The sequence below is a fragment of the Streptomyces bungoensis genome, from assembly GCF_001514215.1.
In the GTDB taxonomy this organism is placed as follows: domain Bacteria; phylum Actinomycetota; class Actinomycetes; order Streptomycetales; family Streptomycetaceae; genus Streptomyces; species Streptomyces bungoensis.
Genome location: NZ_KQ948884.1, coordinates 1,608 through 49,806, shown reverse-complemented (window position 1 = coordinate 49,806; position 48,199 = coordinate 1,608). Strand labels below are relative to the sequence as shown.

38 protein-coding genes and 7 pseudogenes are annotated in these 48,199 nt (G+C 71.1%); 24 read left to right on the top strand and 21 right to left on the bottom strand.

Annotated features, from left to right (window positions below; genetic code table 11):
- On the bottom strand, nt 1-601 hold a 601-nt coding region (locus AQJ66_RS35810), incomplete at its 3' end, for a TetR/AcrR family transcriptional regulator (RefSeq protein WP_061930879.1).
- Between the two features lie 120 nt (nt 602-721).
- On the opposite strand from AQJ66_RS35810, the gene AQJ66_RS35805 reads away from it, so the two are divergent.
- Nucleotides 722-2,275 (top strand): cytochrome P450, encoded by a 1,554-nt coding sequence (locus AQJ66_RS35805; protein WP_061930888.1) that lies wholly within the window; start codon nt 722-724, stop codon nt 2,273-2,275.
- Here AQJ66_RS35805 and AQJ66_RS35800 read toward each other — a convergent pair.
- From AQJ66_RS35800 to AQJ66_RS35760, 9 genes and pseudogenes are all read right to left on the bottom strand, one after another.
- Nucleotides 2,237-3,094 (bottom strand): pentapeptide repeat-containing protein, encoded by an 858-nt coding sequence (locus AQJ66_RS35800; protein WP_061930876.1) that lies wholly within the window; start codon nt 3,092-3,094, stop codon nt 2,237-2,239. The two genes, AQJ66_RS35805 and AQJ66_RS35800, sit on opposite strands and share 39 nt — an antisense overlap.
- Nucleotides 3,095-3,152: 58 nt before the next feature.
- Nucleotides 3,153-4,454: an alpha/beta fold hydrolase gene (locus tag AQJ66_RS35795; RefSeq protein ID WP_061930873.1), complete on the bottom strand. Its 1,302-nt coding sequence runs from the start codon at nt 4,452-4,454 to the stop codon at nt 3,153-3,155.
- A 96-nt stretch (nt 4,455-4,550) separates the two neighbouring features.
- Nucleotides 4,551-5,576, bottom strand: a complete 1,026-nt coding sequence (locus AQJ66_RS35790) for a LacI family DNA-binding transcriptional regulator (RefSeq protein ID WP_061930870.1) — start codon at nt 5,574-5,576, stop codon at nt 4,551-4,553.
- A 91-nt stretch (nt 5,577-5,667) separates the two neighbouring features.
- Nucleotides 5,668-6,213: pseudogene (locus tag AQJ66_RS35785) on the bottom strand (BNR-4 repeat-containing protein); the annotation flags it as partial.
- Between the two features lie 191 nt (nt 6,214-6,404).
- Nucleotides 6,405-6,746 (bottom strand): L-rhamnose mutarotase, encoded by a 342-nt coding sequence (locus tag AQJ66_RS35780; protein WP_061930867.1) that lies wholly within the window; start codon nt 6,744-6,746, stop codon nt 6,405-6,407.
- A gap of 16 nt (nt 6,747-6,762) precedes the next feature.
- Complete coding sequence (gene rhaS, locus AQJ66_RS35775; RefSeq protein ID WP_061930864.1) at nt 6,763-7,842, bottom strand: rhamnose ABC transporter substrate-binding protein; 1,080 nt, start codon at nt 7,840-7,842, stop codon at nt 6,763-6,765.
- Nucleotides 7,843-7,891: 49 nt separating this feature from the next.
- On the bottom strand, nt 7,892-8,884 hold the full coding sequence (locus tag AQJ66_RS35770; protein WP_061930860.1) for an ABC transporter permease: 993 nt from the start codon (nt 8,882-8,884) through the stop codon (nt 7,892-7,894).
- Complete coding sequence (locus tag AQJ66_RS35765; RefSeq protein ID WP_061930857.1) at nt 8,877-9,947, bottom strand: ABC transporter permease; 1,071 nt, start codon at nt 9,945-9,947, stop codon at nt 8,877-8,879. Before AQJ66_RS35765 ends, AQJ66_RS35770 begins: the two co-directional genes overlap by 8 nt.
- Nucleotides 9,944-11,461: a sugar ABC transporter ATP-binding protein gene (locus AQJ66_RS35760; RefSeq protein WP_061930855.1), complete on the bottom strand. Its 1,518-nt coding sequence runs from the start codon at nt 11,459-11,461 to the stop codon at nt 9,944-9,946. Before AQJ66_RS35760 ends, AQJ66_RS35765 begins: the two co-directional genes overlap by 4 nt.
- A 257-nt stretch (nt 11,462-11,718) precedes the next feature.
- Between AQJ66_RS35760 and rhaI the strand changes: the two genes are divergently transcribed.
- The 8 genes from rhaI (at nt 11,719) to AQJ66_RS35720 (ending at nt 21,780) form a co-directional block, all read left to right on the top strand.
- The gene (gene rhaI / locus AQJ66_RS35755) at nt 11,719-12,879 is read left to right on the top strand and encodes an L-rhamnose isomerase (protein ID WP_061930852.1); all 1,161 of its coding nucleotides are present in this window, start codon (nt 11,719-11,721) and stop codon (nt 12,877-12,879) included.
- Nucleotides 12,880-13,015: 136 nt separating this feature from the next.
- Nucleotides 13,016-15,055 carry a bifunctional rhamnulose-1-phosphate aldolase/short-chain dehydrogenase gene (locus tag AQJ66_RS35750; RefSeq protein WP_061930848.1) on the top strand — a complete coding sequence of 680 codons (2,040 nt, stop codon included), beginning with the start codon at nt 13,016-13,018 and terminating at the stop codon, nt 15,053-15,055.
- Nucleotides 15,052-16,500, top strand: a complete 1,449-nt coding sequence (locus AQJ66_RS35745; protein WP_208611533.1) for a rhamnulokinase — start codon at nt 15,052-15,054, stop codon at nt 16,498-16,500. Before AQJ66_RS35750 ends, AQJ66_RS35745 begins: the two co-directional genes overlap by 4 nt.
- A 72-nt stretch (nt 16,501-16,572) precedes the next feature.
- The gene (locus AQJ66_RS35740) at nt 16,573-17,328 is read left to right on the top strand and encodes a (Fe-S)-binding protein (RefSeq protein ID WP_061930842.1); all 756 of its coding nucleotides are present in this window, start codon (nt 16,573-16,575) and stop codon (nt 17,326-17,328) included.
- A complete protein-coding gene (locus AQJ66_RS35735) occupies nt 17,325-18,827 on the top strand; it encodes a LutB/LldF family L-lactate oxidation iron-sulfur protein (RefSeq protein WP_061930840.1) in 1,503 nt (500 codons plus the stop codon). The genes AQJ66_RS35740 and AQJ66_RS35735 overlap by 4 nt, the downstream gene beginning before the upstream one ends.
- Entirely contained in the window at nt 18,824-19,465 is a 642-nt protein-coding gene (locus tag AQJ66_RS35730) for a LutC/YkgG family protein (RefSeq protein WP_061930838.1), read from the top strand. Before AQJ66_RS35735 ends, AQJ66_RS35730 begins: the two co-directional genes overlap by 4 nt.
- A 111-nt stretch (nt 19,466-19,576) precedes the next feature.
- A complete protein-coding gene (locus AQJ66_RS35725; protein ID WP_061930835.1) occupies nt 19,577-20,434 on the top strand; it encodes an AAA family ATPase in 858 nt (285 codons plus the stop codon).
- Nucleotides 20,431-21,780, top strand: a complete 1,350-nt coding sequence (locus tag AQJ66_RS35720; RefSeq protein ID WP_061930832.1) for a vWA domain-containing protein — start codon at nt 20,431-20,433, stop codon at nt 21,778-21,780. The genes AQJ66_RS35725 and AQJ66_RS35720 overlap by 4 nt, the downstream gene beginning before the upstream one ends.
- Before the next feature lie 39 nt (nt 21,781-21,819).
- Here AQJ66_RS35720 and AQJ66_RS35715 read toward each other — a convergent pair whose 3' ends face one another.
- Nucleotides 21,820-22,197 carry a cupin domain-containing protein gene (locus tag AQJ66_RS35715; protein ID WP_061930829.1) on the bottom strand — a complete coding sequence of 126 codons (378 nt, stop codon included), beginning with the start codon at nt 22,195-22,197 and terminating at the stop codon, nt 21,820-21,822.
- A 354-nt stretch (nt 22,198-22,551) separates the two neighbouring features.
- Here AQJ66_RS35715 and AQJ66_RS35710 point away from each other — a divergent pair, with 354 nt between their 5' ends.
- Nucleotides 22,552-23,517, top strand: coding sequence for a pirin family protein (locus AQJ66_RS35710; protein WP_061930826.1), 966 nt, complete (start codon nt 22,552-22,554; stop codon nt 23,515-23,517).
- Nucleotides 23,518-23,861: 344 nt separating this feature from the next.
- Here AQJ66_RS35710 and AQJ66_RS35705 read toward each other — a convergent pair whose 3' ends face one another.
- Nucleotides 23,862-24,431, bottom strand: a complete 570-nt coding sequence (locus AQJ66_RS35705; RefSeq protein WP_061930823.1) for a TetR/AcrR family transcriptional regulator — start codon at nt 24,429-24,431, stop codon at nt 23,862-23,864.
- Between the two features lie 291 nt (nt 24,432-24,722).
- Here AQJ66_RS35705 and AQJ66_RS35700 point away from each other — a divergent pair, with 291 nt between their 5' ends.
- The 8 genes and pseudogenes from AQJ66_RS35700 (at nt 24,723) to AQJ66_RS35675 (ending at nt 30,832) form a co-directional block, all read left to right on the top strand.
- Nucleotides 24,723-26,099: a carboxypeptidase regulatory-like domain-containing protein gene (locus tag AQJ66_RS35700; protein WP_061930820.1), complete on the top strand. Its 1,377-nt coding sequence runs from the start codon at nt 24,723-24,725 to the stop codon at nt 26,097-26,099.
- Between the two features lie 159 nt (nt 26,100-26,258).
- A complete protein-coding gene (locus AQJ66_RS35695; protein WP_244163034.1) occupies nt 26,259-27,236 on the top strand; it encodes an NAD(P)H-binding protein in 978 nt (325 codons plus the stop codon).
- A 49-nt stretch (nt 27,237-27,285) separates the two neighbouring features.
- Nucleotides 27,286-27,378 (top strand): annotated as a pseudogene (locus AQJ66_RS41105) (IS5/IS1182 family transposase); the annotation flags it as partial.
- Nucleotides 27,379-27,453: 75 nt separating this feature from the next.
- Nucleotides 27,454-27,700, top strand: a pseudogene (locus AQJ66_RS38675) (transposase); the annotation flags it as partial.
- 378 nt (nt 27,701-28,078) lie between these two features.
- Nucleotides 28,079-29,030, top strand: a pseudogene (locus AQJ66_RS35685) (4-hydroxyphenylacetate 3-hydroxylase N-terminal domain-containing protein).
- Nucleotides 28,976-29,146, top strand: a complete 171-nt coding sequence (locus AQJ66_RS39820) for a hypothetical protein (protein ID WP_208611535.1) — start codon at nt 28,976-28,978, stop codon at nt 29,144-29,146. The pseudogene AQJ66_RS35685 and the gene AQJ66_RS39820 overlap by 55 nt, the downstream one beginning before the upstream one ends.
- On the top strand, nt 29,143-29,898 hold the full coding sequence (locus AQJ66_RS35680) for an SDR family NAD(P)-dependent oxidoreductase (protein ID WP_061930813.1): 756 nt from the start codon (nt 29,143-29,145) through the stop codon (nt 29,896-29,898). The genes AQJ66_RS39820 and AQJ66_RS35680 overlap by 4 nt, the downstream gene beginning before the upstream one ends.
- A gap of 58 nt (nt 29,899-29,956) precedes the next feature.
- Nucleotides 29,957-30,832, top strand: coding sequence for an ABC transporter substrate-binding protein (locus AQJ66_RS35675; protein ID WP_061930810.1), 876 nt, complete (start codon nt 29,957-29,959; stop codon nt 30,830-30,832).
- Nucleotides 30,833-31,013: 181 nt separating this feature from the next.
- Here the strand turns inward: AQJ66_RS35675 and AQJ66_RS40510 are convergent, their stop codons facing one another.
- The 7 genes and pseudogenes from AQJ66_RS40510 to AQJ66_RS35650 form a co-directional block, all read right to left on the bottom strand.
- Nucleotides 31,014-31,454, bottom strand: coding sequence for a helix-turn-helix domain-containing protein (locus AQJ66_RS40510; RefSeq protein WP_061930807.1), 441 nt, complete (start codon nt 31,452-31,454; stop codon nt 31,014-31,016).
- 130 nt (nt 31,455-31,584) lie between these two features.
- Nucleotides 31,585-31,728, bottom strand: coding sequence for a type 1 glutamine amidotransferase family protein (locus tag AQJ66_RS40505; protein WP_244163033.1), 144 nt, complete (start codon nt 31,726-31,728; stop codon nt 31,585-31,587).
- Between the two features lie 494 nt (nt 31,729-32,222).
- The gene (locus AQJ66_RS35665) at nt 32,223-32,594 is read right to left on the bottom strand and encodes a nuclear transport factor 2 family protein (protein WP_061930804.1); all 372 of its coding nucleotides are present in this window, start codon (nt 32,592-32,594) and stop codon (nt 32,223-32,225) included.
- A 32-nt stretch (nt 32,595-32,626) separates the two neighbouring features.
- Nucleotides 32,627-33,340, bottom strand: a complete 714-nt coding sequence (locus AQJ66_RS35660; RefSeq protein WP_061930885.1) for an SDR family NAD(P)-dependent oxidoreductase — start codon at nt 33,338-33,340, stop codon at nt 32,627-32,629.
- A 270-nt stretch (nt 33,341-33,610) separates the two neighbouring features.
- A pseudogene (locus AQJ66_RS40500) lies at nt 33,611-33,853 on the bottom strand (LysR family transcriptional regulator); the annotation flags it as partial.
- Complete coding sequence (locus AQJ66_RS38665) at nt 33,843-33,947, bottom strand: 3-alpha domain-containing protein (protein ID WP_244163032.1); 105 nt, start codon at nt 33,945-33,947, stop codon at nt 33,843-33,845. The pseudogene AQJ66_RS40500 and the gene AQJ66_RS38665, both read right to left, overlap by 11 nt.
- Nucleotides 33,948-34,461: 514 nt before the next feature.
- Nucleotides 34,462-34,878 carry a MarR family winged helix-turn-helix transcriptional regulator gene (locus AQJ66_RS35650; protein WP_061930798.1) on the bottom strand — a complete coding sequence of 139 codons (417 nt, stop codon included), beginning with the start codon at nt 34,876-34,878 and terminating at the stop codon, nt 34,462-34,464.
- A gap of 380 nt (nt 34,879-35,258) precedes the next feature.
- On the opposite strand from AQJ66_RS35650, the gene AQJ66_RS35645 reads away from it, so the two are divergent.
- Both AQJ66_RS35645 and AQJ66_RS38065 read left to right on the top strand, forming a co-directional pair.
- Nucleotides 35,259-38,003 carry a multifunctional oxoglutarate decarboxylase/oxoglutarate dehydrogenase thiamine pyrophosphate-binding subunit/dihydrolipoyllysine-residue succinyltransferase subunit gene (locus AQJ66_RS35645; protein WP_079060615.1) on the top strand — a complete coding sequence of 915 codons (2,745 nt, stop codon included), beginning with the start codon at nt 35,259-35,261 and terminating at the stop codon, nt 38,001-38,003.
- 81 nt (nt 38,004-38,084) lie between these two features.
- Nucleotides 38,085-38,675: pseudogene (locus AQJ66_RS38065) on the top strand (1-deoxy-D-xylulose-5-phosphate synthase N-terminal domain-containing protein); the annotation flags it as partial.
- Between the two features lie 693 nt (nt 38,676-39,368).
- Here AQJ66_RS38065 and AQJ66_RS35630 read toward each other — a convergent pair.
- On the bottom strand, nt 39,369-40,448 hold the full coding sequence (locus tag AQJ66_RS35630; protein WP_061930786.1) for a TDT family transporter: 1,080 nt from the start codon (nt 40,446-40,448) through the stop codon (nt 39,369-39,371).
- A gap of 561 nt (nt 40,449-41,009) precedes the next feature.
- Here AQJ66_RS35630 and AQJ66_RS35625 point away from each other — a divergent pair.
- The 4 genes and pseudogenes from AQJ66_RS35625 to AQJ66_RS38050 all read left to right on the top strand — a co-directional run.
- Entirely contained in the window at nt 41,010-42,014 is a 1,005-nt protein-coding gene (locus AQJ66_RS35625) for a GlxA family transcriptional regulator (protein ID WP_208611532.1), read from the top strand.
- Between the two features lie 255 nt (nt 42,015-42,269).
- On the top strand, nt 42,270-42,893 hold the full coding sequence (locus tag AQJ66_RS41100; protein ID WP_425264330.1) for a DNA-3-methyladenine glycosylase: 624 nt from the start codon (nt 42,270-42,272) through the stop codon (nt 42,891-42,893).
- Between the two features lie 241 nt (nt 42,894-43,134).
- On the top strand, nt 43,135-43,503 hold the full coding sequence (locus AQJ66_RS39195) for a hypothetical protein (protein ID WP_159052694.1): 369 nt from the start codon (nt 43,135-43,137) through the stop codon (nt 43,501-43,503).
- 340 nt (nt 43,504-43,843) lie between these two features.
- Nucleotides 43,844-44,008 (top strand): annotated as a pseudogene (locus AQJ66_RS38050) (pirin-like C-terminal cupin domain-containing protein); the annotation flags it as partial.
- 309 nt (nt 44,009-44,317) lie between these two features.
- On the opposite strand, the gene AQJ66_RS35615 reads toward AQJ66_RS38050, so the two are convergent.
- Complete coding sequence (locus AQJ66_RS35615; RefSeq protein WP_208611531.1) at nt 44,318-48,199, bottom strand: beta strand repeat-containing protein; 3,882 nt, start codon at nt 48,197-48,199, stop codon at nt 44,318-44,320.

Sequence of the window (48,199 nt, the reverse complement as noted above, 5' to 3'; positions counted from 1 at the left end):
CGATGGCCCCCAGCAGGGCCCGCGCGCACAGGTCGCGCACCTGTTCCCGCGTCAGCTCCCCGTCGCGCAGCCACTCCAGGCAGACCGCCGTGGCGAAGGCGAGCCAGCCGCGCACCGCCAGGCGCAGGTGCGGGGCGGCCTCGAAGGCGGGCCCGAACTCGGGGTCCGCCGCCAGGGCGGCGAGGATCTGCTGCTCCTGGGCGGCCAGGGCCCGCTGGTAGACGCGGCGCACGGCCTGGTCCCCCGCCGCGTCGGCGCGGTGGAAGGCACGGAATCCGTGGGCGTGGGCCTGCACGTATGCGAGGTAGGTGTCGAGGCCGGCGGTGAGCTGCTCGCGCAGCGGCACCCCCGGCACGGCCGCCGTCATGCGCAGCATCCGCTCGCTCTCCCGCTCCACGACCGCCGCGAAGAAGTCCCGCTTCGTCGGGAAGTAGTGGTACAGCAGTCCCCGGGAGACCCCGGCGATCTCGGCGACCTGCTCGATCCACACGTCGTCGTAGGGGCTCTCCGAGAACAGCCGCGCGCCGACCGACAGCAGCTGCTCACGGCGCTCCCCGGTGCTGAGTCTGCGCCGGGCGCGGTCCCCCTGGTTCGCGGGCATGCCGTCACTTTACTTGACGCCGGTTCAACAAGCGGACGACACTGGGCCTCGTTATTGAACTCACATACAACACGCGTGGGTGACCGCTTCAACCGTCCGCTGGTCAAGGGAGATCGCGTCATGGCGGAGACGACGGGGACCAGGCTGCCGAAGGGGTTCCGGGGCGCCGAGCAGGGTTGGCCCGAGCTGCGCCGCATCCCGCATCCGCCGCGCCGGGTGCCGCTGCTCGGCGACGTGCTCGGCGTCGACCGGCGCCGGCCCGTGCAGGACTCGATGCGCTACGCGCGCCGGCTGGGCCCGATCTTCCGGCGCCGGGCGTTCGGGAACGAGTTCGTCTTCGTGTGGGGTCACCGGCTCGCCGCCGACATCGCCGACGAGTCCCGGTTCGCCAAGCACGTGGGGCTCGGGGTCGCCAATCTCCGCCCGGTGGCCGGGGACGGGCTGTTCACCGCGTACAACCACGAGCCCAACTGGCAGCTGGCGCACGACGTCCTGGCGCCCGGTTTCGGCCGGGAGGCCATGGCGGGCTACCACACGATGATGCTGGCGGTCGCCGCCCGGCTGACCGAGCACTGGGACCGTGAGCTGGCCGCCGGGCACACCGTCGACGTGCCCGGTGACATGACCCGGCTGACCCTGGAGACCATCGCCCGGACCGGCTTCGGTCACGACTTCGGCTCCTTCGAACGGGACCGGCCGCACCCCTTCGTGACGGCGATGGTCGGCACGCTCACCCACGCCCAGCGCCTGAACAGCGTCCCCGTCCCGCTCGCGCCGCTGCTGCTGCGGCGCGCCACGCGGCGCAACACCGCGGACATCGCCCACCTGAACCGCACCGTCGACGCACTGGTCGCGGCCCGGCGCCGCTCCGGCCGCGGGGACGGCGACCTGCTGGACCGCATGCTGGAGACGGCCCACCCGGAGACCGGGGAGCGTCTGTCGGACGAGAACGTCCGCAAGCAGGTGATCACCTTCCTGGTGGCGGGCCACGAGACCACGTCGGGTGCGCTCTCCTTCGCCCTGTACTACCTGGCCCGACATCCGGAGGTCGCGGCCCGGGCCCGCGCGGAGGTGGACCGCGTCTGGGGCGGCGCCGAGCGGCCCGGCTACGAGCTGGTGGCCAAGCTGCGCTACGTCCGCCGGGTGCTGGACGAGTCGCTGCGGCTGTGGCCGACCGCGCCGGCCTTCGCCCGCGAGGCCCGGCGGGACACCGTGCTGGCCGGGGAGCACCCTATGCGGCGCGGCGCGTGGGCGCTGGTGCTGACGCCGATGCTGCACCGCGATCCGCAGGTGTGGGGCGAGGACGCCGAGCGGTTCGATCCGGACCGGTTCGACGCCGGGGCGGTACGGGCCCGGCCTCCGCACACCTTCAAGCCGTTCGGCACCGGGGCGCGGGCCTGCATCGGCCGCCAGTTCGCGCTGCACGAGGCGACGCTCGTCCTCGGCCTGCTGCTGCGCCGCTACGAGCTGCGCGCCGACCCGGACTACCGGCTGCGGGTCGTCGAACGGCTCACGCTGATGCCGGAGGGGCTGCGGCTGCGGCTCGAGCGGCGCGCGGCCCCCGCGCCGGTCACCGCTCCCCCGCCCGGCGACGCCTCCGGGCGGGCGGACGCGGCCGCCGTCCCGGCGTCCGGGTCAGCCGCGCGCTGCCCAGTGCACCGGGCGGGTGACTGAGTCCGGCAGCCGGGTGCCCGCGCTGCCGCGAGCCGCGTTGAGCTGGGGCTGGGTGAGGAAGAAGGCGCCGGTCAGGTCGGCGTCGGTCAGGTCGGCGTCGCGCAGGTCGGCGCCGATCATGTCGGCTCCGCGCAGGTCCGCGCCGGTGAGGTCGGCGGCGATCAGATAGGCGCCGCGCAGACTGCCCCCGCGCAGGTCGGCGCCGCGCAGCCGGGCGCCCATGAGGTCCGCGCCCCGGCGGTCCTTCTTCCCGCCGCCTTTGCCGCTCCTGCCGCCCTTGCCCGCGAAGCCCGCCCGGACCAGGTCGCTGGTGCGCAGCAGGAGCACGTTGACCTGCCGCCGGTGGGCGGCCACGTCGAGGGCGGCCAGCTCCGCGGGGGTCCCCAGAGTGAGCCGCTCGGTCCGGTCCAGCGCCTCGCGCAGGTCGGCGTGGACGGGACGGGCCGCGGGCAGGCCGAGCGCCTCGGTGAGGTACCAGAGCAGTTCGTGGAGCTGCCGGACGACCGGGAACACGTCGAACATCCGCCGCGCGTCCTCGTCCGGGCCCGTACGCCAGTCCTGTCCGCCGAAGGTGATCTGGGAGACCTTCTGACCGGCGCCGAAGCAGTCGTAGACCGTGCAGCCGGTGAAGCCCTGGTCGCGCAGGCGGGTGTGGATGCCGCAGCGGTGGTCGGCCCGGAGGTTCGGGCAGGGCGTCCCGGCGGGCTTGTCGAGCGCGAAGTCCGCCGAGCGCGCGAAGGGCAGGGCGACACAGCACAGCCCGAAGCACGAGGCGCAGTCAGCGCTCAGGTTCGACAGTTCCGTCGTCCGATCAGCCATGCGTACACCCTACTGACGTGCGAAAGCGCCCCCGCACCCCGTCGGGGGCGCGAGTCTGTCACACCTCGTCGCGGGCCATCGCCAGCAGCCGGTCCAGCACCCGCGGCGCGCCGGCCCGCAGGCCGTCGTGCTCGTACTCGTCGGTGACCCAGGTGCGCAGGCCCCGGATCGCGCGGGCGGTGCGCAGTGAGTGGGCGGTGTCGACGTACAGGTCGTCGTGGTAGACGGCGGCGACGACCGGGACCTCGTTCGCGGCGAGGCGGACCGGGTCGTACAGGGCGGGCCAGCCGGTGCGGGCGGCTAGCAGTTCCGCGGTCTCGCGCAGCGGGCGCAGGGCGGGGTCGCAGTCGAAGGTCCAGGGGTGGACGGTCTCGCCGGTGAAGAGCAGCGGCGCGTCGCCCGCGAGGGTCCGGGCCGCGTCGAACTGCGGGAACTCGGCGCGCACCCGCTGCGCGGCCCAGGCGGTGGGGCGGTCGCCCTGGCCGTAGATCGCCTCGTGCACGAGGGCGTACAGGGGGTGGCTCGCGTACGACAGCAGGCTGCGCACCTGCTCCTGGAAGGCGTCCGACAGTTCCGGGGCGTGCGGTGTGGGCACGAAGGCGTGTTCCAGGAGGTGGTGCAGGCGGTGGCTGCCGTCACCGGTGCCGAGCATGATGCCGAGGGACTGGAAGGCCTCGGCGGTCAGGCGGTGGCCGCCGGGCAGGACCACGTCGTGGGTCAGCAGGTGCTCGGCGATGCGGCGGGCCCGTTCGACGTCCTGCGGGTAGCGGGCGTAGTGCGCGGTGACCTTGCGCTCCATGCGCGGGTAGGCGGCCCGGTAGACGTCGTCGGCGTGTGCGTCCAGGGCGGGCAGCCCGCCGGTGATCAGCGCGGTGTCCAGGCCCTCCGGCGCGAGGGACAGGTAGGTCACCGTGCAGAAGCCGCCGAAGCTCTGGCCGAGGACGGTCCAGGGGGCGCCGCCGGTCAGCCGCCGGCGGATCAGCTCGCAGTCGCGGACGATGGAGTCGGCCCGGAAGTGACCGAGATACGCCGCCTGTTCGGCGGGGCCGCCGCGCAGCGGGAGCGTCTGCCTGCCGGCGGGCGTGGAGTGGCCGGTGCCGCGCTGGTCGAGGAGCAGCACCCGGTAGTCCTCCAGGGCGCGGCCGAGCCAGGCCTCCTTGCCGACGAAACGGTTCGCCCAGAAGCCGGGTCCGCCCTGCAGGTACAGCAGCCACGGCAGGTCCCGGTCCGCCTTGTCGCTCGCGACGGCCTCCCGGGCGTACAGCTCGATGGTCTCGCCCCCGGGGTCGGCGTGGTCCAGGGGCACGGTGAAGCGGTGGTCGGTGAGGACGACGCCGGGCTGGCGGTAGGTGACGGTCAACGGATCTCCCGGGACGGACGGTCGGTCGCGCCCCAGTTCAGCACACGTGTCCGCGGCGTCCGGCCGCCGGGATCCCGGAGCGCCGCCGAAGGCGGGTCAGCGGGCGGCGAGGCTGGAGCGGCGCACCACCAGCTCCGGCTGGAGCACCACCCGGCGGTGCTCGTGCGTCGCCGGTTTGTCCTGCGCCTCCGTCTCCTCCAGGAGGAGCTCGGCGGCGAGGGCGCCCATGGTGACGGCGGGCTGCCGTACCGAGGTGAGCGGGACGGCGGCGGCGGCCGCGAACTCGATGTCGTCGTAGCCGACGATCGCGAGGTCGTCCGGGACGGTGACGCCGGCCGCGTACATGGCCTGCAGCACACCGAGGGCGAGCAGGTCGTTGGCGCAGAAGACGGCCGTCGGCCGGTCGGCGAGGCCGAGCAGACGGGCGCCGGCGTCCCGGCCGGCGGCCACGTCGAGGCGCTCGGTGGGCAGTTCGCGCAGGGACTCGGGGCCGAGCCCGGCCTCCGCGAGGGCGTTCAGGGCGCCGGTGCGGCGGTCGCGGACCTGGTTGAGCCCGGGCGGACCGCTGACGTAGGCGATCGAGCGGTGCCCGGCCTCCACCAGGTGCCGCACGGCCAGCGCGCCGCCCGCGACGTCGTCGACGGAGACCGAGCACTCGGTGGCGCCCTCGGCGACCCGGTCGACCAGCACGAAGGGGATGCCGTGGCGGCGGAACGCCTCGATGTTGCGTCCCGTCGCGTCCGCGGGCGTGAGCAGCACACCGCGCACCCGCTGCTCGGCGAAGAGGGAGAGGTACTCGGCCTCCTCCGCCGGGCTCTGCGCGCTGTTGCAGACCATCACGCCGAGCCCGGCCTCGCGGGCCGCCCGCTCGGCGCCGCGGGCGACGTCCACGAAGAAGGGGTTGCCCATGTCGAGGACGAGCAGCCCCATGATCCGGCTGCGGCCCGCGCGCAGTTGCCGCGCGGACTCGCTACGGACGTAGCCGAGCCGGTCGATCGCGGACAGCACCCGCGCCCGGGTCTCGCTGGCGACGGTGTCCGGGCGGTTGATGACGTTCGAGACCGTGCCGACCGACACTCCGGCGGCACGGGCGACGTCCTTGATACCCACCGACTGGGCCATCGGGCTTCAGACCTCCAGAAGGACGAGGGGCGGCGGGTGGCCCCTCACATTACCGTCACCGGCCCGGCCGGCCGACCCACCGGGGCAGGCGCTAGCTGGGCAGTTCGAAGTCCACGACGTGCAGCGGCGACGGTGTGGTGCCGCCGGACCTCTCCTGGTACAGGAACGACAGGTCGTCGTCCGCCTTCACCCGCGTCTCGTCGATCACGACCTCGCCGAAGGCGTTCAGGCAGGCGCCGTCGCACAGCAGCGTCCAGTCCGTGTGGCCGGATGCCTTCGCGGCGCCCGCGATCCGGCCGTAGGGCAGGACCGCGTAGGCGTTGTCGTACCGGTCGAGGACCAGTTCGGTGCGCCGGCTGGAGTGCAGCGGGACGATCTGCGTCTTCGGCCAGGTGCCGGCGGATTTCCTGCGGACGTGGAAGGCCCGGCCGTGGGCGGTGCGGTCGGCGACGTGGTCCGTGGTGCACCGGCCGAAGCGGCCGGGGACGTAGCTGATGATCGCGTGCGGCAGGCCGGCCGAATCGGTGCACCGGCTCTCCCGGTTCATCAGGGAGTGGTCCGGGTTCAGCGGGTCCGCCACCGGTCCGGCGTCGGTGACGGCGACCCGGTCGGAGCCGCCCGTGGTGCCCTGGTGGGTCAGCAGGCCGTTCTTCTGGAACGAGTTGTCGTTCATCAGGCCGTCGTAGGAGACGAAGTAGACGGCCTGTGCGTCGAGCGCGGTGGTGCCGGCCCTCTTCACGGACGGTCCGGGGCCGGCGGCCCGTGCGGTGCCGGGGGCGGGCGGGGTGACGGCGCCGAGGAGAAAGCCGGCCGGCCGGGTACGTCGTCTCATCCTCGCGTGCCTCCGGGTCGGGCGAGGTGGAACACCTCGGTCAGGGGCTTCATCGCCTCGTCGGGGCGGGTGCCGTCGAGCGACTCGAAGAAGGGGGCCATCTCGGCCTGCCAGCGGGCGTTGACCTCGGTCGCCTCCATGCCGGCCTTGGCGGCTTCGAAGTCCTCGGTCTCCAGGTAGCCGACGAGCAGGCCGTCCTCGCGCAGGAACAGCGAGTAGTTGTGCCAGCCGGTGGCCGAGAGCGCCTCGCGCATCTCCGGCCACACGGCGGCGTGGCGTTCGCGGTACTCGGCGATCCGGTCCTGGCGGACCTTGAGCAGGAAACAGACGCGCTGCATCAGTACCGCTCCGCGATCAGAAGTCGAACTGGTCGATGTTCTCGGCGTCGAACACGGTCGGCTTGCCGAGGCTGATCACGCCGTCCTTGCCGATGGTGTAGGTGGTGGAGCCGGCCTTGAAGGTCTCCCCCTCCTTGCCGCTGATCTGCCCGGAGGCGAGGGCGACGGCGGCGCGGGCGGCCAGGTCGCCGAGCTTGGCCGGGTCCCACAGCTCGAACGCGTCGACGGTGCCGTTCTTGACGTACTTGCGCATGTCGTTGGGGGTGCCGAGGCCGGTCAGCTTGACCCTGCCCTTGTACTTGGAGCCCGACAGGTACTGGGCGGCGGCCTTGATGCCGACGGTGGTCGGGGAGATGATCCCCTTCAGGTTCGGGTGCTCCTGGAGCAGGCCCTGGGTCTGCTGGAAGGACTGCTGGGCGTCGTCGTTGCCGTAGGCGACCTTGACCAGCTTGACGTTCTTGTACTTCGGGTCCTTCAGCTCGTCCTTCATGTAGCCGATCCAGGTGTTCTGGTTGGTCGCGGTCTGCGCGGCCGACAGAATCGCGATCTCGCCCTTGTAACCGATCTGCTTCGCCAGCAGCTGCACCTCGGTACGGCCCAGGTCCTCGGCGGAGGCCTGTGAGATGAAGGCGTTGCGGCAGCCGGGATTGGTGTCGGAGTCGTAGGTGACGACCTTGATGCCGTTGGTCATGGCCTGCTTCAGCGCGGTGCACAGCGCGCCCGGGTCCTGCGCGGACACGGCGATGGCGTTGACCTGCTGCTGGGTGAGGGTGTTGACGTAGGAGACCTGGCCGGAGGTGTCGGTGGCGCTGGACGGGCCCACCTCCTTGTACTTCGAGCCCAGCTCGGCCAGGGCCTTCTCGCCGCCCTTGTCGGCGCTGGTGAAGTACGGGTTGTTGACCTGCTTGGGCAGGAAGCCGACGGTCAGGCCCTTCTTGGTGGCGGCGTTCGGGTCCGCCTTGCCGGCGGTGGCCGCGGAGGCGGAGTCGTCCTTGACGTCGCTCTTGGTGGTGCCCCCGCAGGCGGTGGCGGCGAGAGCGAGCGAGGTGGCGGCGGCCAGGGCCGCGCAGGTGCGGCGGAGCGTGGAGGTGCGCATGGCGGAGTTCCTTTACGAGGACGGGTGGGAGGGGCGGGCGGTGCGGGGGTTACGGCGTCGGGGTCGAGGCGGCGGCCCGGCGGCCCGCCCTCGCCACGGTGATCTGCCGTGCGACCCGGGGGCCGAGCACGGAGACGACGAGCAGCACGCCGGTGACGACGATCTGCGACTGGGCGGAGACGTTCAGCAGGCTCATCACGTTCTGCAGCGCCCCCAGCAGGAACACGCCGGCGATCGCACCGCCGAGCGTGCCCTTGCCGCCGTCGAAGTCGATGCCGCCCAGCAGCACCGCGGCGACGACGGAGAGTTCGAGTCCGGTGGCGTTGTCGTAGCGGGCGCTGGCGTAGTGCAGGGCCCAGAAGACGCCGGTGAGCGCGGACATCACACCGGTGGCGACGAAGAGGACCAACTTGCTGCGCTTCACCCGGATGCCGGCGAAACGCGCCGCCTCCTCGCTGGCGCCGATCGCGAACAGCGACCGGCCGAACGCGGTGGCGTGCAGGACGACCACCGCGACCGCGAGCAGCACCAGGAAGGGCGGGAAGGCCTGCGGCAGGAAGGAACCGCCGAGGCGGCCGGCCGCGAAGTCCAGGTACCGGGCGGGGAAGTCGGTCACGGCGTCGGAGCCGAGGACGATCTGCGCGATGCCCCGGTAGGCGGCGAGGGTGCCGATGGTGACGGCGAGGGACGGCAGCCCGAGCCGGGTCACCAGCAGGCCGTTGACCAGCCCGCAGACCACGCCCAGCAGCAGGCACAGCGGGATGATCGTCTCGATGGCCATGCCGCCGTTCCACAGCCTGCCCATCACCGCCCCGGACAGCCCGGCCGTGGAGGCGACCGAGAGGTCGATCTCGCCGGAGACCACCAGCAGGGTCATCGGCAGGGCGATCAGCGCGATCGGCAGGGTGTTGCCGATGAGGAACGACAGGTTGAGGGAGTTGCCGAAGCCGTCCACGAAGCCGAACGACAGCAGCAACAGCACGATCAGCAGCGCTCCGACGACCGTGTCCCAGCGGACGGCGCGGGTCAGGGACTCAGGCACCGGCGTTCTCCTTCGTCGGAGCGGTCCGCCGCCGGGCGGACCTCTTCTTCAGGGCGGCGGCCACGCGCAGGGCGACGATCCGGTCGACCGCGATGGCGAGCAGCAGCAGGACGCCGTTGATGGCGAGCACCCACACGGAGCTGACGCCGAGCGCGGGCAGCACGCTGTTGACGGAGGTGAGCAGCAGGCCGCCGAGGGCGGCGCCGTAGACGCTGCCGGAGCCGCCGGTGAAGGCGACGCCGCCGACCACGACCGCGCTGACGACGGTGAGTTCGTAGCCGTTGCCGGTGCCGGAGTCGACGTTGCCGAACCGGGCCAGGTACATGGCGCCGGCGAGTCCGGCGAGCGCGCCGCAGACGGTGTAGGCGGCCAGGATCCGCTTGCGGACGGGGATGCCGGCCAGGCGGGCCGCCTCGGGGTTGGAGCCGAGGGCGTACAGCTCGCGTCCGCTGCCGTAGTGCTTGAGGTAGTAGGCGGTGGCGGCGAGCACGGCGAGGGCGATGAGGGCGAGCCAGGGGACCGCCGAGATCCCGCCGGAGCCGAAGTCCACGAAACCGCCGGGGAGGTCGGCCGCGGTGATCTGCCGGGAGCCGACCCAGATGGAGTCCACGCCCCGGATGATGTAGAGGGTGCCGAGCGTGACGACGAGGGCGGGCACCTGGCCGAGGCTGACGAGCAGGCCGTTGAGCAGGCCGAAGCCGACGCCGAGCAGGACGGCCAGCACGACCGCCACCACGGGGTTGCCGCCGCCGTGCAGGTAGTCGCCGGCGGCGAAGGCGGTGATGCCGAGGGTGGAGCCCACCGACAGGTCGACGTTCCTGGTGATGACGACCAGGGACTGGCCGGTGGCGACCAGCACCAGGATCGTGGCGTTGAGCAGCAGGTCCTTGACGCCCTGCTCCGACAGGAACTCGCTGTTGCCGGCCTGGGTGACGGCGATCATGACGAGGAAGACGGCCAGGATGGCGAGTTCGCGCATCCTGAAGACGCGGTCCACCAGCCGGGTGCCGCTGGACGGGGGTGCCTCGGCGAGGGGGGTCGGGTTCGGGGTGGTCACCGTCATGCGGCGGCCCTCCCGGTGGCTGCGGCCATCACGGTTTCCTCGGTGGCGTCGGAGCGGGGGATCTCGGCGGTGAGCCGGCCCTCGTGCATCACCAGCACGCGGTCGGCCATGCCGAGGATCTCGGGCAGGTCGGAGGAGATCATCAGGACCGCCACCCCGTCGGCGGCCAGCTGGGACAGCAGCCGGTGCACCTCGGCCTTGGTGCCGACGTCGATGCCGCGCGTGGGCTCGTCGACGATGAGCACCTTCGGGCCGGTGGCGAGCCACTTGGCGAGGACGACCTTCTGCTGGTTGCCGCCCGACAGGGTGGAGACGGCGTCGGCGATCCGGGCGTACTTCACCTGGAGCTTGACCGCCCAGTCCAGGGACCGGCTGCGCTCGGCGCCCCGGTCCACCAGGCCGGCCCGCACGGTCGTGCGCAGGCCGGTCAGGCCGATGTTGCGCTCGATGGACATGTCCATCACCAGGCCCTGGGCGCGCCGGTCCTCGGGGACCAGGGCGAGGCCGGCGGCCATGGCGATGGAGGGCGCGCCGTTGGCGAGCCGGCGCCCGTCGACCTCGACCTCTCCGGCGTCCCAGCGGTCGATGCCGAACACGGCCCGGGCGACCTCGGTGCGGCCGGCGCCGACGAGTCCGGCCAGGCCCACGATCTCACCGCACCGGACCTCGAAGGAGACGTCGGTGAAGACGCCCTCGCGGGTCAGCCGGCGCACGCTGAGGGCGACCTCGCCGGGGGTGACGTCCTGCTTGGGGTAGAGCTCGTCCAGGTCGCGGCCGACCATCCGGCGGACCAGGTCGTCCTCGGTCATGCCGGCGAGCGGCTCGCCGGCGATCCGGGCGCCGTCCCGCAGCGTGGTCACCCGCTGGCAGATCTCGAAGATCTCCTCCAGCCGGTGCGAGATGAACAGCACCGCCGCGCCCTGCTCGCGAAGGGTGCGCACGACCCCGAACAGCCGGGCGACCTCGCTGCCGGTGAGGGCGGCGGTCGGTTCGTCCATGATCAGGACCCGGGCGTCGAAGGAGAGCGCCTTGGCGATCTCCACGATCTGCTGGTCGGCGATGGACAGACCGCGCGCCGGCCGGTCGGGATCGAGGTCGACGCCGAGCCGCTTCATGAGGGCGGCGGTGGCCGCGTGCGTGGCCTTGTGGTCGATGCGGCCGAGGGCCCGCCGGGGACGGCGGCCCATGAAGATGTTCTCGGCGATGGACAGGTCCGGGAAGAGCGTCGGTTCCTGGTAGATCACGGCGATGCCGGCGTCGCGGGCGTCGCCGGGACCGTGGAAGACGACGGGCTCGCCGTCGAGCAGCACCTGCCCGGCATCCGGCCGGTGCACCCCGGCGAGGGTCTTGATCAGGGTCGACTTGCCCGCGCCGTTCTCCCCGGCGAGGGCGTGCACCTCGCCGGGGAACAGCTCCAGGGAGACGCCCCGCAGGGCGCGGACGGCCCCGAAGGACTTGGTGACGTCCCTCAGGGCCAGCACCGGGGCCGGTCCCGGGTCAGGCGGGTGGGTCATGGGGGCTCCTCGACGACACCGGAGGCGCCGCCCCGGCGTTGTGAAAGGTTTCAACTGGATTGCCGGGACGTTAGGCAGGTCCGGCATGTCACGTCAATGGGTCCGTGTCGAAAAAGTTTCGAGAGATTGAGGTCACGGACGAGTCACGGAAAACCGCGTGGGCCGGAACGCTTGACACCCCGACGAGCGGCTCATAGCTTGCCGTTCTGAATCGTTTCACACGCTGCGACTTTCCACCGGACCCCCCAGGAGCCCCAGTGACCGACCTCACCGCGGTGAAGGACGCCCTCAAGAGCCAGGCCATCGAGACGCCGTCGTGGGCGTACGGGAACTCGGGCACCCGCTTCAAGGTGTTCGCCCAGCCGGGAGTGCCACGCGACCCCTACGAGAAACTGGACGACGCCGCGAAGGTGCACGAGTTCACCGGCGTGGCCCCGACCGTCGCGCTGCACATCCCCTGGGACCGGGTCCAGGACTACGCGGCCCTGGCCAGGCACGCCGAGGAGCGCGGTGTCCGGCTGGGCGCGATCAACTCCAACACCTTCCAGGACGACGACTACAGGCTGGGCAGCATCTGCCACCCGGACGCGGCGGTCCGGCGCAAGGCCGTCGACCACCTGCTGGAGTGCGTCGGCATCATGGACGCGACCGGGTCGCGGGACCTGAAGCTGTGGTTCGCGGACGGCACGAACTACCCCGGCCAGGACGACATCCGGGCCCGGCAGGACCGGCTGGCCGAGGGGCTGGCCGAGGTGTACGCGCGGCTCGGCGAAGGACAGCGGATGCTGCTGGAGTACAAGTTCTTCGAGCCGGCCTTCTACACGACGGACGTCCCCGACTGGGGCACGGCCTACGCCCACTGCCTGAAGCTCGGCCCGCAGGCGCAGGTCGTCGTCGACACCGGCCACCACGCGCCCGGCACCAACATCGAGTTCATCGTCGCCACGCTGCTGCGGGAGGGGAAGCTCGGCGGGTTCGACTTCAACTCGCGGTTCTACGCCGACGACGACCTGATGGTGGGGGCCGCCGACCCCTTCCAGCTGTTCCGGATCATGTACGAGGTGGTGCGCGGGGGTGGCCTCACCTCCGAGGTCGCGTTCATGCTCGACCAGTGCCACAACATCGAGGCGAAGATCCCCGCGATCATCCGGTCGGTGATGAACGTGCAGGAGGCCACCGCCAAGGCGCTGCTGGTCGACCGGCCGGCGCTGGCCGCGGCTCAGGCCGCCGGTGACGTGCTGGGGGCGAACGCCGTGCTGATGGACGCGTACAACACGGACGTGCGTCCGCTGCTGCGCGAGGTGCGCGAGGAGATGGGGCTCGACCCCGAGCCGCCGGCCGCGTACGCGCGGTCGGGGTGGGCCGAGAAGATCGTCGCTGAGCGGGTGGGTGGAGAGCAGGCCGGGTGGGGGGCGTAGAGCGTCTGCCCGGTGAGCGCCGTCGCGGGGTGCGCGTCCGCTGTGGTCGCTCGCGCCCGCCCGGCGGAGCCGCATGTCGACACAGCCTCGTGCCCCTTCTGAATCGCCCCCCTCTCTCGAAAAGGAACCCCTAGGTATGACCACCCATCCCGAAGCCGAAGCCCTGCTCTCCCGCTCCCACCGGCTCGGCTCCGATCCGCGCAACACCAACTACGCCGGCGGCAACGCGTCCGCGAAAGGCACCGGCACCGACCCCGTCACCGGCGGCGACGTCGAGCTCATGTGGGTCAAGGGGTCCGGGGGCGACCTCGGAACGCTGACCGGGGCCGGGCTGGCCGTGCTGCGGCTGGACCGGCTGCGGGCGCTCGTCGAGGTGTACCCCGGAGTCGAGCGCGAGGACGAGATGGTCGCCGCGTTCGACTACTGCCTGCACGGCAAGGGCGGGGCCGCGCCGTCGATCGACACCGCCATGCACGGGCTGGTGGACGCCCCGCACGTGGACCACCTGCACCCGGACTCGGGCATCGCGCTCGCGTGTGCCGCCGACGGGGAGAAGCTGACCGCCGAGTGCTTCGGGGACGGCGTGGTGTGGGTGCCGTGGCGGCGGCCGGGCTTCCAGCTCGGGCTGGACATCGCCGCGGTCAAGGCCGCCCACCCGCAGGCGATCGGCTGCGTCCTCGGCGGGCACGGCATCACCGCCTGGGGCGACACCTCCGAGGAGTGCGAGCGCAACTCGCTGCACATCATCCGCACCGCGGAGGCCTTCCTCGCCGAGAGGGGCAAGGCCGAGCCCTTCGGCCCGGTGCTCGAGGGCCACCAGGCGCTGCCCGAGGGCGAGCGCAGGGAGCGGGCCGCCGCGCTCGCGCCGTACGTCCGGGCGCTCGCCTCCCAGGACAGGCCGCAGGTCGGGCACTTCACCGACTCCGGCGTCGTCCTCGACTTCCTGGCCCGTACCGAGCACCCCCGGCTCGCGGCGCTCGGCACCTCGTGTCCCGACCACTTCCTGCGCACGAAGGTGCGGCCGCTCGTGCTGGACCTGCCGCCGGCCGCGCCCCTGGAGGAGGCGGTCGCCCGGCTGAAGGAGCTGCACGCCGTCTACCGGGAGGAGTACGCGGCGTACTACAAGTGCCATGCTCTGCCCGGCTCCCCCGCCATGCGCGGCGCCGACCCGGCGATCGTGCTCGTGCCCGGCGTGGGCATGTTCTCCTTCGGCAAGGACAAGCAGACCGCCCGGGTGGCCGGCGAGTTCTACGTCAACGCGATCAACGTCATGCGCGGCGCCGAGGCGGTGTCCACGTACGCGCCCATCGAGGAGTCGGAGAAGTTCCGGATCGAGTACTGGGCGCTGGAGGAGGCGAAGCTCCAGCGGATGCCCGAGCCGAAGCCGCTGGCGACGCGCGTCGCGCTCGTCACCGGCGCCGGCAGCGGCATCGGCAAGGCCATCGCGCACCGGCTCGTCGCCGAGGGGGCCTGTGTCGTCGTCGCGGACCTCGACGGCGGCAACGCCGCGGCGGTGGCCGAGGAGCTGGGCGGACCGGACAAGGCCGTCGCCGTCACCGTGGACGTCACCTCCGAGGAGCAGATCGCCGCTGCCTTCCGGGCGGCGGTGCTCGCCTTCGGCGGCGTCGACCTGGTCGTCAACAACGCCGGCATCTCCATCTCCAAGCCGCTGCTGGAGACGTCCGCGAAGGACTGGGACCTCCAGCACGACATCATGGCGCGCGGGTCGTTCCTGGTGTCGCGGGAGGCGGCCCGGGTGATGACCGCCCAGGGGCTGGGCGGGGACATCGTCTACATCGCCTCCAAGAACGCCGTCTTCGCCGGCCCGAACAACATCGCGTACTCCGCCACCAAGGCCGACCAGGCCCACCAGGTGCGGCTGCTCGCCGCCGAGCTGGGCGAGCACGGGATCCGGGTCAACGGCGTCAATCCGGACGGTGTGGTGCGCGGCTCGGGGATCTTCGCGGGCGGCTGGGGCGCCCAGCGGGCCGCCGTCTACGGGGTGGCGGAGGAGAGGCTCGGCGAGTTCTACGCCCAGCGGACCCTCCTGAAGCGCGAGGTGCTGCCCGAGCACGTCGCGGGCGCCGTCTTCGCGCTGACCGGCGGGGACCTCTCCCACACCACCGGCCTGCACATCCCCGTGGACGCGGGTGTGGCCGCCGCGTTCCTGCGATGAGCGGGGGCGTGAAGTCGTACGCCGCCGTCGACCTCGGCGCGTCCAGCGGGCGCGTGATGGTCGGACGGGTCGGGCCCGACACCCTGGAGCTGACCGAGGCGCACCGGTTCCCCAACCGGCCGGTGCGGGTGCCGGAGGGGCTGCGCTGGGACATCCTCGGCCTGTACGCGGGTGTCCTGGACGGGCTGCGGGCGGCGGGCCGGGTGGACTCCGTGGGCATCGACAGCTGGGCCGTCGACCACGGCCTGCTGGACGCCGACGGCGCGCTGCTCGGCAACCCGGTGCACTACCGCGACGCCCGCACCGAGGGCGTCGCGGAGCAGGTCTGGGCGACCGTGCCGCCCGCCGAGCTGTACGCGGCGACGGGCCTGCAGTACGCCCCCTTCAACACCCTGTACCAGCTGGTGGCCGCCCGCTCCAGGCCCCAGTTCGCCCGCGCGCGGCGGCTGTTGCTCGTGCCGGACCTGCTGACGTACTGGCTGACCGGCGAGCAGGGCACCGAGCTGACCAACGCCTCCACCACCCAGCTGATCGACCCGCGGACGCGGACCTGGGCGTACGGCGTCGCCGAGCGGCTGGGCATCGACCTCACCCTGTTCCCCCCGCTGCGGCAGCCGGGTGACCCCGCGGGGCTGCTGCGGCCGGAGGTGCTGGAGGAGACCGGGCTCACCGGTCCCGTACCGGTGACCGCCGTCGGTTCGCACGACACCGCCTCGGCGGTGGCCGCCGTGCCCGCGGGAGGCGAGCGGTTCGCGTACATCTGCACCGGCACCTGGTCGCTGGCCGGCCTGGAGCTGGACGCGCCCGTGCTGACCGAGGAGAGCCGGGCCGCGAACTTCACCAACGAGCTCGGCCTCGACGGCACCGTGCGCTTCCTGCGCAACATCATGGGGCTGTGGCTGCTGCAGGAGTGCCAGCGCGCCTGGGGCGAGCCGGACGTGGAAGTGCTGCTGCGGGAGGCGGCCGGGGCGCCGGCGCTGCGATCGGTGGTGGACGCCGGCGACGAGGCGTTCCTCGCGCCCGGCCGGATGCCGGAGCGGATCGCCGAGGCCTGCCGCGCCTCGGGACAGCCGGTGCCGAGCGGCCGTGGCGAGATCACCCGCTGCATCCTCGACTCCCTGGCGCTCGCCCACCGCCGGGCGGTCCGGGAGGCGCAGCGGCTGGCCGACCATCCGGTGGACGTGGTGTACGTCGTCGGCGGCGGCACCCGCAACGCCCTGCTGTGCCAGCTCACGGCCGACGCGTGCGGGCTGCCGGTGGTGGCGGGCGCGACGGAGGCGGCGGCCCTCGGCAACGTCCTGGTGCAGGCCCGCGCCCACGGGCTGGCCGGCGACCTCGCCGCGCTGCGCGGGCTGCTGGCCCGCACCCAGCCGCTGACCCGGTACACGCCCCGGGGCGGCACCGGGCCCTGGCGGGAGGCGGCGGCGCGGCTCGCCGCGCGGTGAGCCGTGCCCTGCCCCGGGCGGTTCGCGCCCAGTACCCTGCACTCGTCCGATGATCGACCCAGAGGAGCCGCGATGCGTGTCGCACTGTTCCTGACCTGTGTCAACGACACGCTCTATCCGGACACCGGCCGCGCCGTGGTGAAACTGCTGACCAGGCTGGGCGTGGACGTCGACTTCCCGATGGGCCAGACCTGCTGCGGGCAGGCCCACTACAACACCGGCTACCGGCACGAGGCGGAGCCGCTGGCCCGGCATTTCTCCGATGTCTTCGAGGAGTACGAGGCGATCGTGACCCCCTCCGGCTCGTGCGGGGCGATGGTCCGGGAGCTGTATCCCCGCATGGGCGAGCGGGCCCGGGCCGAGGGGCGCGGGGACTCGCTGGCCCGGGCGCTGGCGCCGGTGGTGCCGAAGACGTACGAGCTGACGGAGTTCCTGGTGGACGTGCTGGGCGTGACGGACGTGGGGGCGTACTACCCGCACCGGGTCACGTACCACCCCACCTGCCACGGCCTGCGCGCTCTCGGGCTCGGCGACCGGCCGCGCCGGCTCCTGGAGGCCGTCAGGGGGCTGGACCTGGTGGAGCTGCCGGGTGCCGAGGAGTGCTGCGGTTTCGGCGGGACGTTTGCGGTGAAGAACGCCGAGGTGTCGGCGGCGATGGGCGCGGACAAGGTCCGCAACGCCGAGTCGACGGGCGCGGAGGTGCTGTGCGCGGCCGACAACTCCTGCCTGATGCACCTCGGCGGCACGATGACCCGGCTCGGCACCGGGATGCGGCCGGTGCACATCGCGGAGATCCTGGCGAGCACGGAGGAGGAGCCGGCGGCATGAGCGGAATCGGAACCGGCGGTACGGGCGGAACGTTCGTCGGGATGCCGGCCTTTCCCCGGGCAGCGCACGACGCCGTGCACGATCCCATCCTGCGCGGCAACCTGCGCCACGCCACCCACACCATCCGCGCCAAGCGGGAGCGCGCGGTGGGCGAGCTGGCCGACTGGGCCGAGCTGCGGGAGGCGGGCCGGCGCATCAAGGACCACACCCTGCGCCATCTGGACCGGTATCTGGTGGAGCTGGAGGAGTCGGTCACCGCGGCCGGCGGCACGGTCCACTGGGCCGCCGACGCGGCGGAGGCCAACCGGATCGTCGCCCGGCTCGTCCAGGAGACGGGCGAGTCGGAGGTCGTCAAGGTCAAGTCGATGGCCACCCAGGAGATCGGGCTCAACGAGGCCCTGGAGGCCGAGGGCATCCGTGCCTACGAGACCGATCTCGCCGAGCTGATCGTGCAGTTGGGCAGGGACCGGCCCTCGCACATCCTCGTCCCGGCCATCCACCGCAACCGCGGCGAGATCCGCGACATCTTCCGCTCCGAGATGAGCGCGTGGGGCCGCCCCGCTCCCGAGGGTCTCACCGACGCGCCGGCGGAACTCGCCGAGGCCGCCCGGCTGCACCTGCGGGAGAAGTTCCTGCGGGCCAGGGTGGGGATCTCCGGGGCCAACTTCATGGTCGCCGAGACCGGCACCCTGGTCGTCGTGGAGTCCGAGGGCAACGGCCGGATGTGCCTGACCCTCCCGGAGACGCTGATCTCGGTGGTCGGCATCGAGAAGATCGTGCCCACCTGGCGCGATCTGGAGGTCTTCCTGCAGACCCTCCCCCGCTCCTCCACGGCCGAGCGCATGAACCCGTACACGAGCATGTGGACCGGCACGACGGACGGCGACGGCCCCCGCACCTTCCACCTGGTCCTCCTCGACAACGGCCGCACCGACACCCTCGCCGACGAGGTCGGCCGGCAGGCGCTGCGCTGCATCCGCTGCTCGGCCTGCCTGAACGTGTGCCCGGTCTACGAGCGGGCGGGCGGGCACGCGTACGGCTCGGTGTACCCGGGCCCCATCGGTGCCATCCTGAGCCCCCAACTGCGCGGCACGGGAAGCGAGATCGACGCCTCGCTGCCCTACGCGTCGAGCCTGTGCGGCGCCTGCTACGAGGTGTGTCCGGTCGCGATCGACATCCCCGAGGTGCTGGTGCACCTGCGCGAGCGGGTCGCGCAGGGCGGCCCCGCGGTCCGCGAGGGCAACAAGGTGGTCCTCAAGCCCGCCAAGGGGCATGCCGCGGAACGGGCGGCCATGCGGGCCGCGCGCTGGACGTTCGCCCGCCCCGGCGCCCTGCGCACCGGCCAGCGCCTCGCCTCCCGCACCCGCCGGCTGCATCCCCGTACGCTGCCGGGTCCGGGCCGGGCGTGGACCGGCACCAGGGACCTGCCGGCCGTACCCGCCGAACCCTTCCGGGACTGGTGGCAGCGCACCAACGGTGGAAAGGGCGAGGCCAAGTGAGCAGCAGGGAACGGATCCTGGGCCGGGTGCGGCGCGCGCTGGCCGACGTGCCCCGGGACGAGGCGCCCTACGGGGAGGCCGTCGCGCGCGACTACCTGCGCGAGCACGGCGAGCGCACGCCCGGGGAGACGGTGGACCTGCTCGCCGAGAACCTGGCGGAGTACCGGGCGGTCGTGCACCGCTGCCCGGACGGTGAACTCCCGACGCTCATCGCCCGGTTGCTGGCGGACCGCGGGGCGGGCTCCGTGCTGGTGCCGTCCGGTCTGGAGCCCGGCTGGCTGGCGGAGTCGGACGTCACGCGGGTCGCCGACCGGGCCGGGAGCACCCCGGCCGAGCTGGACCGGACCGACAGCGTCGTCACGGCCTGCGCCGTGGCGATCGCCGAGACCGGCACCATCGTCCTCGACGGCTCCCCGGACCAGGGCCGGCGGCGGATCTCGCTCGTCCCCGACCACCACATCTGCGTCGTCCGCGTCCCGGACCAGGTCGTCGCCTCGGTGCCGCAGGCCCTGGAACGCCTCGACCCCACGCGCCCCCTGACCTGGATCTCCGGCCCCTCGGCCACGAGCGACATCGAGCTGGACCGGGTGGAGGGCGTGCACGGGCCGCGGACGCTGGAGGTCGTGCTGGTGGGCTGACGTCCGCGGATGGCGGGCGAGGAGGGGTCGGCGGGCGAGTGACAGGGAGCTGAACAAGCGCTTAGATAGTGGGCGTCCGGTTCGCGCCGCCCACCCCTGCCGGAGGCCCCGTTGTTCACGTCCGTCGACGACGTCACCGCCCGCCTCGCCGAGACCGGCTACCTGGCCTCGCCCGCCGTCGCCACGACCGTCTTCCTGGCCGCCCGGCTCGGCAAGCCGCTGCTGGTGGAGGGGCCCGCCGGCGTCGGCAAGACGGAGCTCGCCAAGGCCGTCGCCCAGGTCGCCGGGGCACGGCTGGTGCGGCTGCAGTGCTACGAGGGCGTCGACGAGTCCCGGGCGCTGTACGAGTGGAACCACGCCAAGCAGCTGCTGCGCATCACCGCGGGCCGGGGCGAGAGCTGGGACGAGGCCCGCACCGACATCTTCAGCGAGGAGTTCCTGCTCCCGCGCCCGCTGCTCACCGCCATCCGCGGCGACGAGCCGACCGTGCTGCTGATCGACGAGACCGACAAGGCCGACGTGGAGATGGAGGGCCTGCTGCTGGAGGTGCTCAGCGACTTCCAGGTCACGGTCCCCGAACTGGGCACGATCACCGCCACCCGCCGCCCCTTCGTCGTCCTGACCTCCAACGCGGGCCGGGAACTGTCGGAGGCGCTGCGCCGCCGCTGCCTGTTCCTGCACATCGACTTCCCCGCGGAGGAGCTGGAGCGTCGGATCGTACGGCTGAAGGTGCCGGACCTCGGCGAGGCGCTGGCGGAGTCGGTGGTGCGGCTGGTCGGGGCGCTGCGCGCGATGGACCTGCGGAAGGTGCCGTCGGTCGCCGAGACCATCGACTGGGCGCGCACCCTGCTGGCGCTGGGCGCCGGCACGCTGGACGAGCAGGTGGTCCGCGCCAGCCTGGGCGTGATCCTCAAGCACCAGGACGACGTGCTGAAGGCCGCCGCCAAGCTGGACCTGGACGCCCTGTGAGCGGTGTCGAGGGGCGGCTCACCGCCCTGGTCGGCGCGCTGCGCGGGCACGGGGTGCGGATCGGGACGGGCGAGACCGTCGACGCGGCCCGCGCCGTGGCGGAGCTGGGGTTCACCGACCGGGAACTGCTGCGCGAGGGGCTCGCCGCGACGCTGCTGCACGGGCCGGGTCAACGGGCGGTGTTCGATCCGGTCTTCGACCTCTACTTCCCGCGCGGCGTCGGCGGCCCCGACGCGGGGCCGGCGGACCGCGACACCCTGCGCGACCGGCTCGCCGAGGCACTGGCCGCCGACGACCGCGCTCTCCTGGCCCGGTTGGCGGCCGAGGCCGTGGACGGCTTCGGCGGCTACGGGAGTTCACCCGGGTCGGACGGCTGGTCGGCGTACCAGACGCTCGACCGGCTGCGCCCGCAGACCCTGCTGGCCCGGGTGCGGGCCGATGTCCGGGGCCGGAACGGGGGCGCGGGCTTCGCGGACCGGCTGCTGGACGACGAGATCCGGCGCCGTATCGAGGCCTTCCGGCGGCTGGTGGCGGCGGAGGCGCGGCGCCGGGTCGCCGAGCGGCGCGGACGGGACGAGATCGCCCGGCGGGCCGTCGCCCCGACCGCCGACCGGGTGGACTTCCTGTACGCGAACCGGGACCAGCTCGCCGAGCTGCGCCGGGCGGTGCGGCCGCTGGCGCGGAAGCTGGCGACCCGGCTGGCGGCGCGCCGCCGCCGTGCGGCGCGCGGCACGGTCGACCTGCGCCGCACCCTGCGCTCCTCGCTGTCCACGGGCGGGGTGCCGATGCGGCCGGTGCTGCGCCGACGGCGCCCGGTCAGGCCCGAACTGGTGCTGCTGTGCGACGTGTCGGGCTCGGTGTCGGGCTTCTCGGACTTCACGATGCTGCTGGTGCAGGCCCTGCACGACCAGTTCAGCAGGATCCGCGTGTTCGCCTTCGTCAACCGCCTCGACGAGGTGACCGGACTGCTCCGGCACGGCCACGCCGACCCGGACGGGCTCGGCGCCCGCATCCGCGCGCAGGCCACGCTCACCGGCTGGCACGGCAGCAGCGACTACGGGGTCGCCCTCGGCGAGTTCACCGAACGGTACGGCGGCGCGGCCGGCCCCCGTACGACGGTCTTCGTGCTGGGCGACGCCCGCACGAACATGAGCGACCCGAACCTGGCCGCCGTCCGCGAGCTGGCCCGCCGCGCCCGGCGGGTGTACTGGCTGAACCCCGAGCCGCGCGCCCACTGGGGCACCGGCGACTCCGCCGCGCCCGCCTACGCCGAGCTGGTGGAGATGCACGAGTGCCGCACGGCCCGGCAGCTCAGCGCGCTGATCGCCCTGCTGCTGCCGGTGTGAGGCACGGTGCCGCGGGGGTGGTCCGCCCCCGCGGTGCCGCTACGACTGCCGCTTGGCGTACTCGTTCGCCATGGTTCCGGCGAAGTCGAGCACCACGACCCGTTCGTCGCCCACCACCCAGGCGTCGTGGCCGGGCGGGCACACGAAGACGTCGCCGGGGCCGACCTCCCTCTCCGCGCCGTCGTCCATCCGCAGCCGCATCCGGCCCCGCACCACATAGCCGTTGTGGTGGACCATGCAGCTCTCGGTGCCCGCGATCGGTCCCACGCTCTGCGTCCAGCGCCACCCCGGTTCGAAGGTGCCCACGGCGAAGTCGAGCCCGGTCAGGTGCAGGGCGTCGAGGTGACCGCGGGGGAAGTCGCGCCGCTCGTCGGGCTTGTCGACCGCCTTCACTTCCAGCGTCTTCACTTCCAGCATGACGGTGTCCTCCCTTCCGGCCGCTGACCGCGACCGGGGCCGGCCACCGTCCCCCGGCGGCCTCGGACGGCACCGGCGCTGCGGCGGCGGCCGTACCCCACGCCTCCATCGTGGGTCCGGGCAGGCGGAGCCGCCATTCGGATGCGGCGGACAACGTTGTCGGTGGATTCGGTGGACATCGGCACGGACGCGCGGGCAGTGCCGGGGAGTTCGATCGGGCGAGGCCGGCGGGCCGGCGGCGCACCGTGCACTGCGGCCCTGGGTGCGCTTCGGCCGGCAACGGCCGGAAGAGCGCGGGCGCGCAACGCCTCCCGTGGTCGGCGGCGCGGACGGCCTCCCGCTAAGTTGGGCGGCATGAGCAACCTTGACCGCGCGCCCGCGCCGAGCCTGTGCGGCGGACGCGGCTTCGTCGTCGCCGAGCCCGTCCGCGAACTGCTGAGCCCCCGCCGGGTGAGGCTCGGCGAGTCCACCGAGGTGCGCCGGCTGCTGCCGAACCTCGGCCGGCGCATGATCGGCGCCTGGGCGTTCGTGGACCACTACGGCCCCGACGACATCGCCGACGAGCCCGGCATGCAGGTCCCGCCGCATCCGCACATCGGGCTGCAGACGGTCAGCTGGCTGCACGAGGGCGAGGTGCTGCACCGCGACTCCACCGGCAGCCTGCAGACGATCCGGCCCCGGCAGCTGGGCCTGATGACCTCGGGCCGGGCGATCAGCCACTCCGAGGAGAGCCCGAAGTCCCACGCCCGCTTCCTGCACGGCGCCCAGCTCTGGGTCGCCCTCCCGGACGAACACCGCCACACGGCACCGAAGTTCGAGTTCCACCCGGACCTGCCCGAGGTCACCGCGCCCGGCCTGAAGGCGACCGTGATCCTCGGTGACCTCGACGGTGCCTCCTCCCCCGGCACGGCGTTCACCCCGATCGTCGGCGCCGACCTGGCACTCACCCGGGGCGCCGACGTCCGCGTCCCGCTGGAGCCCGATTTCGAGTACGGCGTGCTGGCCATGTCCGGCGAGGTCCACGTGGACGGCGTGCCGGTGCTGCCGGGCTCGATGCTCTACCTCGGCTGCGGCCGCACCGACCTCCCGCTGCGCGCCGAGTCGGACGCCTCGATCATGCTGCTGGGCGGCGAGCCGTTCGCCGAGGAGCTGATCATGTGGTGGAACTTCGTCGGGCGTACGCAGGCCGAGATCGAGCAGGCCCGGGAGGACTGGACGAGCGGGTCGCGATTCGGGGAGGTGAAGGGGTACGACGGAGCTCCGCTGCCGGCACCCGAGCTGCCGCCGGTGCCGTTGAAACCACGCGGAAGGGTGCGCTGACCTGGGAAAGCTCGGATTTGAGGTCCAGGGCATTCGAGACCGTCTCTCGGCCTGTCGTCCCACGACGATCGCTGGTGGCACGGGCCCTTGAACGCTGCCTCCGGGACGCCTCCGAGGCTTCTCGCGTTTCCAAGGTCTGGTCATATGAGGGCAGCTTTGGCCGGACGAATGCTGACCCAAAGCTGACTTTACTGACAGGTATGCAGGTCGTACGCCGGGGTCTTGATCGGCTGCGCCACCAGGCTGGGCGCCATCCATGGACTAACCCGCAGGACCGGACTACCAGCCCGGCTTCCCGAATGCCGGGGTGATACCGAGACCCCGAAGTGGTCGGGGGTGCAGGCTCAGTCGGCCGTCGTGACCGCGTCCCTGATGAGGCGGCGGGCGGCCGCGTCGGTACGGGCGACGTCATGGGTCACCAAGCGGTCCTGGCACAGACCGCGCAGACCGGAGACGAGGAGCGTGGCCGCTGTCCGCGCCTGCTGTGGCGGGTGACCCAGCCGGACGTAAGCCGCGGCGATGGGGCCGATCATGACCTCGACGGTCTCGGCCGCGATGTCGCCGTACTGCTCGGGATCGGTGGCGGCCAGGCTGAGCAGCTGCAGCAGCATGCGGACCGGCCCGGACTGCTCCCCGACGGTCATCGCCTCCCACAGGGTATGAGCCGCCTTGCGCAGCCCCGCGCTGTTGCGGACGTCGTCGAACATCGCGTGCGCGTCGGGACGGCAAGCGGCCAGTGCCTGGGCCAGCAGGTTCTCACGGCTGCCGAAGTAGTACAGAAGCATGCGCTTGGTGGTGCCGATCGACTCGGCGAGCGGACTCAGCGACATCTGCGCGACACCGTGGTGCTGGAGATGGTTGACCACCTGCTTCAGCAGCTCGGCGCGCTTCTCGGCGTTGACGGGGCGAGGCACGCTTTGACTGTACCGATCGGTACGCGTAAGGTCCAGCAGACGTAAATGTGCCGATCGGTACGTTAATCGAGGTGGCGCCATGGCGACGGTCAGGCGCGGCACAGCCGAGGGAGGCGCCGTGGAACTGGTTGGATCGCGAACAGTGAGGGACCACCGGTACCGGAGAGGCCGCCAAGTGGTGACCGGGGGTCCGGTCGGCCAAGTGTGCCGCGGTCTCTGCGGCATGGCCCGCCGTGGCGGCCAGGGGGTGGTCCTGTGAAACACCGGATCGCGCGTCCCCGGGGCATATCCGTGGCCAGAGTCCTCGTCGAGACCCTCACGATCCCGGCAGGGCTCTTCCTCGGCCTGCTGTTCAGCTTCCCCATGGCCTTCCACCAGCCTCAGCCCCACCACGCCAAGCTCGTGATCGCCGATCCCGCGGTGGAATACAGGGTCGGCACCGCACTGCAGCGGCAGCATCCCGGCGGGTTCGACGTCACCGCCGTCCCGGACGCACGGGCAGCCCGCCGGGCGGTGCTGGACCGGGACGCCGCGGCAGGCTTCGCCGTCACGGGCAGACATGCCGCCGTGCTCTACGTGGCCAAGGCCAACGGCGCGTCCCTCGAGCAGGCGCTGACCAAGGGCTTCACCCAGCTCGCGGCGCACAACCACCAGAAGCTCACCGTCACGGACGTAGCCCCCACGGTCAGCAAGGACGGGTCCGGCGCGACCCTGGTCTACTTCGGGATCGCCTGGAACGTCCCCGGCTACATACTCGCCACGACCCTGCTGCGGGCGGTGACCTTCAACCGGCGCAACAAGCTCATCACGGTCGCGTGCGCCGCCGGGCTCTTCAGCGCCGTGGGTTTCCTCGTCGGCGTGGGACTGGGCTTCTTCCCCAACGCCCCCACGGCCCTGGCGATCGCCTTCCTGCTCACCACGGCCGTGGCCACGTTCTCCCTCGGCATGGCGCCCTTCGTCAAGCACTTCTTCCCCCTGGCGGGTCTGGGCCTGTACGTCGTGCTGAGCGTTCCCTCCAGCGGCCTGGTCCCCGTCCAGCTGCTGCCGGGGTTCTTCCAGGCCCTGCACGCCGTCATGCCGCTGGGCAACGCGGTCGACGCCCTGAGAGGAGTGCTGTACTTCGACGGCGCCGGGGTGCTGAAGCAGGTCCTCGTCCTGTGCGGGTGGATCACCGCGGGTACGGCGCTACTGGGCCTCGACGCCTGGCACCACCACCGCATGGCCGTACGACGGGGAGCGCAGGACGAGACGCAGGACATTCCCGAACCGCCGGTGGAGGACCCCTCCCTGGAGACGCCCACACCCACCGCGCTACCGGTCCACCCCCACCACTTCGGCGAGCCGTTGCCGATGCTGGAGGGCGCCGTCTACGACGGCGAAGAGCAGCCCGTCCGCCATGCCGCGGTGACCGTCATGGACACCGGCGGCCGGCAGTTGGTGCGGACCACGACGAACGCGCGCGGCGAGTACGCCGTGACCGGACTGCCCGAGGGATACATCAGCGTCGTCGTCTCGCACCCCGGCCGAGACCCCCTGGTCCACCAGAAGCTGCTGCAGTCCGGTGTGGCCGTCCGGGCCGACTTCACCCTGCACGACCGGCGCAACGGCACGTCAGTCCGCGCGGGCGCTCAACGCCTCGACCTCGGACACGCGAGACACGGATCCTGAGACCACACGGATGGCGCCAGCCGGGGCCGACGAGGTCGATGCGCCCTGCTCGATGCACACCGCGACGATCTTGGTTTCCCGGGAAGCCGCCGCGTCGCCTGACGGTGGCCCCCGGCGCCATCGCACGGCTGGAGGATGTGGCCGAAACCATCGCTCTCTTTGCTGGACGTAAGCGGAAAACAAGAACGCCGGGATCGGCAGCGGCCCGGGCTGAAGGGGAAACACATGTCTGACAAGAATCACGCCACGGTGGCGGTCACCGGGGTGACCGGTGCGCTCGGCAGCCGGATCGCGGCCCGACTCGCCGACCACGGCGTCCCGCAACTCCTCGTCGGACGTACTCCCGACCGCATGCCCGAACTGCCAGGCGCCCAGCGACGCGGTCCGGCCGCCTACGCCGACGCCGCAGACATGCGCAGGGCGCTCCAGGGCGCGTCGACCCTCATCCTGGTCTCCGGACACCGTACGGGTCGCCGGCTGGAAGAACACGCCACCGCGGTCGAGGCCGCGATCGCGGTCGGCGTGGGCCGAGTCCTGTATGTGTCCCTCGTCAGCGCGGCGCCCACCGCCACCCACGTCAACGCCCGTGACCAGTGGCTGACCGAACAGTTCCTGGCAGGGACCGAGATCCGCCACACAGTGCTCCGGGCGGGCTTCTACGCGGCGACGCCTGCCGCCCTCGCCAACGAGGAACTTGTCGTAAGCGGCCCTGCGCCGACAGGCCGGGCCGCCTTCGTCACCCACGAGGACATCGCCGACGTGATCACGGCCGTCGCCATCGAGGACGGTCCCCGCTCCGAGCACGACGGCGCGACCCTGGAGATCACCGGGCCCGAGGCCCTGACTCTCGACGAAGCTGTCACCCGGATCGCCGCAGCCACCGGTCGGCCCTACCGCTACGAACCCGAGACCCTCGAGGAAGCCTTCGCACGGCGATGGCGGCTGGGTATGAGCGGGGAACAGATCGAGACCTGGATCTCGTGGTATCAGGCGATCGAGAGGGGCGAGGTTTCCGTGGTCACCGACGTGGTTCCTCGACTCACCGGCTCACCGGCGACTCCGATCTCGAACGCAGCATGGTGGCCCGCGCCGAACACCGCCCGGGGTACCGCTGAGTTGAGGCGGAAGCACAGCTAAGGCGGCGCCCTGTGTGGTGAGGCGGTCGTTGGACTGTGCATGAAGCGGGATGAGTTGGGCTGTGCCGGACGGTCTATTGGGGATCGCAAAGCCGCTGATCCCGTGGTCGAAGGTGCGGCCTCAGGGTGGCGGGACGCACGACAATCGACGGTGCCGCGAAGTACTCACACAGGTGGTCGGCGGCGCGCACGAGATCGTCGGAGCCGAACCTGCTGCCGGGCGCAAAAGCTTCTCGTGGAAGGACTACCGCGACCTGATCAAGACCGCCCGCCAGCAGCTTGGCGGCCCGATCGTGCTGGTCTGGGACAATCTCAACACCCACCTCACCGCCGGCATGCGCCGCTACGTCGCCGACCGCGACTGGCTCACTGTCTTCCAACTGCCGCCCTACGCACCCGACCTCAACCGTCGAGGGCATCTGGTCCGTCCTACGAGGCACCACCGTGGCCAACCGCGCCTTCGCCGACCCAAATGACTGACGACATCACGCATTCAAGGTCAGGTAGATCTGTCGCGATGCCCACAGAGAGCTTTGCGCCAGGAGTGCTGACTGCGCAAGGACCGCTCACTAGATTATGCGATGCACAGCGAACACTGATGGTGTTGGTATTTAGTTCCCGATAGAAGCCGGGGATGTTTTGCACGATGAGCGGTATTGACAGTGCCCTGAGCTCTACGCCAGCCGAGTCCCAACCTTCCTCGTCTTGTCACACGCGCATCCGGAGTGTGCCACCACCGATCTCGACTCTCCGAAGTATGAGCCAGGCCAAACATTCACAGACGGACTGGAGTCCTGGCTTTCAGCGTGGCTGGCAGTCGACCAGGAGAATCACTGACATAAAATGCCATTCACCCATCCCTTCGTTGAAGCTGATGAGCCGACAATGATTGACACCGTCATCTGGTTGATCGGATTCCGCTACCACGTTGCCCCCGATCGTATGATTCGGTGCTTCTACCTGGTCGACAACGCCAGGCACCAGCAAGAGGCTCGGCGGAGCATCGCGGACTTCTACGATCTGCACCACCGTCCCGACCTTCAGGACGTCATGCCGTTCCTGGACGAGGACGGTGTCCGGCGGTCCATGACATGGTTCCAGCACCGCTCCAAGGAGGACCTGCTGCGCAAGCGGCGCTACCGGGAGACGGTGCAGCGGGAACTGGGCGACGGTGCGATCCCGCGCACGCCGGACGTCAACAACTACGTCCTGCTGACCTACGTCGACGACCCCGAACCCTGGAGCAGCCAGCCCGTCGGGACCGACGGGCGGGACCTCACCGGTGGGATCCTCGACTTCTGGAACGTGATGCCGGACGGCGACCTCAACGCGACGCCGGCCTTCGTCGACCCGCAGGCGGACCGCTCGCGCGATTCCGCACGGGTCATTTCCCCCGCACTGCCGGTGGTCGCCACCTCGGACGAGGGCATCGCCGTGCGGGGTGTGAAGTCGATCAGCACCGGCGCGGCCTTCGGGGACTGGATCCACATCGGCGTCTTCTACCGCCCCGGCATCGTGTCGGAGCAGATCATCTACGGGGCGGTGCAGCCCAACACCCGGGGTCACCATCATCTGCCGCGAGAGCAACGTCCGCGACGGCGAGGAGGTGGAGCACCCGCTCGCCTCGCAGGGTGACGAGCTGGACAGCATCATCGTGTTCGAGGACGTGCTCATCCCCTGGAACCGGGTCTTCCACATCGGCAACCCCGAGCACGCCTCGCTGTACCCGCAGCGCTGCTCATGTCGGAGTTGCCGCGCGATCTGGACTGGACCGCGGCCGATCTGCTGCGGGTGACCGTCGACACCGTGCTGTACGGGGCGATCCGCCCGACAGGCCGGGGCATCGACGACGAACAATCCCGGGCGGTCATCCCGACGGCCCGCGACGACGATCAGGAGGTAGGCCCATGACCGGGACGACCGGCAGGGTGGCACTGGTGACGGGGGCCAGCAGCGGAATCGGCGCGGCCACGGCGCGACTTCTGGCCGCGCGAGGAATGCGCGTGGTGGTCAACTACCTCCGCAACACCAAGGCGGCCGAGGAGGTCGTGGCCGACATCGAGGCCGCGGGCGGCCAGGCCATGGCCACGCAGGCCGACGTGCGCGAGGAGGCGGCCGTCGAGAGCATGGTCGGACAGGTCCAGGCAGCTTGGGGCGGCATCGACGTGCTCGTGCACAACGCGCTCATCCCGTATGCGGTCAAGCCGTTCGAGGACATGACGTGGGAAGAACTGGGCGGCAAGATCGACGCCGAGATGCACGCGGCGTTCGCGGTCACCAAAGCCGTACTGCCCACGATGACCGAACGAGGGTGGGGACGCCTCATCTATATCGGCACCGGACTCAGCCGCCTGCCTCGGGCGGGCATGATCGCGCTGGGCGTTTCCAAGGCCGCACTCGAGCAGTTCGCCCGGTATCTCGCCCAGGAACTCGGCCCGCAGGGCATCACGGTCAACGTCGTCTCGCCCGGCCCGGTGGAGTCCCGCACCGCCGATGCCGTGCTCGACGACGCGACGAGGCAGCGGCAGGTGGCCGCCACCCCCTTGGGCCGCCTGGCCCACCCGGCCGACGTCGCCCAGGCGGTCGCCTTCTACGCCGCCGAGGACAACTCCTTCATGACCGGTACCACGGCCGCGGTCAACGGCGGCCTGGCCATGTACTGACGCCCCGCTGACCTCCACACACACGGCCGAACCCTTAAACGATCAAGGAAAGACGTTCATGCACACGATCGACCTGGCCTACGTCGGACGAGGCCTGCACGAGGAGCTGGCCGCCTACATCGCCGACCAGCAGGACTACTACGCCGAGGAGGGTGTCCACGTCGCGCTGCGCGACGGCTGCAACTGGGACGTGGAACGGCTGCGCCGCTGCGCCACCATCGGGCTCGGCCGGGCACTGCTGTCACGACTGACCGACGGCACCCCGTGGGTCGCACTCAGCGCCAACACCCACCGCCCGCTGTTCTGGTTCCTCGCCCGCCCCGGCCTGACCTCCCTGGCCGACCTGGCCGGGCGACGGCTGGCGGTCCACGCCCCGCACACCCCGCCCGGCGCATTCGCCCGGATCGTGCTGCGAAAGGCCGGCCTTGACCCGGACCGTGACGTGAAGACCATCGTCCGCTCGCCCGGCGACTACGGTATGGATCTGCGCCGGCTCAACGATGGCAGCATCGACGCCGCCTACGTCGGCAGCACCATGGCACCGGAGGCGGTGGCCGCCGAGCACGGCTGGCAGGTGCTGGCCTGGGTCGGCGAGCACTTCCAGATCCCCACCGTGGGCGTGGCCGTCGACCCCACCTACATCTCACCGGACGACCCTGCGGTCCTGGCCGTCGTACGAGCCCACCGGCGCGCCCTTCAGGTGATCCACGACGACCCCGACACCACGGTGCGCCACATGCAGACGTTCCTCGGCGGACAGACCGCGGAAGAGGCCCGAGCCCACTACGACACGTTCATCGCGCCGTACTTCACCACGGACGGCCAGGCCGACCTCGCTGTCGGCGACAAGGCGGTCACCGCGGTCGCCGCCGAACTCGGCGTCCCTGCCACCGTCACCGCGGCCGAGTTCTACCGCACCGCGGCCACAGCGTAGGCATGAGGAGTCGAGTTGCAGCGTGCGAAGCCCTGGGCCTGCAGGCCGGCGGCGTCACTCCGGTGACCGCGACCGCGGCGTGGTTCCTCTCAGGTATGGGTTTCCTCCCTACGGGCCACCGTCGATCAGGGCCCTTCCGCCTCCGCGGTCTTCCACTGGCGACCAGCACAACGGTCACGGACTACGCCGAGGCCGCCTTGGAAGTGCTCACGCCGGTCGTGCGGAAACCGGCCCGGAACGCACCAGGTGTCACACCCAGCTGCCGTAGAAACGCTCTGCGAAGCGACTCCGGAGAGCCGAACCCGGTGCGCCGGGCTACCACAGCCATGGGGTCATCGCAGGTCTCCAGCAGCACCTGGGCTGCGGGGCTCTCGGCGACCGCCTCCGGGAGCCGGCGGAGTACCTCTTGGCGGCCGTGCGGGGCACGGGAGCGGACGCTGAACTGGGACGGGCCACCCGGTCGTTGCATGAACACGACCATGTCCTTGGCGACCGCCCGAGCGACCTCCGCGCCGTAGTGATCTCCGACCAGCGCCAGCGACAGGTCGGTACCGGCGCTGACGCCCGCCGATGTCATCATCCGCCCGTCCCGCACGAAGATGGCGCCCGGCTGGACCTCCACGGACGGAAAACGCAGAGCCAGCTGCTGCGAGTTCCGCCAGCACGGCACGACGGCCGTCCAGAAGTCCGGCCGCGGCCAGCAGAAACGCTCCCGTGCACACCCTTGCCGTACAACGGGCCTTCTCATTCAGCTACTGGACGGCATCCAGGAGGGCGTCGTCCTTGATCAGCGTCTCCCAATCCGGACCGCCCGGGATCACCAGAACGTCGCACGACTCACGTACCTCATCGACACGCAGGTCAGCGCTGAGGCGGGTCCCGGCGGAGGTGAGCACCTCCGCCCCGTCCTCGGACGCGAGGCTGCACCCGACAGCGCCCGCCGAACTCGTTGGCCGACGTGGCGAACTCGACGGCGCCCGGCAGGCGAGTGACCCACCTCACGACCGAACGGGACCTGAGGGAGGCACTTCGGGCCGGGAGCCTCCGCAGCGCCTGCACGTGCAAATCGGCTCGGTAGCTTCGATGTCAGCAGTCCTACCCGCACGGTCGGGGTGGAGCGGTCGCGTGGCTGCGACTCCGGCTCGGTCGACCGCAGTCGAGGCCCGTGTGGTGTGCGACAAGAACCTCGCAGCCCGGCCGAGACTCGGACCGCGGAGAAGGAGCCGCTGGCACGCTTCCGCAGTGGGAGAAGGCGTTGCTGACAGCGCAGGTACGCCACACCGGTCACCCCGCTCAGGGGGCACGGTGCGGCGCAACCCGGGTGCGAAGCGCCCGCTGAGCGGGCGTCAACTTACGCCAGAGACGAGGTCGGTTGATCTGGCCGAACAGGCTAATCCAGGCGGGATACCTGATAGTGGCCGATGGACCAGTCGTCCCCTGTGCGGACAACGAGGACGGAGAGTTTCACGTCCAGCGGGGGCCGGTCCGTGAACGAGAACTCGACGGCGAGGTAGCCGAGGACGAGGTCGTCGGCGTGCCGCCTGGTCTCAAGGATCCGGTATGCCGCCTTCATGCCGAGGGGCTGGGAGTCATAGTAGTCGGCGACGCCGTGCCGTCCGACGCTGTAGGGGTGCAGCCCCTGGAAGACGGCGTCCTCGGTGAAGAGGGCGGCGACGCGGTCGGGCTGGTGCGCGTCGACCGCGGCCTTCCACTGGTCGAGCACTCCGCTCAGGATCTCCGCGTCGTCGGTCGTGGCGGTCATGTCCACTCCTTGGTCCAAGACTCGGTGTACGGTCAGTGTCCGGCACTCATGCCGCCGTCGACGTGCAGGATCTCGCCGGTGACGAAGGGCGCCTTCTCCAGGTAGAGCACGGCGTCGACGATGTCGCTCACTTCACCCATCCGGTCGACCGGGTGCAGGGCGGCGAGGAACTCATGGGTCTCCTCGGGGTGCATGGGGGTCTTGATGGTGCCCGGCGACACCGCGTTGGTGCGGATGCCACGGCGGGCGTACTCGATGGCGAGGGACTTGGTTGCGGACTGCAGGCCGCCCTTGGTCAGAGAGGCAAGCACCGAGGGCACCCTGGAGTCAGCGCTGTCCACCAGGCTGGTGGTGATGTTGACGATGTGACCGCCGCCCTGGGCGAGCATCTGCTCGACCGCCAGCTGAGTGATACGGAAGAAACCGTTCATGTTCACGCCGATCACGGCCGCATAGTCGTCGAGGGTGTAGTCGGTGAAGGGCTTGGCGACGAAGACGCCCGCGTTGTTCACCAGGGTGTCGACCCGGCCGAACCGCTCCACCGCGGCGGAGATGACACGGCGGGCGGTGGAGTGATCCACGACGTCCCCCTGGACGGTGACGACCTCCGCGTCGTCCGAGGGTGCGATGGTGCGGGAGGTGGCGACGACCGCGTACCCGAGTGCGCGGTAGCCGTCCACCAGTCCGGCGCCGATGCCCTGTGACGCGCCGGTGATGACGGCGACCTTCTGCTGCGCAATGCTCACGGTGATCTTCACTTTCGAGGTGGGAGGACTGTTCCGGACCGGTGAAAGGATTACTAGCCAACCGGTCGACTACTCGACGATAGGCAGCCGTGCGCCCGCGGGGCAACGGTTGGCGGCCCCTCCGCTGGGACTCGATTCCTCCCGTCTGGGAGGCCGTGGCTCTCAGTGCAGGTGAGGACGTCGCAGGTAGAGGACCACGGATTGCGTCGGCACCCGACGGATCGCGTCGATGCCGGGGAACGGCGGCTTCCGTCGGCGGGGACTCGGTCTCTACTGTCGGTACGGGTCGCCGGCGGGCAGCCAGGCGTCGGCGGCGTGTATGCCGAGGTCTACAACGCCGTCACACAGGGTCCATGGCAGCGATGACCGCCGCGCGTGCCTCGTCCTCGCGTCGGACGAGGGACCAGGTCCAGTAGACCTCGGGGGCGACGACGGGGCATCGCACCAGGTCGCCGGGAGCGCGCAGGTCTGACCCTTGGGCGAGTTGATGATCGGACGGTCGCTACGGCGGACCGAGAGCGGGGATGCTCAGTGCTTTACGCAGCTTCGCGGGGTCGCGACCGGAGAGGTAGAGCAGCGCGTCGATCTCGGCAACGCTGAGTTGCAAGCGCGCCTGAGGCCCGTCCAAGTGGCGGGCTGGAAGCCCTTGCCTCCCAGCAGGGAGTAAACAGGTCGTAGTCGCGGTACGACTCGAAGGCGCACGACGATCCCAGGCAAATCCGACGGTTCGCGGCCCGACCCCTGCTACGACCGGCTCGCCGACCGCTTCGGAGCATTCACCGACCAGCGCTCGTAGGAGTGCTGGCGTCTGCGCCGCGCACGGCCCGGAGCCACCCCATGAACCACAAACGCCCCGGACGAAGCCCGACCACCGTGACGGTATTCGTCTTCACCCGGGGTGCGGCTCTTCGATGTGGCCGGTCCCATCGAGGTGTTCGCTGCGGCCAACGAGTTCGGCGATCAGTGTCAGGTTCGGATCGCGTCCGAGGGGTACGGTTGTGATCACCTCCGCCGGGACCCGCCTCGGCTCGCCCTCTGTAGGCCATGGGCTGGATTCGCCGCAGAAGCCGCGCCCAGGTGCCGTCCGCCGACCACAGCCGTTGGCGTGGAAAACGAGCAGATCAAGTGACATCACACGATCGGCCGGACGGCTCCTGGGTATCCAGTCCCGGACCGAGGTGCTGGCGCATCAGGGCCTGCGCGGTCGCCTCGGCGGCGGCGAACCTGGAGCGTCCGGCGTCGGTCAGGGTGGCCTCGACCGTCCTGCGGTCTCCGGCACGACGATGGCGATCAATCAGTCCGGCCGCCTGCAGACCCCGGAGGAGGTAGGACATCCGGTCCCCGGATTCCTGGAGGAACGGCGCCAGCTTGGCAACGGGCACAGATCCGCTCGCGGCCTCGGCGAGCGCGCCGAGAATGAGGTAGTCATGGAGCGACAGTCCGTGCTGCACCCGCAACTCACCGTGCACGAGACCCAAGGTCCGCAGGACCCCTGGAAACTGCCAGCGCGTGGTGTCCGACAAATCGTAGTCGATCATATTCCTTCCCAGGGGTCGGTTCTCCGGCCGCAAGCCCGTGGCCGCAGCATCACAACCAGGTCCCGTACGACGTCGATCCCGGGGCGGACGGACACGAAGCCCTCGGATCAGGACGGCGTCACCCGCCCGCACTCCGACTGTGGGACGACGGCAGGCAGCAGGCCGTCACCCGGCCGATGTCCTGATGTGAGGCCGTCGTGGCGCGCCCGACCATCCGTCTTCGCACTCCCGGCGTCCTAGCGTCGTCCGTGCGACGCGGTCGAACGGGTCGGTCTCCGCAACGGTTGCGAAGTCCTCGAACACCTGACACGCAGGCGGACGACCGCCGTAGCCGCGTCCGCCATCCCAAGGCTTCGCAGAGGAAAGAAGGCGTTCGCGCCATGGCGTCGCAATCAGACACCGCTCGAGCAGCGTCTCACGGGCTGGACTTCGGGCTCAACGAATGGGTCGTGGACGAGCAACGGCGGCGTTACCTCCAGGATCCCGGCTCGGTCGACCAGACGTGGAGGGACTTCTTCGCCACTCTGGTGTCCCCGACCGCCGCGGCCTCCCTGACCGCCTCAGCCCAACACCACAAGGGCACCGACGAGGCGGCGCTCAAGGCGGTACGGGTCGCCGCGCTCATCCACGCCTATCGCGTGCGCGGGCACCTGATGGCAGGCACGGACCCGCTCATGGCGCGGCCCGGCTTCGCACATCCGGAACTCGACATCGCCGCGTTCGGACTCAACGACGCGGACCGGGCGGAGGACTTCGCCGTGGACGGGTTCGCCGGGCGCGCCACGATGACACTCGACGAAGTGCTGGGCGCATTGCGGGAGTTCTACTGCCGCACCGCCGGGTTCGAGTACATGCACATCCAGGACGCCCGGGAACGCCGCTGGATCCAGCAGCGCGTCGAGGGCCCGCAGCGCCGCCCGGACCGTGCCGGACAGCTGCGGATCCTCTACCGGTTGGGGGCCGCGGAGGCCTTCGAGACGTTCCTGCAGACCAAGTACGTGGGCCAGAAGCGGTACTCGCTCGAAGGCGGCGAGTCGGCCATCGTGCTGCTCGACGCCCTGTTGCTCCGCGCCATCGAAGACGGTGTCCAGGAAACCGTCATCGGGATGGCGCACCGCGGCCGGCTCAACGTCCTGGCCAACATCATCGGCAAGTCCTACGGCCAGATCTTCGACGAGTTCGAGGACGCGGTGGACATCCGGTCGGTCCAGGGCTCGGGGGACGTGAAGTACCACCTCGGCGCGGAGGGCACCTACCGTGCCCCGGACGGCGGCACCATCGCCGTCTCGGTCGTGGCGAACCCCTCGCACCTGGAGATCGTGGGGCCGGTGACCCAGGGCGTGGTGCGCGCCAAGCAGGACCTGGCCGGGGACCAGGGCGAGCCCTTCCCCGTACTGCCTGTCGTCCTCCACGGCGACGCGGCCTTCGCCGGCCAGGGCGTGGTCGCCGAGACCCTGAACATGTCGCAACTGCCGGGCTACCGCACGGGCGGGACGGTCCACGTGGTCGTCAACAACCAGGTCGGCTTCACCACCCTGCCCGCCAACGGCCGTTCGAGCACGTACGCCACCCATGTGGCACGGATGGTGGAGGCCCCGATCTTCCACGTCAACGGCGACGACCCCGAAGCCGTCGACCGCGTCGCACGGATGGCCTTCGACTACCGCCAGACGTTCCACAAGGACGTCGTGGTCGATCTGGTCTGCTACCGGCGCCACGGGCACAGCGAGGTCGACGACCCGTCCATCACGCAGCCGATGATGTACGAACGCATCGACGCCAAGGCTTCGGTGCGCACGCTGTACGCCGCGGCCCTCATACGCCGCGGGGACATCGGCGAGCGGCAGGCGGACAGTGCCCGCCGCAACTACCAGGATCACCTCGAAAGGGCCTTCGCCGAGACCCGGGCGCTGCCCGCTCCCGCACCGGCCGAAGACCTTCCTTGCGCCGACGCCGGACAGACGGCCACCCAGCGCACGGCGACCGCGATCGACGAGGCGAGGGCCCGTCAGGTCATCGCATCGCAGACCGACCTGCCGCAGGGCTTCACCGTGCACCCGCGTGTCCTGCCGCAGCTCCACCGGCGCACGGCGACGCTCGACACCGGCACCGTCGACTGGGCCACCGCGGAGACACTGGCGATCGGTTCGCTGCTGCTGGAGGGCGTCCCGGTGCGGCTGGCCGGACAGGACTCCCGGCGCGGCACCTTCGGCCAGCGCCACGCCGTACTGACCGACCGGCGCACCGGCGCGGAGCACACGCCGCTGAACTCCCTCAGCCCGCAGGCCGCGAGCTTCGCACCGTACGACTCGATGCTGTCGGAACTGGCGGCGCTGGCCTTCGAGTACGGCTATGCGCAGGCCCGTCCGGAGGCCCTGGTGCTGTGGGAGGCCCAGTTCGGTGACTTCGCCAACGGCGCGCAGACGGTCGTCGACGAGTACATCGCCTCGTCCGAGCAGAAGTGGGGCCAGCGCTCCGCGGTGACCATGCTGCTGCCCCACGGCCTGGAGGGCCAGGGTCCCGACCACTCCTCCGCCCGGATCGAACGCTTCCTGCAACTGTGCGCGCAGGACAACATGACCGTGGCCACGCCGTCCCTGCCGGGCAACTACTTCCATCTGCTCAGGCAGCAGGCGCTGGACGGCCGCAGGCCACTGGTGGTCTTCACCCCGAAGTCGATGCTGCGGTCGAAGGCGGCCGTCTCCTCCCTGGCCGAGTTCACCCAGGGCGGCTTCCGCCCGGTCCTGCCGGACGACACGACGGACCCGGCCCGGGTCTCGCGCGTGCTGCTGTGCTCGGGCAAGGTCTTCTACGACCTCGACGCCCACCGGCACGCCGCGGGCTCGACCGACACGGCGATCGTCCGCGTGGAGCGTCTCTACCCGTTCCCCGACGAGGAACTCGCGGCGGAACTCGCCCGCTTCCCCGCGGCCGCGGACGTGCGGTGGGTGCAGGAGGAGCCGGAGAACCAGGGTGCGTGGTCGTTCGTCGCGGCACGTCTGCACCGGCTGACCCGGCGCGCCGTGGAGTGCGTGAGCCGGCCCGAGGCACCCGCCCCCGCGGTCGGTTCGGCCCGTCGGCACGGCGTGGAGCAGAAGGCTCTCGTGACATCGGCCTTCCAGTGATCAGCGGCTCGCGCGATGCGCATGGGCTGCCCACAGCGCGTATCCGTCGACACCACGGCAGCCTCGAGGAGGAGCAGCGGCATGAGCCTGCTGACGCGCATCAACCAGCCCGCGGACTTGAGGGGTCTGAGCCATCCAGAGCTGGTCCGGCTGGCCGGGGAGATCCGCGACTTCCTGGTCCGCCACGTCGCGGCCACGGGAGGCCCTCTGGGGCTAAACCTCGGCGTCGTGGAACTGACCCTGGCGCTGCACCGGGTCTTCGACTCCCCGCGCGACCGGCTGCTGGGGCGGGCCGGTGAGTTCTCCGGCCTGCGGCAGCGTGGCGGGCTTTCCGGATACCCGAGCCGGGACGAGTCCACGCACGACCACATCGAGCACTCCCACGCATCGGTAGCCCTGTCGTACGCCGATGGCATGGCCAGGGCCGCACAGCTCGCAGGAGAGCCGGACCGGCACATCGTCGCCGTCGTCGGCGACGGAGCACTCACCGCAGGGCTGGCTTGGGAGGGCCTCAACAACATCGCGACGGCACCGGACCGGCCGGTGGTGATCGTCGTCAACGACAACGGACGCTCGTACGCACCGACCGTGGGCGGACTCGCCCGGCACGTGGCGGCCCTGCGCACCCATGCCGGCTACAAGCGTCTGGCCGGCTGGGGCAGACAGGCGCTCGACGGTGCCGGAGCGTGCCTTCGCGTTCCGCACCCTCGCGATCTCCTCGAACGTGCTGGCTGCTCGCTTTGTGCCGGCCGGACACACCGCGGTCGCCGGAGCGTTCCTGGCGTTCGGGACGCTGGGGTGGGTGGTGCTGGACTACGGCATCCCGCTCGCGCTCATCACCACGCTGACGCGGGGCCCCTCGCTAGACCAGGTGAACGGCACCTGGTTCCTGTGGTCGGTGGGATCGGAGTCGGTGGCGGTCGCGGGTCAAGCCGGCTGATTCCGCTCCTGCTGGCTCCGGGCTTTTGGCGGCACGCGCTGCGCCGTATCCCGCTGCGCTACGAGCTCGGCTAATGGAACCTCGTCTCCCGGTCGGCATATATGCGGTCACCACGCATGAGCTGGGACGCGCGACCGCAACCTCGTGGATGACGAGCGTGGGCCGCTGGGAGGTCTGGATCGCCGCGGTGTTCTGGGCTGTCGTGTTCGCCGCCATGGTGGCAGCCAGACTCCGGGCCCGCCCCACGACCGCGCGCGGATCCGCCGGTGCGGGGCAGACGGCCCGCCCGCAGAGCACGGCCTCGACGGCAACCGGGGCGCTGCCATAGGCACGTGTTGCGGTGCGGCGCGAACCCGGCTGCCCGTCGGCAGACAGCCGGGTTCGCGCGACACGTCCGTGTCATGCGGAGCGTCACACGGGCCCTGTCAGCGGCGGGCGCGCTCACGCTGCCGGACAGCATGGCGCAGGGAGTGCCAGGCGACCACCGTCCAGGCGGCGACGAGCAGGGCGTACAGGACGACGGCGATCCAGACGAACAGCTGCGAGCCAGTACGAGCAGCGAGCGCACTGGTGCCGGTGACGCACGCACCGAGGGGGAAGATGAAGGACCACCAGGTGGCTGCGAAGGGCAGCCCTCTGCGGATTTCCCGTACGGTCAGCGCCGTGGCCAGTACCAGCCACAGCAGGGCGAAGCCCCAGATCCCGAGCCCACCCAGGAGCGCTACCACCCCGCTCCCGCGCGCGTACGGGGCGGGCAGCGCGCTCGGCGACGCCGTGGCCAGCGTCCCCAGCGCCGTCACCGCCTGATCCAGCGCCCCCACGCCGATCCACATCGTGGGCACCACCGCACCGCCGGGCGCGTCATGGTGCACCAGGCGGCTGTACACCATGGCCAGCACCAGCAGGACCGCGACCAACCCGAGCCCGAGCATCGAATAGCAGCACAGCAACAGGGCCAGCCGCACCTGCCCGGCCGGCGCCCGCGGGATGAGCAGCGCGCCCGTCGCGGCGGAGACCAGCGGCGGCACCACCGGTAGCAGCCAGCCGCCGAACGCCGCGTCCGGCGTGAAACGGTGCCGCGTGACCATCAGATACGGCACCGTGCAGGCGGTGGCAAGACCCAGCACCGTACCGGCCGACCACAGCACCCAGTCCGCAGCCACCGCCGCACGCTCCCCGATAAGCCGCCGGCCGAGCAGCAGCGTCCCGGCCCCGACGGTGAGCAGAGCCATCGGCGGCGCCCCGAAGAACTGGACCAGTACCGGATCACCGGCATGCACCCGCAGCGCCCGCTGCCCGGTATAGCTGACGGCAAGCACGATCAGCAGCAGCGCGGTCCCCGCCCAGACCACCGTGGCGGCCTCGTCGAGTCCGGGGAAACCGCGCGGCAGGGTGGCGGCCGCGACGGTGACGATCCCGCTGCCCATGACGGCGGCGAACCAGCCGGGACCGAGCCGGCCACGCTCCTTGCCGTTCGCCTCGTCCGGCTGGTCACGTACAAGCACGGATGATCTCGGGGCCGAGCCGACCGCGGACGCTCTCGGGGCCGGGCCGACCTGGGACGGGATCGCTCGGCTGGTACTGGGGTGGGGTGTCACGGCGCGGGGTGCCTTCTCTTGGGGTGTCGGATTCGTCACCGTCCACGACCAGCCACGGTGACGGGCAGACCGACTGACCGGACCACACCCAGCAGCTCAGGGACGCGGCCGGGACCGTCGGCCCATCGGCGCCCTCGACGCTATGGCGAAGCACGGCTTCCGCCACAGAACAGCACGCGCCATGATGCCCTCACACCAGGACACGGAGCACCGTGCAGGCCCGTTGCCGGCCCGATGCCCCGATGTCCTTGTCCGAGCGTGTTGTGGCCACACCTGTGGTCATGACGAAGCGGTAAGCGATCGCTGAACACGGGCGAGGCGCCGAAGCCCGATGCCTCGTTGCACACCACGGAAGGCAGCAGCATGCCGCAGGGACGCGGACGACAATCGGCACGGGAGCGGCAGAGCATCGCCGGGCGGATGATGGTGTCCTCCGATGTGGGCCCCAGTCCGTCCGGGAGGCGCACGATGAAGGACAGGCCGTCCGGCAGGCAGCCGCTCCTGGTGACCGTGCTGGTCTTCCCCGGCGTACGGCTGCTCGACGTCACCGGACCGATCGAGGTGTTCACGACAGCCAACGAATTCGGCGGCCGCTACCGCGTACGCACGGTCTCCCCTGACGGCGCCGACGTGGTCACCGCAGCCGGCACCGGACTGCGCGTCGACCTCGCTGCCGCGCAGGTACAGGCGGCCAGCGATGTGGTCGTCATCCCCGGCGGCCCGGAGTGGCCCTGCCTCATCAAGGACGACGCGCTGCTGGACGCCATGCGAGGGCTCGACGCACGCGGCTGCCGCACGGCGTCCATCTGCACCGGCGCCTTCCTCCTCGCCGCGGCCGGACTGCTCGACGGACGCAAGGCGACAACGCACTGGCGCTTCGCCGACCAGCTCGCCCTGCGCTACCCGAAGGTGACCGTGGAAGCGGACGCCCTGTTCGTACGCGACGGCCACATCATGACCTCCGCAGGCGTCACCTCGGGCATCGATCTCTCGCTCGCCCTGGTCGAAGAGCACCTCGGCGCCGACGTCGCCCGCGCCGTGGCCAAGGACATGGTCGTGTTCATGCAGCGGCCGGGCGGCCAGTCCCAGTTCAGTGTCCGCACCCACACCCCGCGCGCGAGACAGGAGATGCTGCGCCGGGTCCTGGACGCGGTCGCCGAGGACCCGTCCGCCCCGCACACCCTTGCCGCCATGGCGCGCCGGGCCGGTGTGAGCACGCGCCACATGACACGCCTGTTCCACGACGAGATGCACACGACCCCGGCCCGCTACGTCGAGCAGGTCCGCATGGAGGCCGCCCAGGCGATGCTGGAAGACAGCGACGACCCCATGGCCACGGTGGCCCGGCGCACCGGCTTCGGGTCACCGGAGTCCCTGCGTCGGGCCTTCACGCGCAACCTCGGCATCACGCCGGGAGCCTACCGGGCACGCTTCCGCACCACGCACACCGGAGTCGACGGCAAGGGCGCCTGAGCCCTGGATGTATCCGGCGAGCACAGACAATCGCCGAAATCCGACAGGCCGGCCGGGCCGGACGAGAGCGGTCAGGCCTCCTCGACAGTCTGTCCCAAGCACCGGCTCGGCGAGCGCGGCCCGCCACGCGGGCGCGCCGAAAGGACCGGCGAAGTACTGCGTCTCGTGTACGACCTGCTGGTCGGCGAATTCCATGACGCTCGCCGAGTACGAAGGCGCGCCGTCGTGGATGGTGACGCATTCGCTCACCCATACATGCGCGTGGCCGGTGACGCGCAGGAGGGTGAAGCGCCGGTCGGCCGGATGCCCGCCGCGTTGTCTCGCGGCCCCGGACACGTTCGCCTGACTGCGGATAGTCCAGCATCGCGTCCGCAGCCTGGATCGCGTGCTCGGCCTCGATGTCACCTCGTCCGGAAGCGTGTTCCTTCCTCCAACGGCCTGGTTCGGCTCGAAGGTCCGTATCCGAGTGCCTCACGGCAGTTTCTCGGGCCATGGGGCGACGCAAGGAGAGCGCTGAGACGGTGGGGGCGTCGGATCCGGCGTCCCGGAATCTCGTCAGGAGGCAGCGGCTCGGCGGAGAACCGGACGGTCCCGGGCGTGGCCGGGACCGATCACGAGCAGTTGCGGGCGTTCGATGAGCCGGGGGCTGCGTCGACAGGGCGGTCCGCCTTGCGCGAGCACTTCTTCGACCGGCCCGCCCTCGAGGTGGCTCCCGAACTGCTGGGGGCTCTCGTGGTCTCGCGCTCGCAGCGCGGCGTGACGGCGGTGCGTATGACCGAGGTGGAGGCGTACGAGGGGCCCGATGCATGGCGCGGCCGACGCGGTAACGAGCCAGGTCCTTCTGGAACAGGCAACCGTGCGGGACCTCGTGGGCCTTGACCCGGTGGTGGCCCTCGGCGGTGCACGACACATCAGCCTCGTGCGCTCCGTCTGGCCGCACGTCCACACGCCGTTGGCCGGAGCACGCGGTATGGGTGAGCAAATGGCCCGGCTTGCAGCATTGCGCGAGGGACGGGGAATGCCTCTGCCATGACGCTTCGTGCGGCGAGGGTCTGTCCAGCCAATGGCCCTGTCTCACATTCGGTGGTGACGGAGAGTCGTGAGGGTCGTTGACCTTCGCGTGAAGGACGTCAACGAGCTTGTGAAGATGGCGTTTCGGACCGGTGATCCGACTGATCCGCGACCGCAATGGTGGCGGCTTGACGCCGGCCACCAGGTTATCGGTGAAGACACCGAGCCGATGTGCATCGAGAAGGATGGCGCGCAGTTTGTCGAAGGCGTTGGCCTGGGTGGCCAGAGCCGCACCGTTGCGTTCCATGAGGCGGATGAAGCCGTCAACCACCTTGTGGTCGAAGGAGTTCATCCGTCGGCTGGCGAGCGCCGGACAGAGATGGTGCTCCAGGAGGGAGTCGAGGTGTCGCACCGACGCGACAGCCAGGTGCCGTTGCCGGGCCTTCCACTCCTCGACGTACTCCTCGAACCTCATTGACCCGTACTTCTCGATGCGCTCCGCCTTCGACCGAGCCTGAGGTGCCGCCTTCTTCTCGTTGTAGATTTCTGTCAAACGCCCGATGGCCTTGTCGCGGTCCGCGAACCCCGACTCCTCCATCTGCTTGCCGGCTGCCGACCGGTATCGGATCTTGTAGGGGTGGGGGCACTTCGGCCACCGAGATCGCGGATGCTCGCACTCCTTGAAGAACGAGCCCATCCCACGGACCAACGTATCCCGCGTCACGGCCGACCGACTCCTCGCGACTGATGCTGACCTTTTGCTGACCAGGAGCAGTCGCGCAGGTTGTTGACCTGCGGAAACAGCGGCGTCGTGCGATATGTGGTGGAACTTCGTCGGGCGCACCCAGGAGGAGATCGAACAGGCCCGCCGGGAATGGATGACCGGGTCGAAATTCGGCGAGGTGAAGGGCTACGACGGGGATCCGTTGCCTGCGCCCGAGCTGCCTCCCGTGCCGCTGAAACCGCGGGGTCGGGCGCGCTGACCTGACACTTTCCGCCCCAAAGGCACGCACGGCCGGACAAGGATCCGTTGGCCTCGCCCGGGTTGTTCGATGCGCACGGGCAAGCGCCACTCGCAGCACCGTCCGTCCAGGACCCGAAGCGCAAGCTTCGCCATGCGCAAGCAACTCTGATCAGGCTGACACAATCCTGACGTGTTGCCCACTACTAATCTGGGACCTCGCAGTGAGTGAGGACCTTCGACGGCCCCCGGAACACTCGGCGACGCGTATGTGAACAGGCCTGTGCCCCGGCCGGGCTGCCCGACCGGGGCACAGAGTTGCTCAGATCGCTCACACGTAGGTGTAGTTCACCGAGTTGCTCGGACCGGAGGTGGTGTTGACGACGACGGGGACGACCCCGGCGACGTGGGGCGGAGCCACGACCGTGACGAAGGTCCCGAAGGACTGCGAGACGATGGTGGCTGGAGTCCCGCCGAAGGTGACTCCGGTGACGCCGTTGAGGTTGGTACCCACGAGCAGGACGTTGCCACCGCCGGCCGTGGAACCGGAACTCGGAATCGCGGAGACCAGGGTCGGCGGATTCGGGTTGGCCACCGTCTGGGTGACCACCGGTGAGGTGGATCCGTTGTAGTTGACGCTGCCGCCGTAGGTGGCGGTCAGGGTGTGGCTGCCGCCGCTCAGGCTGGAGGTGGTCAACGAGGCCACCCCTCCGGAGAGCGAGGCGGTACCGAGCAGGGTGGCGCCGTCGAAGAAGGAGACGGTGCCGGTCGGGGTGCCGGTTCCGGGCGCGACGCTGGCGACGGTGGCGGTCAGGACCACCGACTGCCCGAAGGTCGACGGGTTGGGTGCCGAGGTGAGGGCCGTGGTGGTGTTGGCCTTGTTCACCGTCTGCGGGTCCGCGGGTGATACGGACGAGTTGTGGTTGGGGCTTCCGCTGTAGGTGGCGGTCAACGAGTGGCTGCCGACGCCGAGCGTGGAGACGGACAGCGTGGCGACCCCGCCGGACAGCGAGGCGGTACCGAGCAGGGTGGCGCCGTCGAAGAAGGAGACGGTGCCGGTCGGGGTGCCGGCTCCGGGCGCGACGCTGGCGACGGTGGCGGTGAGGGTTTTGGCCTGGCCGAACACCGACGGGTCGGGCACCGAGGTGAGGGTCGTGGTGGTGTTGGCCTTGTTCACCGTTTGCGGGTCCACCGGTGAGGTCGAGCTGTTGTAGCTGGCGCTGCCGCTGTAGGTGGCGGTCAACGAGTGGCTGCCGACGCCGAGCGTGGAGACGGACAGCGTGGCGACCCCGCCGACGAGGGGCGCGGAGCCCAGAGGGGTGGCGCCGTCGAAGAAGGAGACGGTGCCGGTCGGGGTGCCGGCTCCGGGGGCGACGCTGGCGACGGTGGCGGTGAGGGTTTTGGCCTGGCCGAACACCGACGGGTCGGGCACCGAGGTGAGGGTCGTGGTGGTGTTGGCCTTGTTCACCGTTTGCGGGTCCACCGGTGAGGTCGAGCTGTTGTAGTCGCCGCTGCCGCTGTAGGTGGCGGTCAACGAGTGGCTGCCGACGCCGAGCGTGGAGACGGACAGCGTGGCGACCCCGCCGGACAGCGAGGCGGTACCGAGCAGGGTGGCGCCGTCGAAGAAGGAGACGGTGCCGGTCGGGGTGCCGGCTCCGGGGGCGACGCTGGCGACGGTGGCGGTCAGTACCTTGGCCTGGCCGAACACCGACGGGTCGGGCACCGAGGTGAGGGTCGTGGTGGTGTTGGCCTTGTTCACCGTTTGCGGGTCCACCGGTGAGGTCGAGCTGTTGTAGTCGCCGCTTCCGCTGTACGTGGCGGTGAGGGGGTGGCTGCCGACGGCGAGGCTGGAAGTGGTGAGGGTGGCGACCCCGCCGACGAGGGGCGCGGAGCCCAGAGGCGTGGCGCCGTCGAAGAAGGAGACGGTGCCGGTCGGGGTGCCGGACCCGGGGGCGACGCTGGCGACGGTGGCGGTCAGGACCTTGGCCTGGCCGAACACCGACGGGTCGGGGGCGGAGACCAGGGTGGTAGTGGTGTTCGCGGGGCTCACCGTCTGCGGGTCCACGGGTGACGTGGAGCCGTTGTAGTTGGTGCTTCCGCCGTAGGTGGCGGTGAGGGGGTGGCTGCCGACGCCGAGGTTGGAGACGGTGAGGGTGGCGACCCCGCCGACCAGCGGGGCGCTGCCGAGCAGGGTGGCGCCGTCGAAGAAGGACACCGTTGCGTTCGGCGTGCCGCCCCCTGGCGACACCACGCTCACGGTGGCGGTCAGGACCTTGGCCTGGCCGAACATGGTCGGGTCGGGGGCCGAGGTGAGGGTCGTGGTGGTGTTGGCCTTGTTCACCGTTTGCGGGTCCACCGGTGAGGTCGAGCCGTTGTAGCTGGGGTTGCCGTTGTACGTCGCCGTCAGGGAGTGGGTGCCGACGCCGAGCGATGAGGTGGAGAGGGTAGCGACCCCTCCGGACAGCGGTGCGGAGCCGATCAGAATGGCGCCGTCGAAGAAGGCGACGGTGCCGGTGGGGGTGCCGGTGCCGGGGGCCACGGCGGTGACGGTGGCGGTCAGGACTTTGGCCTGGCCGAACACCGACGGGTCGGGGACCGAGGTCAGTGTCGTGGTGGTGTTGGCCTTGTTCACCGTCTGGGTGTCCACCGGCGACGTGGAGCCGACGTAGTCGGTGCTGCCGCCGTAGGTGGCGGTGAGGGGGTGGCTGCCGACGGCGAGGCTGGAAATGGTGAGGGTGGCGACCCCGCCGACGAGGGGCGCGGAGCCCAGGGGGGTGGCGCCGTCGAAGAAGTCGACGGTGCCGGTCGGGATCCCGGACCCGGGGGCGACCGCGGTGACGGTGGCGGTCAGGACCTTCGGCTGGCCGAACACCGACGGGTCGGGGACCGAGTTGAGGGCCGTGGCGGTGTTGGCCTTGTTCACCGTCTGGGTGTCCACCGGCGACGTGGAGCCGACGTAGTCGGTGCTGCCTGCGTAGACCGCCGTCAGCGGATGGGCCCCGACGCTGAGGTTGGAGACGCTGAGGTTGGCGACCCCGCCGACGAGGGGCGCGGAGCCCAAGGGGGTGGCGCCGTCGAAGAAGGCGACGGTGCCGGTCGGGGTGCCGGACCCGGGGGCGACCGCGGTGACGGTGGCGGTCAGGACCTTGGCCTGGCCGAACACCGACGGGTCGGGGGCGGAGACCAGGGTGGTAGTGGTGTTCGCGGGGCTCACCGTCTGCGGGTCCACGGGTGACGTGGAGCCGTTGTAGTTGGTGCTTCCGCCGTAGGTGGCGGTGAGTGGGTGGCTGCCGACGCCGAGGTTGGAGACGGTGAGGGTGGCGATGCCCCCGGACAGGAGGGCGGAGCCGATGGGGGTGGCGCCGTCGAAGAAGGTGACGGTACCGGTGGGGGTGCCGCCTCCGGGGGCGACGGCGCTGACTGCAGCCGTCAGGACCTTCGGCTGGCCCAGCACCGACGGGTCGGGACTTGAGGTGAGGGCTGTGATGGTGTTGGCGGCGATCACGGTTTGCGGGTCGACGAGTGAGGTCGACCCGTTGTGGTCGGGCCCGCCGCCGTAGGTGGCGGTGAGGGGGTGGCTGCCGACGCCGAGGTTGGCGACGGTGAGCGTGGCGACCCCGCCGACGAGGGGCGCGGAGCCCAAGGGGGTGACGCCGTCGAAGAAGGCGACCGTGCCGGCGGGCGTGCCGCCTCCGGGCGCAACCACGGTGACCGCGGCCGTGAGCACCTTAGGTTCCCCGAACAGCGAGGGATCGGGGTTGGAGGCGAGGGCCGTGAGGGTGTTGGCCTTGCTCACCGTCTGGATGTCCACCGGTGATGTCGAACCGGCGTGGGTGGGAGTAGCGGCGTAGACGGCGGTGAGGTTGTGGCTGCCGACGGCGAGGCTGGAGGTGGTGAGGGTGGCGATCCCGCCGACGAGGGGCACGGAGCCGATGGGGGTGGCGCCGTCGAGGAAGGTGACGGTTCCGCTGGGGACTCCTGTGGAGGAGGTCACGGTGGCGACGAGGAGCTTCGGTTCGCCGAACACCGTGGGGTCGGGGGTCGAGGTGAGGGTTGTGGCGGTGGGGAAGGGGGCGACGTCGAGCACGCTCACGGTGTTGTCGCTGTTGTTGGTGACATACGCGTGCAGCCCGTTGGGTGTGAACGCGACACCGAAGGGGGAGATGCCGACGGGGATGGCGAAGGCGGTGGTGTTCGAGCTGGTGTCGAGCAC

What these genes read in the sequence shown, in the direction of transcription:
- AQJ66_RS35715 (WP_061930829.1), bottom strand. Translation starts at nt 22,197, where the DNA reads ATGCTGGAAGTGAAGACGCTGGAAGTGAAGGCGGTCGACAAGCCCGAC.
- AQJ66_RS35645 (WP_079060615.1), top strand. Translation starts at nt 35,259, where the DNA reads ATGGCGTCGCAATCAGACACCGCTCGAGCAGCGTCTCACGGGCTGGAC.
- AQJ66_RS35805 (WP_061930888.1), top strand. Translation starts at nt 722, where the DNA reads ATGGCGGAGACGACGGGGACCAGGCTGCCGAAGGGGTTCCGGGGCGCC.
- AQJ66_RS35625 (WP_208611532.1), top strand. Translation starts at nt 41,010, where the DNA reads ATGAAGGACAGGCCGTCCGGCAGGCAGCCGCTCCTGGTGACCGTGCTG.
- AQJ66_RS39820 (WP_208611535.1), top strand. Translation starts at nt 28,976, where the DNA reads ATGTCGGAGTTGCCGCGCGATCTGGACTGGACCGCGGCCGATCTGCTG.
- AQJ66_RS35650 (WP_061930798.1), bottom strand. Translation starts at nt 34,878, where the DNA reads ATGATCGACTACGATTTGTCGGACACCACGCGCTGGCAGTTTCCAGGG.
- AQJ66_RS35780 (WP_061930867.1), bottom strand. Translation starts at nt 6,746, where the DNA reads ATGCAGCGCGTCTGTTTCCTGCTCAAGGTCCGCCAGGACCGGATCGCC.
- rhaS (WP_061930864.1), bottom strand. Translation starts at nt 7,842, where the DNA reads ATGCGCACCTCCACGCTCCGCCGCACCTGCGCGGCCCTGGCCGCCGCC.
- AQJ66_RS35710 (WP_061930826.1), top strand. Translation starts at nt 22,552, where the DNA reads ATGAGCAACCTTGACCGCGCGCCCGCGCCGAGCCTGTGCGGCGGACGC.
- AQJ66_RS35735 (WP_061930840.1), top strand. Translation starts at nt 17,325, where the DNA reads ATGAGCGGAATCGGAACCGGCGGTACGGGCGGAACGTTCGTCGGGATG.
- AQJ66_RS35765 (WP_061930857.1), bottom strand. Translation starts at nt 9,947, where the DNA reads ATGACGGTGACCACCCCGAACCCGACCCCCCTCGCCGAGGCACCCCCG.
- AQJ66_RS35790 (WP_061930870.1), bottom strand. Translation starts at nt 5,576, where the DNA reads ATGGCCCAGTCGGTGGGTATCAAGGACGTCGCCCGTGCCGCCGGAGTG.
- AQJ66_RS41100 (WP_425264330.1), top strand. Translation starts at nt 42,270, where the DNA reads ATGCGCGTGGCCGGTGACGCGCAGGAGGGTGAAGCGCCGGTCGGCCGG.
- AQJ66_RS35740 (WP_061930842.1), top strand. Translation starts at nt 16,573, where the DNA reads ATGCGTGTCGCACTGTTCCTGACCTGTGTCAACGACACGCTCTATCCG.
- AQJ66_RS35750 (WP_061930848.1), top strand. Translation starts at nt 13,016, where the DNA reads ATGACCACCCATCCCGAAGCCGAAGCCCTGCTCTCCCGCTCCCACCGG.
- AQJ66_RS35675 (WP_061930810.1), top strand. Translation starts at nt 29,957, where the DNA reads ATGCACACGATCGACCTGGCCTACGTCGGACGAGGCCTGCACGAGGAG.
- AQJ66_RS35800 (WP_061930876.1), bottom strand. Translation starts at nt 3,094, where the DNA reads ATGGCTGATCGGACGACGGAACTGTCGAACCTGAGCGCTGACTGCGCC.
- AQJ66_RS35665 (WP_061930804.1), bottom strand. Translation starts at nt 32,594, where the DNA reads ATGACCGCCACGACCGACGACGCGGAGATCCTGAGCGGAGTGCTCGAC.
- AQJ66_RS35680 (WP_061930813.1), top strand. Translation starts at nt 29,143, where the DNA reads ATGACCGGGACGACCGGCAGGGTGGCACTGGTGACGGGGGCCAGCAGC.
- AQJ66_RS35745 (WP_208611533.1), top strand. Translation starts at nt 15,052, where the DNA reads ATGAGCGGGGGCGTGAAGTCGTACGCCGCCGTCGACCTCGGCGCGTCC.
- AQJ66_RS35760 (WP_061930855.1), bottom strand. Translation starts at nt 11,461, where the DNA reads ATGACCCACCCGCCTGACCCGGGACCGGCCCCGGTGCTGGCCCTGAGG.